Raw genomic sequence first — 57671 nt, 5'->3', positions numbered from 1 at the left:
CCTGGAAAGCCTACTGGTATTTAGCCCATGAAGTGGGCTTCTTTGCTATTCTGTCGGTGTTGCTGATTGGCGTGATAAAGCAGCCGCAGGTGTTTAATCGCCTGGCGCAATATCAAACACTCAGTCAGCGTGATGACGCTGCACAGGACACGCAGCTGGCGCAGTCGATATTTGCAGCGGTAGACGCACAGGTTCGGGAGCAGGGACTGTTTTGTCAGCCCCGACTGAGTATTCAGCATATCGCAGATCAACTGTCACTGGGTGTGAAGCAGGTTTCGTGGGCCATTAATTCGGTGTCTGGAAATAACTTCTCTAACTATATCAATGAAGTAAGGCTTGAGCAGATTGAAAAACAGTTGGCTGATCCGGCTTATGCAGAGGCGTCGGTGCTCGATATTGCAATGAACAATGGGTTTAATGCCAAGTCGACCTTCAATCAGGCTTTTAAAGCCCGCACGGGAATGACGCCGACGCGTTTTCGACAGGGTACGCTGGAAAACTAACCAAATCCCACTTTTATGCGTTCAGGATCCGGATCCCGGACGAATAAAAGTAGTTTATTCAATACATTGGTTCTCAACTTAAGAGGAGAACCAAATGTATAAAGCCGTTTTTGGACTACTCGGACTCATTATTTTGAGCTGTCAGCAGTCACATGCAACCCCATCCCGTGGTACACCCGGGTATCATAACGATGCATATCAAATTCCCGTATTGCCCGGACAGGTGCGCGATCCACTGGGCTATTACCACAGCAAAGAGCAGCTGTTTACCCTGGTTGAGCGTGAAGACTGGCCTGCGGTGGTTAAATTGGCCAGCGAGCTGACCACAGACTATCAAAACGATGGCGCTACCTGGTATCTGCTGAGCCTGGGGTATCGTCAGCAACAACAGTGGCGGGCAGCTATTGCGCCTCTTAAACGGGCATTGCGGTTGGGCGTGCGATTAAAGCGTTTGCCGAAATGGCATGACAATCCCAACGACATGATGGTGACCTTAGCTGAGTTATATGGTGCGCTCAAAGATAAGCGCAATGCCATGGCGTGGCTGGAGCGGGCACTCGAGGCGCGCTGGGATGACAAACCGGCGCTGACGGGCCGCAGCCTGTTTAGCCGCAAGCCTAATCCGCACTTTGCAGCGTTTGCTCAGGATGCCGATTATCGTCGCTTAGTGGGCGCAGCGCCTGTTGCTGAGTTCGACAGAGAGGCACGCTGGCGTCATGATCTGCATTATCTGGCACAAGAGATCCGGCGTTTACATGTGTCGGCCTTTCACCGTATGAGCGAGCAGGACTTTGAGCGTAAGGTTGCACAGATTGATAAGCGCATTCCCGCTTTGAGTGACCAGCAGGTCGTGTTTGAACTGATGCAGCTGCTCGGCATGCTGGAAAATGGTCACAACTTCATTATTCCGGCCTGGGGTAAGGCGGGCAACACTCAGCAGTTACCCGTGCAGTTTTATCTGTTTGAAGAAGGGCTATTTATTGTGGCGGCCGACTCAGACTATCAACACCTCATTGGCAAACAGGTTTTGACGATAGGCAATACCCCGGCATTACAGGCACTGGAAAAAACCGGGGAGGTTAACCCGCGCGATAATAATATGCAGCAGGCGTGGCTGGGGCCTTACTATTTGAGCCTGACTCAGGTATTGCAGGGGCTTGGGGTGGTTGAAGACGCAAGCAAGGTCACGCTGACTGTCCGTGGCGATGATCTGCAAACACAGCAGCTGACGCTGACGCCGCGTGCTATGCAGTTTAATGGTTTTCCAAAGTTGCCACGCCAGCACTCACAGTCAGAGCCTTACTGGTCCAAATTGCTGCCTGAACACAAGGCACTCTATGTGAACTTTAATGCCGTACGTGAGCGCAAGGATGTGTCGCTGGATGCTTTTAATCTGCAGCTGCGTGAAACCCTGCTGGCCGGGCAGGCGGAGCACTTTATTTTGGACCTGCGTGATAACAGCGGCGGAAATGGCTTCCTGCTGCCCAGTACCATTGCCACCGTAGTGTTGTTCGAAGCTCTGGTACCTAAGGGCAAGCTGATCATCCTGGTTGGGCGCAATACCTTCTCAGCCGGTCACGACCTGCTGGTGAGGATCAGTAAGCTGACCAGCCCTGTTCTGGTCGGCGAGCCTTCGGGGACCCGACCTAACGCCATCGGTGAGGCGGGCTGGTTCACCTTGCCCTACAGTGGTCAGATTGGGGTGATCTCATCCCAGTTTCATCAGCAGGGCGCAGCGGAAGACAGCCGGGTGTGGCTGGCGCCAGACTTGCCGGTTGCGCTGACGGCAAAGGATTACTTTGCCAACAAAGATGCGGTGCTGGATGCAGCGCTGACCTTAGTATCGGGTAAATCACGCTGATCCTGCTCTGTCAGCTGCACATAAGCATGCGCCAGCTTAAGTGCAGCTTCACCGAAGATCCAAAATGGCTTGGTTTTACTGTTGATATTCACCGCTACGCTAAGCTGGTAGCGAGGTACCACAATTAACATACTCTGCGATCCCCGCGATACGCCGCCGTGGTGATAGTAAGTAAACACGGGCTGGCCGTTATGCTGGTACTCATGACGACGCCATCCCAGTGCATAGTTTTGTGGGTTGACCTCGCCATGATTCAGGCGCTGTGGTGTCCAGATCTGTTTGCGCACCGCCGGGTGCAAATAATGGGGGTCGAGATACCCACTGCCGAGCCGCACAAGATCACTGGGTGTGCTGATCAGGCCGCCACCGGCCAGGCGGTGGCTGAGGTTCACTGGGCGCCAGGGAATGTACCGGGCATCTTGTCCGCGACGATTAAAATAGAAGGTGGCCAGCTTATTGCCCTGTGACTCTGCGCCACTGTGGTGCATCCCCAGCGGCGTCAGCACATGCTGCTGGAGCAAGTCGAGATAGGGGCGCTGAGCATGCTGCGCCAGGACCGCACTCAGCAGCACAGTACCATAGCTGGAGTAATAAAATGCATCGCCCGGCTTGGAACGCAGCGGTCCTTCATCAAACTGTGCAACGGCATCCTGCACCCGATCAAACTGGGTATTCAGGCTGAGCGAGCGATACAGTCCGATGCGATCCTGGTTGCCTTTGTAATGAGGCAGACCGGCGCTGTGCGATGCCAGCTGGCGCGGGGTAATATCCCGCCACGCCGGGTTGGGCAGTGGTGTCAGGCTGTCTTTGAGCGACGTATCCAGGTTAAAGTTTTGTTCCTGCATGAGTTTTGCCATGAGTGTGGCAGTCACGGCTTTGGAAGTACTGCCAATGCGAAACTGATGCTCGGGTGTGAGCGCCGTTTTGGTTTTGATGTCGGCATACCCGAGCGTGCCCTGCCAGACAAGCTGACCACGATGGGTAATGGCGGCAGAAATACCGGGCGCGTTGCTTGTCGCTCTGGTGGTCTTAAGAATATTAGTGGCCTGGGTATTGAATGCATCGAGCGCCGGAGCGTGATCTGACTGGTGTGGCAAAGGGCCCCGGGGGAGCGACGCAGCGCTGGCCAGTACCGGCACTTTTTCCAGGTTGAAGGCATAAAACTGATAGACGGGCCAGCCAAAATAGGCCAGCGCGGTTAAGAGCAGTAATGTCAGCAGACTAAGCAGGCGTTTCATTGTCGATCCTTAATTCGCGATAAACTGGTTTAACTATCTGAGAGTTAAGCTTTTAAATCTTGTCTAAAGTGAAAAATGCTGGCCGATTCTGAAAAAGCGGCTAATTTAAGCAAAAACTTATGTTGCGCGATATACTCAGCGTATCTGCAGCAGGAGTGAGTTATGGCAAAGCGCTTATTTTTTGGCATAGGGTTGGATGCGCACAGCCAGGCGCATATTAATGCCTGGCTGTGCACTGAGGTGCGTGCCCGCAAAGCACCCACTAAAATGGAGAACTGGCACCTGACGCTGGCTTTTCTTGGTCAGGTGACTGAGTCGCAGGAGGCGGACATGGTGGCGTTTGCCCGTCAGCTTCAGGTACCCGGCTTTACGCTGAACTTTGCACAAACCGGTTACTGGTCGGGTAATGGGATTTTCTTTTTACGCCCGGAGCCTGAACCTGCACAGTTAAGTGCGCTTGCTGAGCCGTTACGTGATATGGGTGCCAAGCTGGGGCTGCATTGTAACCGCTTGCCTTTTGCACCGCATATTACCTTACTGAGAGGACACAAGGGCGAGCCTGAGGTGCGCTCATCGATTACCCCCTTCACGCTGACTGTCACCCGGTTTCACCTTTATCATTCTTATCGATACGACACGCGTGGGCTCGTTTATGAGCCCGTGCAATCTTTTGAGCTGCTCTGAACAGCGCTCAGGTGCTGTCTGCGGTAGTCGCCCGGCGTCAGGGCATAAGCTTGTTTAAAGGCGCGGTTGAATGGGCCGATGGAATTAAATCCGGCATCGTAAGCAATGCTCAGAATGGCCGTGCGGGCATGGGCCAGGTCGCGCAATTGCTCGGCAGCATAGGCCAGTCGATACTGATTGATAAAATGAGAAAAGTTTTTGCAGCCAAGCTGCTGGTTGATCAGGGTGCGCAGCTGGTGAGTGGGTATATCAAGACGCTCGGCCAGCAGACCAATGGTGAGTTCGGGCTCGCGATAAATGCCCTGTGCCAGCAGGGTTTGCAAAGCCTCATAAGTGGTTAGCCAGTGAGCAGGCACTGGCAGTGTTTGTTGGGCGGCCTGACTGGGGTTGCCGTTGTCTCTTACGGCAGGTCGGGACACTCCGGTGAGCAGTAACAACAGGCAAAAAATAAACACCGCATTGGCCAGCAGATAAATGGGATCCCGCCGAATAAGGCTGGCACTGAGCTCAAACCCGACCAATACCAGGCAGTGCAGCAGGGCAAAGGTGGCCAGGATCAGCCGCAGGCGACGACGGCTATGCACCAGGTCATCATTAAAATTCGCCAAACAATAGTACAAGGCGGCACACATGGCGAATGCTGAAAACAGGTGCATCAGTGTATGCCAGTGGGTATTGCCCCCATAAACCAAAAACACACTGCTACTGGCCAGTACTGCACACCCCAGCAGCCAGCGTCCCCAACTCAGCGTCAGCCAGTGTGGTACACGCAGGGTGATCAGATACCAGGCACAGGCACATAAGATCAGAGGCAGCAGCTCCGTACCTGCAAGAAACAGGTTGCGTAATGGGTTAAAGCGCCACTCAGGCAAAGGCTGGGTAAGCAGCACAAAACACGCCAGGCTGGTGGCCAGGGCAACTGCCAGCAGGCGTTCAAAGTGAGTCAGGCGAGGCCAGTTAAACAGCACCAGCGCAATGAGTAAGCCGAGGGCACTAAAGCGAAAGAACAGATCCGCGAGCGTGACTAGCGCCATAATTTGCGCCACAGCCGCCTGAGCAGCCGGGTCACCAGGCTGTCATTGTTTGACGCTTGCATAAATAGCTGCCGGGTGGCCTGATTGCGAGCTTTGCTGACATGTTTGCGGGCACATTCGTTTGCCGCCTGTTGCCAGTCTTCGCGTTTCAGGGCGGTTAAGAGTTTGGGCCAGCGGCTACTCAGATTGGTGGTGCCCAGGTTGTAGGCCAGGTCTAGCACCGCAAGCCGGGCACCCTCAGGCAGCTGATGGTACGCCCGGGTGTAACCATTGGCAGGGCAGATCAGACGGCCCAGCTCTTGCTCAAAGGCCCTTATCTGCTCCTCAAGCAGGTGCATACTTTCGCTGTGGGGTAAGTGTAAGGTGCAGTGCTGTTCATACCAGCGAGCCGTTTTTCCGGCGGGCAGCCGTTTTAATGTCGTGTACTCTTGCTGTTTTTGCGCCCGGCTGGCGGGCTTATTGGTGCGCTTGTCGCGCAGGCTCATACGGGTAAAGGCGTCCTGACTGGCGACATGAAAGCCCACGCCTATGGTGGGATTGCCCCGGGTATCCAGATATAAGTGATCGATTACGCCCTCAAAATGGCAAATATGCCGTACGGCAGGCGATGAGGTGCGATGTTTTGATAAAAGGCGTTTCAGCAAACCCGCTAATGCTCCTCTGTGGTCGTGTTATCTTGTTGCGCCAGAGTCAGTTTGCCCTGGGTGCAATCTTCGACGGGTGACACATGCGACTCGACGGAAGAAATATAACATTGTTTGAGCAGCGAGCAATAACAGGTAAAGACCTCTACCTGCTCCGATATATCATCAATTTTGTCCCATAAGCGATTGTTAAAATTGCTTTTTTGCATGGTGAAAAGCGGCAGCGTGGCGCCGTCGGCAAGTAATGAGTGTTCGGCCTGGCTGGTAATATACCAGCCAAACTTGGCCAGCACGTTGACCTCGTTGTCGTCCTGCTGCGCAGCTTCAAGGGCTTCGCGATACGCGCTGATGTTACAGCAGGCATCGAACAGGGCTGTGAGCGAGTCGTAGGCCTGGCCACGATAGTGGTATTGCACCCATTCAATCAGGGCGGGGCCGGTGCCCGAGTTCAGAATGCCAATGGTGATCCTGGGCCTTTCTGCCTCAAGGTCAAAGTTACTGTAGCTAAATTGTAGCCAGGGCCAGGTTTCGGCTTCCAGCTGTCGCTCTGCGGCGGCCACCTGCTCCTGTGCGGCCTTGGCCTGCATATAGGTGGCATAAAAAGACGCGGCCGAGATCAGCATGGCGCACAGTGCCAGCACAGTATTCATTTTGGAGCGTGACAGGCGCAATTGCTTACCCCTAAAAAACGGCTTTGGTTTGGCCTGATGAGTGTCGTCAGGCTGATGGGTGTCGTGCTGTGCGGGTGTTATCTGTTGCGTGTTTTCCACCTCGCTTGAGGTGGTTTGCTGTTGCGTCATGGGGCGAGTCCTGTCGAAATACGTTTAGGGGGCCGAAAGGTGAATGGCGAGGGTTTCTCCCAGCCTTAGCCGGTTGGTGTTGCGCTGGTTCCAGCGTTTCAGGTCCCTGACCGAGACACCAAACTGCCTTGCGATCCGCCACAAGCTGTCGCCGCGCTTAACCACGTAATCCAGTGTTTCTGAGCGCGATGGCAACAGCAAAGTCTGGCCGATGCGGATTATATCGTTGCTGAGCTGGTTAAACTGGCGCAGTTCAACAACCGACAAACTATGCTGCTTCGCTATCCTGCTCAGGCTGTCGCCACGGCGCACCACCACCTTTTGCCAGCGTGTATCTGGTAATGCCTGAAAATCAGCTGCAGCCAGCTGCCACTCCTGCGCCCGGGTTGTTGGCACCAACACATGGCCCGGCCCGTTAAGCAGCACCGGAAAGCGGCGAAAGCCCGGGTTGAGCACTTCCAGCTCTGCCCAGTTGTGTTGCTCGGGCAGGATCACGGCTTTGTCCAGGGCCAGCTGAGTAAAGGCTGGTTGGTTGTCTATGGCCGGAAAATGCATGCGCTGTTGTCTTAGCAGGGCAGCGGCGGCCAGCAGCTTGGGCACATAATGGCGGGTTTGTTTTGGTAATTTAAGCGAAAAAAAGTCGGTCGGCTTACCGGCTTTACGATTACGGGCAATGGCAGTGGCAACGCGGCCTTCACCTGTGTTGTAGGCGGCAATGGCATGATACCAGTCGCCATCAAAACGTTTGTTCAGATAGAGCAAAAAATCCAGCGCCGCCTGAGTGGATTGGATCAGATCCTGTCGTCCATCAAACCAGGGGTTAATGGTAACGCCGTAATGCTTTGCGATTAACGGGGTGAGCTGCCACAGCCCGGAGGCGTGTTTTTCTGAATAGGCCTGAGCGTTAAAGTCGCTTTCGATCAGCGGCATCAGCGCCAGTTCAATGGGCAGGCCACGGCGCTCTACCTCAGTCACCAGATAATACAGGTAGGGTTGAGCCCGCTCGCTGATGGTGTGCATATAATTCGGGTGTTGCAGATACCAGTTAACCCGCGCCAACACTCTGGGGTGGCTAGAAGAGGCAAAACTCAGCTGCATGCGAATACGCTGCCAGACATCATCACTGGTGTCGGGCGTTGGCAGGGCGGGTAAAGGCCTGTCCGGCTCGAATGAGACCTTGGGTGTATTGTGACTGGTCGCCAGACTATCATCAACGCGGCTATCTGAGTGGGTAGACTGACATCCACTGAGTGTTATCAGGGTTATCAACAGAGCAAGGATTCTGACTGGCATCGGACTATTTGGCATTATTATTATTGGTTTTGATTGTATATAAGTTGGGAATTTTTGCCACTCTTGTTGGTTGTGGTTGATCGCACCAGCCTAACTGTACGTAAATTGAGCTACACTCAAGTCTCAGGGCAAGCCGTGTTTTGCCTGAATAGTTTGCACCGTCAGGGGGTAGTTATGTTACGTTCCGAACTAAAAAATGAACTGGATCAGAACCATATGGATGCCGTGATCCTCAGTTATGCCGACTCCAACCATTATCTGGCCGGCGGGCTTGATGCGCTGGGCAATTATCATTTACTTACCGACCGCGACGGCAAAACCCTGACGTACAATTCCCTGCGCGAAGCCGAGCTGGTGCTGAGCGAACTGGGCGCCACTCAGGCCACCTTTGATATGGAAACCGCTTACGACGAAATGATCGGCAATGTCAGCGATGGCCAATGCCGCTTTGTTATGCCGCTCAATAAGGCCTCACTGTAGCAGCATAGCGCCTTGTCCGGGTGATGGGGCGCACGCTAGTGGCGCACGCCGCTTAAAACAAGCTCAAGTTAGTGGAAGGTTTCGTGGCTAAAGCGCAAATGCTTGGCGTCTTCCATCAGCTGGCGAAAATCCGCCTGAGCCAATTGCAGCAAGTGCCTGTGGTCGCCTGATTCAATGTACACATGGGGCTGATTCAGCAGTAAGTCGTCATAGACGATATCCAGGTGATAGGCCTCGGCAATGGGTGGCACGGCGCCCGGGCTACAGTCTGCAAACAGGCGATAAACCTGGCGCTCTTTCATCAGGTGAAAGCGCCTTTTCAGGGCGTCGTTGAGGCTGCTGAGGCTGATTTTGTAATTGGCGGGCAACACCGCCATCAGGCGTTTGCTCTCGTGATCTTCGAGCATCACAGCTTTTGCCAGCTGAGGTAAAGGAATTTGGCTAAGATAAGCCGAGCCAAGGGATGACTGGCTCTCAACGTGTTCAATAACACGATAAGGAATGAGGTGTGTGTCTAAGTAGGCACTGATACGATGAGTCATGGGACCTCCTCGCGTTTACTTACCGTGCAACTAAGTATAGACGAGCAGGCCCGACTCGGGCGAAAAATTCGGCTCAGAGTTTTTCTGGTACGCTCAGATGCATATGACCGCGCGCATAATCCAGTGTCACTAAAAAGTGCTTAAGCACATCATAGCCAACTATGCCTCTAACTTTCCTGCCTTTTATTCGGCTGGACGTATGTTCGTACTGCTCCAGGTGAAAGACTTTATGGCCTTTTTCAGGATAAACCAGGTTGACATTCGACAGCACAAATGGACCGAATGTGAATTCTTCCAATTGAGTCATGCGCATCTCGCTGAGTGCGTTGACACCCTGGGAGGTGATCTGTTCGTCTTCAGGGTGGATTAAATCCAGCCCTTCGGCCAGGCGGCGCCCAATCAATACACCGCTGGTGCTACCGGTATCGAGTAACAGCCAGACTTTTTTGCCTGCCATTTCGACCTGTACTATGGGTAGCCCCGATCCTTTGTGCGTTTGAGTTTTGATGTTCTCATGTTCTGCCACATTGATGACATCACGGGTTACCATGCGCATACGGTTGTTTGGGTAGTCAATCTGAACCACAAATTGATTAAAAAACCCAGAGCCAATTAACAGACTGTTCTGCGGATGGCCCATTCTTAACCCTGCCAGTTTACTCAGCTTGGTTTTGATACCAAACAGGTCTACATCGACATTAGCATACAGCTTCCTGCGTTCTGTATCGTGTACACCCTGGATTTTGACATTGCCATGATGTGCGAGGTCTAACTTGTGATGGTCAATAAAGTTTTGGTTAATGGCATTACCCTGTGCGCCCGTATCCAGGATAGCCATGCTGTCTACACCGGCTACTGTAACCGGCACTTTGATATGGCCATTGTCCAGCTCGAATGGGATCCAGGGCGTGACGCCGGCATGGGTAATGCCAGATATAAGAATAGCCAGTAAAAAAAAGGTGAGTCTTGTCATACGAAGGATACTTCCTTGTGTTGCGCGATAATCAAAAGCGTATTATCGCCGAATTCTACTGTAACTGGTAGATTTTGGGTGCCAAATTATAGCTGACCGCTGAGAGTCAGGCTCAGCTGAGGCTGTATGGTTTCATCCAGCACGGCTCTGCGTGTCGGAGCGTGGCTGCGATCAGGCTCGTACAGGACTCGGGTATAGCGGTATTTTGCCTTGTTAAGCGTGTTCATTTCGGCCCGCAGTGACAATCCATTGCCAATCTGAGTCTGAATAAATGCGCTAAGCTCTGTGCCTGCCCGCTCGGTCAGCACCTCATTGTGATAGTACTCGCGCAGGCGGGTAGGCAAAAAGGCCTCGACCCCCCAGGATAAAGTGGCCTGATCGCGACGAAACCCGACGATGAATTCGTGTGGGGTCAGATCTGTGATTGGACGTACACCGCTGAGTGGATCGTCATATCGCGCGTCCCGCCAGGTGTAGCTTAGCTCAATACGGCTGGCACTGAGCAGGCGGTCGGTATTGATACTCCATTCGCTGTCCAGGCCAAAGTAACGGGCGCGTCCGGCATTATTGATGGCGCCGTTACCATCGCTTTGTAGCTGATATTCCTGGATATCTTTTTGCCACTGGTAGAGCGGGCTGAGGGTGAATTCAAACCAGCCGGGCCGCTCATATTGCCAGGTGAGCATCAGCTCAGTGTATTGCATGGGCTTTAACTGAGTGGCACCACTTTGGGTGCGCGAGAAACCGCTGCTCTGAGACGCCTGAAACAGCGCAAAGTCGAGCTGTTCAACCTGGTGTTGTGCACTGAAGGTTAGCTGTGAAGTTTCGCTGAGGTCGTGCCCCAGCTTAAGTTGCGGCTTGAGTAAACGATGTTTCAGCGGCTGCTCAGAGTCGATACCTGCTGTCAGGGTGGCCTGCTCTAGCGCGAGTTTGCCCGACAGCTGCCACTTAGGCGCAACAGGCCAGCTGGCCGCCACAAACGGCTCAAAACGTGTTTCGGTGACTTTGCTGTGTTCAATATCGCCCCCATCCCGGGTGTTGGCCGTCACTGAGTTGTAACTGCCTTCAATACCCATACTGGGTTGCAGGGTGAGCGTCGGATTACCATACGCCAGCCTGAGCACCTGTTCGCGCTTGCGCTCACCTTGTTCAAAGATAACAAGTGGCGGTTCAGGGCTTTGCCATTCTTGTATAGACAAGTCTGTTTGCGTTTGTCTGGCAAGGCCTGTGAGCTGCCATTGCCAGTTATCGGGCATGACCGTGAGCCAGTCAAAGCCCAGCTCGTATTCGTCTGCCTGCTCGTTGTCTGTGGTGCCATTTACCGGCGCAGGCTCAGCAGGCGTCCAGCGATAGCGCGTGCGCCAGTCGGTTTGTTGGGCTGAGGCATTCAATTGCACTCTGCCATGGCTCAATTGGGTTCTGCTGATCAAAGCCAGCTGCACGCCCTGCTCGCGCTCTGCAAAATGCTCCTGCTCTATGCTAGCTGCCTGCTGTGACTGAGCACTGGCATGCTGGGTGAGTACACCGGATGAATACGCATGGTTGTTTAGCCACTTTACGCTTGCAGTATGTTGCCAGTCAGCATAGCTGGTTTGCAGACTTAAATTGGCTTCGTTCAGTGTGTGGTCGCTGTGCTGAGATTGCATACTGGCACGCCAATCTATGGAGCCAGCTTGCGCTTTTTTAATGATATTTACTACCTGAGTGTATTCACTGAGCTGGCTGAACGGATGCTGGCCACTGTACAACTCCAGCGTGGCTATCTGGCTGACAGGCAGCTGACGCAGCAGGGTTTCGATGGAGTCGGATTTAGACAAAGGCACCGCACCGTCGAGCAAGACATTACTGCTGGCCCCGCTGAGGCCGCGTTCATTGTTGCCTTCACTCAGTACAAAAGTGGGCAACTGATTGAGCAGATCCAGTGCATGCTGGGCATTAAACTTAGCCAGCGCATTGTGATCAAACACTTTGTCGGCGGGTTGCTGGCCATACACCGGGCTCAGCAAAGTACACAGCAGCAACGAAGGTAGCAATACAGGTTTCATCAGGTTCATACAACACTCCTTGAAAGTTAGCGCCATATTAAGAGATTCAAACCAAAAGAAACAAAAGCTTAGGGGTAAATTGTGGCTGTATGGGATGAATGGACCGGGGCTGTTTTCTCATCCCGGTGAATGTGGGACGAATAGCGAGTATGCTTTTTAGGCACTTTGTACAAAGCGCGCTTTTACTTCCTGCTTGTAGCCTTTACTCAGGGCAACCTGCGCACCACCGCATAGCTGAATAATGGCGCTGCCAGAGGGCTTGTTCTGGATCCGCTCAATGGCTGACAGGTTAACCGCGTGCGAGCGATGGGTGCGGACAAATTGCGGTGGCAGTTGTGCCATCAGCTCTTTCAGGGTGCCACGCTTTAGATATTGCTGCGTGCGGGTGTGGATCTCCATATAGTTGCTGGCTGCACTAATATGGGTGATGTCGTTGTAAGCCACCGGGGCTTTATCCCGGCCCTGATCGACCCATAACGCTTGCTGATCCTGCTGAGGGTCGGTAATGGTGCGCAGTTGGGTGTGCCATAAAATAGTGATCACGAACAGCACCAGCAGATGGGAAGGCGCAAAGTAGTAGAGCGTATAGGCTATGGGGTCGTCCAGCGCGACCAGATCGAACAATGCCTGTAACAGCATGGCGATGAAATAGGCGGCTGTCATGATTTTCAAAAACGGGGTGGTGTCTACCCTAGGTGCCGGTTCCAGCCGGGCCAGCGCACGAAATAACGCAGGCGTTAACAGATACCATAAGCCCCATTCCTGCACTGCCCACCACAACGGATTGTTGAGTCGCTCGCCTTCGGGCACCGACCAGTCGTGCAGCAAGTCAATAAAGGTCAAAAAGCCAATCACCAGCGTCCAGCCACACAGCGACATTAACCATTCTTGTCTGATCCGAGCCGACACCACATTTTCCCATATTTGATACACTGGTGTATTTTAGCATTCTGCTAACGGATGTGAAGCCAAACAAAGCGGCGATCATTCAAGCGTCATAAACATCAGCCGCACCAAAAGGCGGTTCTGTACGCCTAATTTACATCCAAACCCACACCGCCCAACATGACTAAAATTTAACTTGTTTCGAACCGTAAGTTTCGACTATAATTCCGCAACGTTCGAAACGAAACTTATAATTTTATATAAAACCACGATGACCAAGCGCAATACACAACAACGCAGACACACAATCCTTGCCATGGTAAATGAGCAGGGTGAAGTCAGCGTAGAAGCTTTAGCCTGTGAATTTGCCACATCAGAAGTTACGATTCGAAAGGATTTAACTGCATTGGAAAAAAGCGGCCTGCTATTACGTCGTTACGGGGGCGCTGTGGCGCTGCCGCAAGAGATTGTTGCCAAAAGCGATGATGAGCGCGATACGCTGCGCAAAGTGGCCATTGCTAAAGCCGCCGCCGCGCTGATAAAAGATCACCATCGCATTATCATCGACAGTGGCCGCACAACAGCCGCCATGATCCCGGAGCTGGCGCAAAAGCGCGGGCTGGTGGTCATGACCAATGCCATAAATATTGCCAACCGCTTGTTGGCACTGGAAAACGAGCCTACCTTATTGATGACCGGTGGCACCTGGGACCCCCATTCGGAGTCGTTTCAGGGGCAGGTTGCCGAACAGGTTTTGCGCTCCTATGATTTTGATACCTTGTTCATCGGTGCCGACGGCATAGATGTGGCAAGGGGCACCACCACGTTCAATGAGCTGGTGGGATTAAGCCAGGTCATGGCCGAAGCGGCCCGTGACGTGGTTGTACTGGTCGAATCTGAAAAGATCGGCCGCAGAATACCGAATTTAGAATTGCCCTGGGATCAGGTCACGACCTTGATCACCGACAACAACCTGGCTGCCGACTTGCGCCAGGCGATCGAGGCCCGTGGCGTGCAGCTGATCTGTGCAGAGGTAGAATGACAACACACAACGTGCAAATAATGGAGAGTTTATGTGTGGTATAGTTGGTGCGGTAGCAGAACGTCCTGTTAACCGTATTTTGATCGAAGGTTTAAAACGTCTTGAGTACCGTGGATACGATTCAGCCGGTGTTGCGCTAAGTGAAGCTGGCACGCTGAATACGGTTAAGGCCGTGGGTAAAGTGGCGAACCTGGAAGCGGCTGTGGCCGAATCTGGCGTCAGCGGACACACAGGTATTGCGCATACTCGCTGGGCTACACATGGTGGTGTAACCGAAGTAAATGCTCACCCACATATTTCAAACAGCGAAATTGCGCTGGTTCACAACGGCATCATCGAGAACCACGAATCGCTGCGCTCCGTACTTAAAGACGATGGCTATACCTTCCTGTCTGATACCGACACCGAAGTCATGGTTCACCTGATCCACCAACTGCGTCAGCAGCACGACTCTCTGCTGGACTCCGTTAAAGCCGCGGTTAAGCAGCTTGAAGGCGCTTACGGCACTGTGGTATTCGACAAAGCCAACGACAACGAAATCATCGTGGCCCGTTCAGGCAGCCCGCTGGTAATTGGCTTAGGTCTGGGCGAAAACTTTATCGCGTCTGATCAGCTGGCGCTGCTGGCGGTAACACGCAACTTTATCTTCCTGGAAGAAGGCGATGTGGCACGCATCACCCGCGATACGGTAGAAATTTACGACATCAACGGCGAACCTGTTGAGCGTGAAGTGGTTGAATCAAACATTTCTCAGGATGTCTCGGGCAAAGGCGAATACCGCCACTACATGCTTAAAGAGATCTACGAGCAGCCAATGGCCGTGCGTAACACGCTGGAAGGTCGTTTAGACGGCGACAAAGTATCGGTAGATGCGTTTGGTGATAAAGCAAACCAGATCTTCAAAGACGTTAAACACGTTCAGATCATCGCCTGTGGTACGTCTTACCACTCAGGCATGGTGGCACGTTACTGGTTAGAGCAATACGCAGGCGTAAGCTGTAATGTCGAAATTGCCTCTGAATTCCGCTACCGTGAGTCGTTCGTACACGAAAACAGCTTACTTGTAACCATTTCTCAGTCTGGTGAAACCGCCGATACCCTGGCTGCACTGCGTCTGGCTAAAGAGCAGGGTTATATGGCCTCTATGACCATTTGTAACGTTCCGGGCTCGTCACTGGTACGCGAATCTGACCTGGCCTTTATGACCAAAGCCGGTGCCGAGATTGGCGTAGCATCAACCAAAGCGTTTACCACGCAATTAGTCGGCTTATTGATGCTAACTGCGTCAATCGCGCAGGAAAAAGGCCGCGACCAGAGCGTGATCGTCAACGCCATCAAGACTTTGCCAAACAAACTGGAAGAGTCACTGAACATGGCCGAAGGCATCGAAGCGCTGGCAGAAGAATTCGCCGACAAGCACCACTCATTGTTCCTGGGCCGTGGTTCACAGTACCCAATCGCAATGGAAGGCGCACTTAAGCTTAAAGAAATCTCGTACATTCACGCCGAAGCCTACGCCGCAGGCGAGCTGAAGCACGGCCCACTGGCCCTGATCGACGCCGACATGCCAATCATAGTCGTAGCGCCAAACAACGAGCTGCTTGAAAAGCTGAAGTCAAACGTTGAAGAAGTCCGCGCCCGCGGCGGTATCATCTACGTCTTCGCCGACAAAGACTCTAACTTCGCATCAGACGACACCATGCGCGTAATGAACGTGAATCACGTAGAAGACATCATCGCACCCGTTGTCTATACAATCCCGCTACAGCTACTGTCGTACTACGTTGCCGTGATCAAAGGCACCGACGTCGACCAGCCACGTAACCTGGCTAAGTCAGTTACGGTAGAGTAAGTTGGGTTTATTGATTAAACAAAAATGTGGCTTAGGAATAAAGATTCATACTAAGTATTAAAGTATCATCCTAAGTAATAAAGTTTCATACCAAGTAAAAAGCCGACTTTTGTCGGCTTTTCTTATAAGTAGTCGAGTAACATATGCCTGTTTTTGAGTTGAAAGTTGTAATACCTGCTTTTACTCTTACTTGATTCTTCATCACGTTTATCGATAAGCCATTGATTACACAGCAACCAAATTAAGGCTCCTCTCTCAGTAAGAAGAATTTCATTCTGATCGTCGGCCATACCATAATCACGCCTTACAGATGCTTTTAAGTCATCATTTAAGTTGGGGTGTAGCTCAAGTAAGAGCGGCTGCAAAGTGTTCCACTTTATGTCATGTGCCAATAGCTCATATGGTTGCGCGTCTTTGTCACTGGTGACAGCAAGGTTAATATTGCAAGCTCGAGCAAAGTTGAAATTCTTAAAACTATAGTCATCACTAGATCTATCATAGGCTCTGAATAGCCAGTTCTTACCGTCTGAAATAAGAGTTAAAGGTACTAGCTCTCGGTTACTATGGTTGCTGCTATTGGCAGAGATATATTGACAATTAATTGCCTGCTGATTAAACATTGCTCTGGTTAGGGTGGATACCTGATCAATGTTTAATTGTTCAGGCACTTTGCCGACTCGAGCATAATTTAATATTGGCTTGCCTATTAATCTGTTCTTATTAAACCCGTGGGACAGCATTCCTAAAGCAATCTCAGCATCCATAGCGATGATTGGCTCATATGACTCTTCACAAATGACATTAACCTTTTTACTCCTGTCATAGCGCATGTTGTTTGGTTTGAGCTCATGATATAAGGATAAGAGTCGTGATGAAGAAGCTTCAGCTAAATTAAAGGCTTCAGCTAAATCTGTTCTCTGGATAATACCAGTGAATCGGAGCTTGAAGTCAACAAAGGCAAGTCTCTCCGCATTTGAACCGTACTCTTCATTCAATTTAGCGTAATCATAAGTTGTTGCCATAGCAGTTTCACTCTTGTTTTTTGTAAATAATAGCAGTAGTTGCTCAAAATATCACGAATCATTTTGACATGTGATATTAAAATATTTTCAAAAAATCATGGATCAACATTTGATCTATCACGAATCTAGGTGTAGTATGTATTTTGATCGATATTGATCTGGTAGGTTTTTTGGAGGTAAAAATGGCAAAAAATGCCCCATATGGTGATGGCAAACGAATTGGAGCAGTAAGAGAGCGATCTCAATTTCAGACTCCATCTGGTTTGTGGGCTAAAAGAGATACTAATACAGGGCGAATTATGGATGTTAAAATGGATGGAGAACCATTTAAGGGGGTAAGGCGAGAGAGGAAATGAAAGACCTATCGAAATAGGTCTCCGTACAAGTTGGCAGTTCAGGGCGGCCACCCTGTTCTAATTTTTTAGAAATACAACCAATGTTCATGACTATAAATCTAATTTGTAGGATTCGTCAAGGACATTGGTTTAAGGAATTTAAATGACTAAACCATTATCTAAACCCGAAACACAAGAAGATGTTGAGTACATCTACAGACCTTACATCACTGTGAAGGGTAAGAAGATTACTCGGAAAAATGGCGGCATGTTCCGCATTCCTATCAAAAAGGCAGCTTAATGTAGCCTATCCCACTTATTTGAATGGAGCATACCGCTATGACTAGAGAAGTTCTTCAATCGGTTATAGCGGTATATTATGTCTAGGAAGATTGGCCATACTGAGGCTCAATATCGTAAGTGGATCAAAGAAGGACGCGGTGCCGGTGACAATCAAGATTACAAGCCTTGGTTGACTGTTTACGATGCACCTTCAGACGGCCGTGTACATCGGGTTTTTGGTTATAAATCAAAACGCACTCATCATTTATTATCCGATCTTGAACTATCCGTGTTCTATTTGCTTGAGTGGCGGCAGGATGTGCTGCAAGTCAAAGAGCAGTTCCCTTTAGAGCGTGAGATAACGCTTGAGTTAGCGGAATCTGCGGGTATCAAACACCCAAATGTTCGTGGTGTTGACCAATACCTTTCAAGTGACTTCTTTGTTGAAACAACCTCAAGAGATCTTCCCTACTTTGCGCTGCAGGCCAAATACGTCAGCTCATTTGAAGATCAGCGAAAAATAGAAATACTCGAGTTAGAAAAGCGCTTTTGGCTTGAAAAGCAGATCCCCTGGCAAATAGTCACTGAGCAAGAGATCCCCAAAGTGGTTAAGGCGAATGTTGAGTGGATTTATCCATTGCAAGGCCAGCATGAAGAAGCTGAAGACTCAGCCATTGAGCAAGCCAGATTCTATGCCGATTACTTTGCAAAACATCCAGTTAAAACGCTTATAAATGCCTGTAAAGAGATTGATACCGCTTATGGACTAGACTTAGGGGAATCGTTGTTTGAAATAAGAGCTTTGCTGGCTGATCGTTACTTTACCTTCGACATTTTTACGCCAGTACAAAAGCTTCAGGTGGGTCAACTCCGATTAGGTAATGTTGAGCAAATTCAGGAGGTGTTTCGTGTTTCAAATCAATGAAGTGTTGCAATACGAACAGACCTTGTATCGCATACTAGTGGTGTTTGAGTACTACGCTATTTGGATCAAAGTCCATGATGATAAGGCCTTCCCTGAGTTTGTTGAATTGGCTGAATTGGAGCAAGGCTTTCAGAATGAAGTATTAAAACGTGCGGCGGACCCATATAGTGACATCATTGCTGTCATACCAGAATCCGGTTCTACAGCACAGGTAAAACGCGATGAGAACTATGCGGCAATTATGCCCTTGGTAGAGCTTGAAGACTTCTACGAGCCTAAAGCGCGTGGCAAAGTGGTTCATCAGATAATGGTAGATACGGGCAAGACTAAGCAGACAATCTATCGTTTTGCACGTCGCTACTGGCAGCGAGGCCAGATCCCCAATGCACTGTTACCGGATTATAAAAACTCAGGGGCAAAGGGCAAAAAGCGGCGGGCCACAACAACAAAGTTAGGCAGGCCTCGTAAGTATATGAAAGGTACCGGTGCCCTGATTGATGACTTTACTGAAAAACTGTTTCGTATTGCCATTGAACGCCATGTTCTGACTGATAAAAGTAAGTCCTTCAGATATGCCCACAATCGACTAAAAGATATTTATCAGCAGTACTTTCCCGACCTTCCGGAACAGGAATTACCAACTTATTGGCAAATGGAACACTTTTACAAACGCGAATATCGCCAGGTAGAAAAAATTGAGGCTCAGGCCGGAAAGATCAAGCTGCAAAAAGACATACGGCCTTTAACAAGTACCGCCGTTGCAGATGTTTTAGGCCCGGGAATGCGCTACGAGATTGACGCAACAATTGCAGATATTTACCTGGTGTCTGACTCCCAAAGAAGCAATATCGTTGGTCGACCAGTAATTTACATGGTAATTGATGTATTCAGCCGTATGGTGGCAGGGTTCTATGTCGGCTTTGAAAACCCTTCGTATGCTGCCGCCATTCAAGCACTACATATGGCTGCGACTGATAAATCAGATTACTGTCGTGAGTTTGGCTTTGACGTAACACCAGAGCAATGGCCTTGTATAGGCCTACCTACCGCATTGTTGGCTGACAGAGGCGAGCTAATGGGGCATCAAATTGAATGCCTGGAAAAGGGTTTTGGCGTTCGTCTTGAAAATACACCCCCATTCAGAAGCGAGGCAAAAGGCATCGTCGAAAGAGCATTTAATACTTTTCAGCAAGCATTCAAGCCGTTCGCACCAGGTGTGGTCACAGGCTCCAAGACCAAAAAGCATGGAGACCGGGATTATCGCTTGGATGCCAAGCTTACGATTCAAGAGTTCACCAGAATTATTTTAGCGTCAGTACTTTATCACAACCAATATCACGTAATTGAAAGCTATGATAAAGCCGCAGATATGCCAACGGACTTGCAAAATAACCCGTTAGCCATCTGGAATTGGGGCCTGCAACATCGTACTGGCCGTTTGAGAAAGCCTGAGGCAGAGCATCTCCGTGTAGCACTGATGCCGAGAGCTCGCGCAACCATATCCGAGTCAGGTGCTTGTATATTTGGTTTGTATTACACCAGCGCGGAGCTTTTGAAGTTGGGCTGGATGCATCGGGGGAAAGACGTTAAACGGCCCAAGAGTGTGGAAGTAGCATATGATCTGGCGATAGCTGATCATATCTATATTTACTGCGGTCCTAACAGCAGCGATTACTTTGTATGCCAGTTAGCCACACGTTCAAGGCAGTTTTCCGGAGCGAGCTTCTGGGATGTATGGCAGCAAAGTGATGAGTTAAAACACACTCATGCTGATGCAAAACTGATAGCTGACCAGCAAAAGCGTGCTCTGGAACGTCAAGTGATCGATGTGGTTAAGCAGGCTGAAAAGGCCGCACCAAAACATATTGGTTTGTCGGATGCTGAGCGTATTCGCGATATTCGTGATAATCGAGCTGAAGAAAAAGCCAAAGAACGTAAAGCACGTGCCCATAAGCCAGTAGAAATTGATACCAGCAAATCGGCTCAAGTGCATTATCTCTCTGAACCGGATGATGATTTGGACTTTCCTGACTTTTCAGATCAACTGTTTGGGGAGGATGACGACGTATGACTTTACCACCCAACCTCTTCCGCGCGATGTATCAGGAGTCTGAGATTGAGCGCTACAAAGGCAATCCGTTTATCGAAGCGTTGCCAAGAGTGAGCAAAATAGAAGAGCTAAAAACGAAACTGGAGGGTAAGGTAAAATACAATCCCGCAGCCGGTTATTTAGATGCAAGACAGCGTGCTCATGAATTATGTGGCTTGCTTGATGACTTCTTTCAGCCGCTTTCGATGCATGTGGCGTTAGAAGAAAAAATAGCGTTGATGATCCGCGGTGGCTATGTTGCCAGAAACATCGCAACTGGTCAGCTACAACAACACTTGCAAAATGGCTACGAGCGACTAATGACAGGAGACATTAGTAGCTTTCGTTTTGCTGAAGCGCCTTCAACGGCGCGTTGTTTATCACTTATTGGCTGCTCTGGATGTGGTAAAAGCTCCAGTGTGCTAAGAATACTGGCCACCTACCCGCAAGCGGTCTATCACGAGCAATATAACACTTATCAACTCACGTATTTGCGTATCGAATGCCCTGTGGATGGGTCATTGAAAAGCTTATGCTTAAATTTCTTTCAGGAGGTCGATAAACATCTAAATACTGATCTCACTGAAAGGTATGGATTTAAGCGGCATAGTCCCGAAGTGCTTTTAGCATTTATGGGACAAGTCGCCAATCAATATGCCATAGGCGTGTTAGTGATTGATGAAATTCAAAGGTTGGCCCGAAAGAAAAAAGAAGGGCAAGAACGAATGCTCGAGTTCTTTGTGGCCTTGGTGAATATTATTGGTGTGCCGGTGATTTTAGTTGGCACTCCGAAGGCAAGGCCCATATTCGAGCTTGAATTGCAATCCGCAAGGCGCAGTACTGGGGTTGGTTCTATGGTGTGGGAACCCCTGCCACAGCACAAAAATAGAATCGATAAAGCAACGGGTAAGCCAAAGCCCACGGAGTGGCGATTGTTGACCGATAAGCTCTGGCAGTATCAGTGGCTGATCCATCGTGATGAGCCGCTCACAGAAGAGATCCGCAACACCTGGTTTGAGCTGTCTCAAGGTGTGCTGGATATCGTGGTTAAGTTATTTGTACTTGCGCAGCTTCGTGCCATTATCACTGGAGTTGAACGGTTATCTTCAAAGTTACTTGTGAAAGTGTACGAGTCTGAACTACAGCCTATTCATCCGATGATTGAAGCACTTAAATCGGGAAAAGTCAGGAGTATCGCCAAATATTCAGATTTGAAATACAAAGAGATTGATAAGCGATTGCTGGAATTGAGCAAACAGATCTCTGAAGTTGCCGCTACAAAGTCAGACTCATTACCTTTTGCCAGCGACTCAGAGGCCATGCGGCTTTACAACCTTTTGCTAGGCATGGGGTGTGAATCTGAGTTATTGGTCCCGTTAGTGCAAAGAGCCATTAAAGATCATCCAAATCTTCAGGTAAGAGGGCTTATTCCACTCGTTCTAGAATGGTATGAGCAAACGCCAAACGAAGTGGAAGAACCCAAAGAGAAGCCAGCACTCATCAAGCTCAAGGACTGGCATACATTGCCTGGTGACGATTTACGGTTTGGTTATTCTCAACACAAAAAGCAATCCGGCGAGCTTTATCGGTATTACAAACAGCAGGGAAAGATATTCGATATAGATTCGTGGCTTAAACAGAGCGTGTAAGGTGTTTGATTTACCCATCCCGTATCGCAATGAACTGATTTACAGTGTTATCGCTCGGTATGGTGTATATAGTTTAGAACTTTCACCTAAACAACTGCTCTACAATCTGCTTGGCAGCAAGACGTTTGTTGCTGCTGTGGCATTGCAGGGCCACTTGCAATTACTTGCTTCCCACTACCAGGGAAATGCAAAACTAACGGCCGAAAAGCTGTTGAAGCAATACACGCTATACCCGCTGTATGCCCCCTTTGTTCATCCAGAAATCGCTCAGCGAGTGAAAAATGACTTGCTCTCTGGTAACGGTTGCTCCGCAGAGTTGCAGCTTGGGAAAGCCGCCTCGGTTGTAAAAAGCCCTGTGTATCTAAAGTACTGTCCATGTTGCCTGGCAATGCAGCTCGATAAATATAAAGAGTGGTACTGGCATCGTCTCTGGCAGGCTCCCGGGGTTGTGAGTTGTCCAGTACACGGAAGTTTAATGCAGAGTGCCGTACATGTTCACTCTCTTCATAAGCATGTGTTTTCTGCTCTCAATCCGAGTGTGCTCCCTGCTGCTGTGGCCGAGCAGTTGCCTGCTAAATTTCAAAGACTGGCGGGATACACACAGGTTCTGTTAGATGCGCCTGAGGTTGATATTTATCCAGAGCAGTGGAGTGCATTCTATCGAGCGCTGGCGACGCGTCTTGGTTTAAATCATGGTAAACATATTGACCATAAAGGGGTCAGTCATATCGTACATAAATACTGGGGTGCTCTCGGCTTGAGCTGGCTCGGGCTGAGCATTGATGATGGTGTTGATTCAAACTGGCTCAAGACATTATTTAGAAAGCACAGAAAAGCATTTAGTTACTTGCAGCACTTGCTGGTTTTGCAGGCATTTTTTGATGAGCACCTGGACATTGCTGGTTTACTGAAAGATGCATCAAAAATGGATTATAGCCAGGAACCAGGCAATCAACCTGCGGTACCACCTCACATCGTTGAGCTTGCCAAACGGCAAAAATGGCAGCATGCAGTAGCCAGATTCGGTGTTAAGGGGGCCAGACAAAGTGGCTTTGCAGATCTGTATATATGGTTGTATCGACATGATAAATCCTGGCTTATGGCGTTTAATCAAGCGCACACGAAACAAGGCATTAGGCGTAAGCCGAAAGTAGACTGGTACCAGCGAGATCTGGCATACGTAAAGCGACTTATCAGGCTGAGAAATACGCTGGAGCTTAGTCTGGAAGTCCCAAGGTTGACAAAAAACTGGTACTTTTTGCATGTAAATATTCCATTGTCCCAGATCAAACAATTAGAAAAGTTGCCTTTGTGTAAATTGTTTTTTAATAAATACTGTGAAACTATAGAGGAGTACCAATGCCGTCGTATCGCTGTGGCATGTATTAATTGTGTTCGACATCACCATGACTATAGAAGTTGGCGCATTCAGCGTTTAGCACGGCTCAGTAAGGACAGGATCCGCCCCATCACGGCGGAGTTATTGGGAAGTGTTGTAACGAATGAAGCAAACGAGCAGATTCAAAAATCTACCAGATAACGCCAGGATCCAGGGGATCGGCAACGTTTTCAAGTACCACGATCGTAAGACATGGAGCATTGGAGTTCAGTTCAATAATTCCCATCGTAAATCCCTTAAGTTTAGCCAGCTACCATATTTAAGCCGCCAGGTTGTACTCAACCAAACTTCCACGGCAACACCGCCCGGCTTTTCAGTCGAAATTACATTGCCCGAACGTGATCTTTGGGAGGTGGGAACAGTTGAAGAGTGTGGTTTAGTTAAGTTCAGGCATAGCAATGAACAATCTCAAAATTGCTTTGTGTTCAGGTCCGAGGGTAAAACAATTTACCTTCCTCAACTAGAACTGGCCAGAGCACTGTTCTTCACCAATAACTATTTGGCAAATGCGGCTCTGATACATAGCGCACTCGATTTTGAATTTGACGTTGACTACGACCCTGAGCTCGAAGGTGACTTTCAGCCTGATGTGATGATCAATGCCTTACCAACATCACTGTGCCCGAAAATCATGTTCGACAATGATGGGTTCAGGCATCAGATAGCCTGGATACTGCTCGACGACGATGTAAAGCATTCTTTTCAGAGCATCTATGCATATCTCCTGGATGAGAGTGTAATAACAGAAAAGTATCAACAGTGGAAATTCCGGTTTGATCCGCCTCAACTTGAAGGGGTAAGCATTGCGGCCAGAGGTTGGCAGTCGCCAGATGAAAAAACCTGGTTTATTAACCGTATAGAAGCCATCGATGGTTTGTACTTTCCAGATATTACTGACATTGGCTATGCACACCCAAACTTTATTGAGAACAAGAGAGGTTCTGGTAAGGGGAAAGGTGGCACCTATCCGCAGTTACCGACACAGAGAGAAATAGATGAAGGCAGTGACGGTAGCGAAGATAACGAGTCTGCGTTGATATTTTGTGATGCAACGCAGCGCACATACAACAGAGTACCACACACTCGTAAAGTCTATACAAAAGCCCGTAATGGCTCAGGCGGTAAGGAAGACGAGGAAAAACCCAGTACCTTACCACCTGAAGTAAGCACCGATGACCCAAACTCACGAGGTGATAAGCCTCGAGCTGCCATTGATGGATTAGATGACCAAACTGATAACGACGCTTTGAGTCACAATAAGTTCGATGGCTTCTTCAAAATGCTGGAGATATTAGAAAAAGAACATGGTGTTAAGCAAAATAAGCACATTGTTCGTAAGCTACCAGCTGTGGGGCGCAGTGAGAGTCACCTTATGGTAGATGGTTCGCCTAGATGTATGGCTATCGTACGGGTTGAACATCAAAGCGAAGGCTATTTCTTATTAGAGGTGGATACCTCAGACGGCAAAGCTTCAATAGCCACCAAAGTTATTTCAGCGCGAGCATTAGCGCCAAAAGGCCAGTTACAAGACTTTATAGTTGAAATAGAAAGAGGGTTGCTCAGCAAACAGTTCTGTTGGCCAAATAAGTACTTTGATGAACTGGTTGGCGCGGGTGATCACAAGAGCATTTCGCATCAGAAATCTAAAGGCAAAGGAGGGTTGAGTGAGGTAGATATGGACAGATGGGCTGAGAGATTTCATAGGTTGTTGTTTTTAAGTGTTTGAAAAATAAATTGAAAAAACCAGGTTCGATTAGGGTCGGTAACCTATGATAAATAATGTATTCATATGAGAAAGCGCATCGCTATAACTCTATTACAGAATACCTGTGATGCAACATACTTGTCATCCATAAAGCTGCTGTAAGTAGCATCTCGGATTATTTCCACCAGAGTGAGCCGCGCCAGCTTAACCGTGATGTGGAAACACACCAGCATGAGATAGAAAATCAACTATTGAAGGTCTCCCCGTCCTGAACGCAAGCACATCTGAAGCAGCAGGTCGGCGCCGAAAACTACTTTTAAGTGCCGTTTCTGAAGTTGAGTGAGTCTGGTGTACTGACTTACGATGAAATTGAAAAAAGGGTCAAGTAGCTTCAAAAGTCGCCTATCGCAATTTTGGCGTTGCTATGATTTTACTCATGAAAGATGTATTATAGCCGAAAATAATATTGGAACGGAAAGTCCAAATGCAAACCAAAAGTATCGAAATTAGCTCTCTTTTACTTGATCTTGATAATTCCAGATTTCCTGACTCTCCCGATTCACAGCGTGACGCTATAGTTAAGATGGTTGAGTTGCAAGGTGAAAAGCTCGTCAACTTAGCCCGAGATATCATTGCTCATGGAATGGACCCCTCAGAAAGGTTAATTGTACTAAAAGAAGGTGAAAGTAATTTTGTGGTCGCAGAAGGTAACCGTAGGGTGACGACTCTCAAGTTGCTCAATCAGCCAGATATTATTAGTGAAAACAAAATAACTAAAAAAATTAAAGGTCTTCTTAAGACAAACCCTTCCATTCCCAAAGAAGTTGATTGCGTCGTATATGAAAATGAGGAAGAGTTTGAGCATTGGATAAACTTGAAGCATACCGGCGAAAATCAAGGCATAGGTAGAGTCCGCTGGACTGGTCAAGAAAGTGACCGGCATCGAGCAAAACATGGTGAGACTTCGTTAGGTTTTCAATTCCTTAGTTTCCTTCACGTAGAGAAGGAAGTTCCACCAAGTATTAGTGGGAATTCGAAGAAGCTAAAAATTACTAATATAAACCGTCTGTTAGGTGACCCAGATTTCAGAAAGAGCCTTGGTCTTGAAGTTGTGTCGGGCGGAATTCTTTATTGCAATGAGCGCAAACAGGAGTTTATCAGAAAAGTATTGCTTGTCTTAGAGTGCATGTTAGAGGTAGATGAGAAAGGTAAAACTTTATTTACAGTTGATAGAATCAAGAAAAAGCAGGATAGGGAAGATTTTATTAACCAGCTTGGGTTAGCACCATCGGAACAAAAGCTGTCTCGATTGTGGAAAGTTGCAGAGCCGCAAACCTTTGTAGAGCCGAGCACAAAGGAATCAAATAATAGCCCGTCAAGCGCAGAGGGAGCAAAAGGAAACGATGCTGTGGTTGATGAAAGAGGCAATGAAAGCTCTCCTACAGAAGGCAGCAAACCGAGTTCGGATGGCAGTGGATCCGGTGCAAATGAAAGTGGTACAGGAAACAAAGGGCAAGCGAAGTCAGTAAAACCAAACCCCAATAGAGATAACCTCGTACCAGCAAACGTTAAGTTAAAAATCTCAGATAAAAAATGTTCCGGGATTTTTAAGGAGCTAAAAAGCAATCTTCGGCATGATGTGCAGCCCAATAGTATCGCGGTATTAATCCGTGTGTTTTTGGATTTATCAGTCTCGTTCTACATAGAACAGAACAAAATTCAGTTGGAAAATAATAAGACAGGATTGCATGACAAAGTTGTAAAGGTTACGAACCGCTTAGTCGAGCTAAAAAAACTCTCAAAAAAGCAATGCACTGCTATTCAAGCTGTGTCATCGGATACATTGAAAAGTAAGGGCTCTTTACAACAATATGTACATAACAATCATATGTTTCCTGACAAGCTATCGATTAATAACACTTGGGATAACTTTGAACCCCTATTCCTCGGCATTTGGAGTTAATAATTTTAATGGCCAACTTGAAAGAGGGCTGTTAGAATCTAGGAAAAGGGGGAGTTCTATGAAGTTTTTTACACCACTGAGGTATCCAGGGGGGAAAGGGAAGCTTTCTTACTATGTTAAATCGATAATTGAAAGTAATAACCTTTTGGATGGGCACTATGTCGAGCCCTTTGCTGGAGGGGCAGGCGTGGCCTTGGAGCTGCTGTTTCACGAGTACGTAAATCAAATTCATATCAATGATCTGGATCCTGCTGTTTATGCGTTTTGGTTTGCGTGTGTGAATAAGACTGAAGAGCTATGTAAGCTTATCTCTGATACGCCAGTGACGATAGGCACTTGGGAAAGGCAAAGAAAACTCCTTAGGAATGAGGATAATAGTGTTGAGCCGCTAGAGCTCGCTTTTGCCACATTTTTCTTAAATCGGACTAATAGATCAGGAATATTAAAAGCAGGGGTGATTGGCGGTCGAGCCCAAGCAGGTAAATGGAAGTTAGATGTTAGATTTAACAAAGAGGATTTGATCAAGCGAATCGAAATGATTGCAAACTATAGAAACAGAATTAACATCTATAACTTTGATACTGTTGATTTACTGAATACGTTGCCACAAACACTTCCCCAAAATACGCTTATATACCTAGATCCACCCTATTATGTAAAAGGTCAAGGGTTATACCGTAACTTCTACGAACACAAAGATCACGTAGAAATCAAAAATATTTTGGACACAATTACGGAAATCCCTTGGATTGTTTCGTATGATAATGCGGAACAAATCAGCAATATTTATTCCGACTACAGAACAAAGGTTTTTGATCTTCAATATACTGCTCAGACTAAGCGTGTCGCATCGGAAATCATGATTTTTTCTGACTCAGTCAATATTCCGGATACTCAGCTAGGTAAAAGATCTGCATAACTAGTTTTGGTTAGTGCATGAAGCTATTTCTACTTAGTTTGAAGCTTTATTAATTAAAAAAGCTTCGATCTCGGAGCTTGTTTTTATTACTTCCCTGCATTTTTGTGGATGAGTCTCTAAGACTGCTCCAAGTCTCGATTGAAAAAGCCACTTCAAAAAGCACCGCTATCCAAATTAAGATCAAGAACTGACGGATTGCATATTGAAGCTAAATAGCGTGGTAATGTTCTGCATATCTATTCAGCCTTGCAGACCAATACCGAGGTTACTAAGGGAGGGAAGAAGCCCTAACTATAGCGCTGTTAGGGCAAGGGTAGGAGGCATCATGGTGTACGACTAACCTTTGTTCGTTGATGTTTCATCAGGTGTACAGAAAGCGGTGCTTGGGATATTAATGTCTCCATTCACCAATTGATCCCCAATATCGATAAAGCCATTGATTGTATCATCATTCATCCCCTTCAAGTCGTCAAAGATCGAGCGAAGCTGGGAGGCCGTAACTCCTGCTTTCTTAGCCCTCGACAATTGATTATGACCGGTAATCAGACGAGCGGTACCGAAAGATAACTTTTCAAGTTGGTTGAGTTTATCGTTTAAAGGCATTTTGTTATTCCTCTGTGTGTTAGTGAATTTTCATCATACCGATTCATTTTCAGCAAGAATATCCACTAAAAAATCGCTTCAAAATATAGTGAATATTCTTATTTAGTGAGTGTGTTAGACTTTGTGAATCAGATTGAAGGGAGCGAGGGTCACAATGAATCACAAACGTGAAGGTGAAAAAGAGCATGAAAGAATGGTATTTGCGGAGTTAGTGAACTTTATAGGGCTTGAAGTGTATCGGGCAGCGGTCCTAACCCAGTATCCCGATGAATACAACCGCATACTCAGCTTGAATAATGAAGTAGTACTCGCACTTAAAGCGTTGCACTGTGATGAAGTGCACAATAACCTTGATGACTTAACCTGGATCATAGTTAATTCTATTGTACTAGGGCAGCCCCTCGAAGAACTGGAAGAACAAATCAATTATGTAGCCAATCAAATCTATCCAGATGAGATTCTCGATGAGGACATTGATCTTAAGGCTCATCTTCAGGAAGAAACTAAACAGGTTCTACAAGTTGCAAAAATGCTTCACGATTCTCATGCAAGTTGGTGCACCGACATTTGCCATAGGTGTATGCCCGCCGGACTTATCTCTGAGCTAAACCTTAAAGAAGTTATCGCCTATGTTGACTCTAAAGCATACATACTGCGAGAAGAAAAGGTTGATGAGGGTACGAGCAATATAGATATAACTCCACCACCATTCAGGTCAATCTCGATGTTTGGCGATAAGCCCAAATATTGCATTCATAGTCAAAAAACAGATCTTGTGCCTATTCCAGAAGCATCCTTGTTTAATCGCTATATGAGAGCGGTCTCCTCTCCCAAAGAGAAACTGAAATGTAGTAACACTCAATATCAAGCATTGTGTCTCATTGCTCAGATAGACAAGAAGGTGACCCATGTTGAATTTACACAATCGTTGAATGTAAAAATTGATCTTAGTTCTCCGATGAGTAAGCGTGAATTGGAACTGCTAATGAGTGCACTTCATCATAAAATTGAGCGTCACCAAACCAAAAATAGAACCTCTGCGCTATTGTTGGCCGAGAACTTAGAGGAAGTCGATCAAGCGAATCGAAATATAGATTTAGGCACATTCGATTTAGCAAACTATATGGACTTAACTAAATATCAAATCCTAGGTGTGTCATCGTTTACTGATGTGAAAAGAGCCTTGCTTGGGCTCATGGCTTGGCATGAGCATTTCATTAAGACAGGGGATGATCACAGCCTCATATACGAGAAGGCAAATCACCATCAATACGATTCTTTTGAAGCAGTGACAGAGCAGTTTATCGACGAAAATACTGGCGAGGTTAAAAAGGGTTATGGCCTCAATACAATCAAGAAGGGATATAATGTTATTAGTGTGGCGATTCAACGAGAACTAATTAATCAACGTTATGGTAGGTATCAAGAGCGTAAGTTAAGCTCTGAGCGAAAAAAAGCATTGGAAAACTCGCCAGTTATCCCTGCTTCTGATTTACATGATAATGATAAACAGATGGTTAATGATCGGTTAGGTAGGCTGGCATCACGAGGGTATGAAGGGGAGATCAAGCAGCATGAAGATGGATCGATCTGGGTAGTTCCTTTAAGGAAATAGCTCTAGTTCCAATTGCTTGCCATCCGTTGAGGTGACGTTCGTGAACTTTAATCGCAATTTGGGAAACAACGAAACTCAGAATTGTCCATGTGTGAGCTAGTACAGATAAGTATGATTCTTTAATACTCAGTGATTGTCTTTAATACGGCTGAACATCGAGCCAAGATGATACTTTATTGTTCTTTGAACAAAGTTTAGTCCATACAGAGTGGCGCTTCATAGACGATTTAGTATGAAACTTTATTACTCACCCACAACTAGAAAAGGCGCGAAAGCGCCTTATGTGCACGTTAAATAATGAGTGAAATAGTCTTTAATGTGCGCAAATTTTAAGTTCACTGCAGTTATAGAGTGAGAACCCAAACGGTCACATTTAGTGTCCGTTTTAAATTAAATTTTTAAAATATTATCTTTTGCTTAGTCTAACCCATTCAGGCTCATCCAAGCCAACGCGTGATAGACCAGAGCTATAATCATCTACGATTCTTTGAGCATATAGCTCTTTTAGTTCAAATAAATACTCAAAACTTTCTAATCTATCTTCCTTTTGATGAAACTGTTTGAATATGAGAGTACCTTGATCTCTTTCCGCTCTGACCGAGCCATCATCAGATGCTAAAAACTTAATTGTTTTTAAGTCGTAAGTCTTACGATTCAAGTACAGTTTTTCACCATTTGGTGTAATGAAATCAAATGGCCTGTTATTCTCAACTAAATCCAAAGATATGAACAGGAACCTTCGTATATCACCATTCGCAATTCTCACAGAATCACAACGCTGTTGGATACAAACGAAATACTTACCATCATGTGTGCTTTTTACGACTGTACCTAGACTAAGAAAAGGAATATATCCTTCGCTGTGAATTAAGTTTTTGTGTTGACACAGTTTTGCATACTCTTGGTGTGAGCCATTTCCTTGAGAGTCAGAGAAAATATCGAAAGCGTAGGCTTTGTAGTTTTTCTCAACATTCTTTCTAGACAAGTTTTCTAAATCAGCTAGAGCATCCACAAATTTTTCTTGAACATCATTACATGAACTTAATAAATCGAGAGCTGTAGCTACAGGTACTGCGAAAGTTGAATCTTCAAATTGACCCGCATTAGACCTTTTGCGTTGTTCTTGAGCTTGTAAGTTGTCTTCTAGCCATGTGTTAATAAGCTCTGTATCAAGTAAGCTATTTGCGTCATTAGCACGTAATATTGATACAAATGTATCGCCTATGAGGTCAACTAATAGTTCATTTGCGTCATGGTTGTTAATTAATAGAGACTGATTTGCCAGATATGCGTAATCAAGGTTTTTTGAGAAGATATTTATAATTTGAAAACTATTTTCTCTTATAGCTGTCAAAGCTTTTAAAGCAAAGTTTGATAACAAGCCGTTGGTCATTTTTGCGAATTCAGAGTTAATGAATTCAGGAAGTTCTTCATAATTAACTGACTTTTCTCTTAGCTCTGGGGCGTGTTGTCCACGGTTATTTCCACCATTAGACTTAGCTCGAACTAATATTTTACAACTATGAGAATTAATGCTGCATTCGTCATTTTGATTGATCGAAAACCCGCCAATACCTGCGCCCTGTAAGCTTTGTAATATACTATTTGCTATTTCCTGCAGTTCAGGGTTTCCAGTGTAAATGACAATTAACTTTAAGCTATTTTGACTGCACTTTGATTCCAATAACTTATTAATTATTTGCTTTGTGTAATGACCATTCGGATCGTTAACTTCTGCGTCATCTTCATCATCGAGCTCATCATTATCATCTAGATCAATTGTAATTCGCCAATCAAGAACAACTACATCCGCTTTTTGAGCTATTTCTGTAAAAAGGTGTATGTCATTCTCAATTTCTGGTTGGAAAACAGAACAAACTTTCTTGTTTTGAGCAAACGACTTAACTACTGATTTCACATCAAAGTCATGATTTATATCTGCTTGATCAGTTGTGCCGTACGCTTTGTCGTCAAGAAATACTACTGTCTGTAGGAATTCATTTGCAATTTCGTTAGATTTATCCCTGAAACTCATTATTCTTAGTCCATTTTAGCTATTTTAAACGTTACTGTTGCGTTCTTTCTTGGCTCAACTAATAACAACTTGTAACCCGCAGTTTCTAGAACTTCATTACTTATATGCAGGCCCATACCTCTTCCATTTTCTTTTCGACTGAATCCTAATTGAAAAATTTTGTTTTTGTCTTGTTGAGGGATTTCTAACCCATTGTTTGAAACATACACTGACCCATCTTCTTCAGCGTGGAGTCTAATAGTTTTATTAGAAATGCCACTTTCATTTAACCAATGGATAGCATTGTCAATTAAGTTAACAAACACTGGATAAAAAGAAGAGCGGTAGCCATTTATGCTGCCTTTTGCAAAGCCGTTTGTATGATTAAAAGCGATTTCATGTCGCGCAAATCTACTGCCAAATAAGTCTTTTAGAAAAGCTTTTATTTCGAGCAGTTTTATGTTCTCGGATTTGCGTGAAAGTCTTCTGTTTAGTGGCGTAAACAAATTCAAGTATCCATCGAGGTGCTCGAAATTGATTTTTATATTCTTGTAAACACCTTCTAAGTCTTGATTTACATCAGACCAGGCCTTTAAATCTTTCAAGCTAGAGCGAACAGATCTTACTGTGCTGTTAAACTCATGATGAATAATACTTACAGCTAAGCCTAATTGACTTAATTCTACATCCGCATGGATTTTTTCTTTAAGCTCTTCTAATTCTTCGCCTAAAGCACTCGTTATTTGCTCGTTTGTTATATAATTATTATCTTCATCTTTTTCCCAATAGATACCTTCTAGTTGCCTAATTATGGTATCTAATATATTTGTATTTCTCTCACTTACTGAGGTTATTTCATCCGATAACTCTTTTCGTTTTGCAACTAAATCAATATCAGCTTCATTATCAATTGATATAGTTTTAAATCTATCTTTTACTTGTCTAATTTGGTCGTCTAGGTCTACCATCAGCTCTGTAGTTAGCTCTTTTACTCTTTTTGTTATCTCATTGGCTGACTCTGTGGCTGTATTCTTCTTAAGAGCATTGATTGCTTTTGCTTCTTGCGAAATAAAATCAACAGCTTTTTCTAAACGCTTTCTTTTACTGATAGATATTTGTAACTTCTTAACTGTTTCATCAACTAGTTCATCAATTTTTTTTATTGTTTTTGAGAATAAATTTTCTTCTAATAAATCAAATTCACTGAGATAAGCTTCATAGTCTGATTTTAGTTCGCCTCTCACAAGGAAACCTCTTGGTGTTGGAACAATAATAGACTTTCTGTAATCATTAAGCTTTTGTCTGGTTTCTGATTCAGTATCTATTATCTTTTGACTAGCCAGATCATGATCTTTAATAGAATATATAGTATTAAACCCTTGAGCAGCTTCTGTAAAAATAGTTCCAACTTCTTGTTCAATAAGACCTGCTTGGTTATCAGAGAAAAATTTATTTAAGGCTTTTTCAAATCGCTCTTTTTTCGCTCTAGCCCTCTTATTCTGCTTTTCTAGGGCTTTATGCGAAGCCTCTATTTCTGCTCTTTTGTTAGCCCACACCTCTGCTTTAGGGCTTGCATTTATGTCTTCTCTGAAAAAGTCTGTTGCAAGCTGAGTGAGGAAGTTCATGAGTATATTTCTGAATTGACGGTACGCTTTATCTTCAATGAAACCTTCTCGACCAGCTTTTTCCTTAAGCTTAAAGTTATCTTCCTGTTTTAGGTTAATGACACCGAACATTCTGCGATAAGAAAAAAATGCCGAACCTGCATGTTTTGACCTTCTTTTTTCAACGTCTAGATAATCAACATCAGAATTGCCATATGGAAGAATACGTATATTATCCTTGTATACATATAGGCCTCCAAATTTATCCGCTTTTGCAATGATCCTAGCGAAATCCTCGTTATTCAAGATAGTTTGATTCTTTTTCCCTTGAACATAGGCTAGGTTTATTTCAAAGGGGCCACAGCTAGTTTTGTTAAAGTTATTGCCGGTCCAGTTTACTATGTGCTCGTATGTTTTTTCTTGGTAAACCTTAATCGTGCCTTTGAATTGTCCAAATTCATCGAAGTGACCTTTGAAGTGGTGGTCGGCAACTTCGAAGTCATCAACAGTGAAGAATTGCTCTTTGTCTATAACATCGACATAAGTACCGTCATTTGCTCTGTAATCTCTAAAAACGATATCTAAAATCGGTTTCGGGTGTTCAGGGGTCATTGTATTGTGAAAACCCATGAGCATTTTTTCAATTTTAGTGGCTTCTTTACCTGTAGAAGAGCCATCTAAATCAAATTTCAGTGTTTCGTCGACAGGAGACACAAAAAAATAGGTTCCACTAGACTGATGACCAGTAAGATTATTGCTGCGGTTTAGTTTATGGTGTAGGTCAGATGGCTCAGCTTTAAACGCTTTTACTGTTGAGGCTATATTATTATATTCAGCATCAGTGATATCGTCTTGTGCTAGAAGCTTATCTAAAGACCCTATCAATTCCTCCTTCATTGAATCTATTGTTGATTTATTTGGCAGCTCTGAAAGAGTTCGAATCGGAATAACAATGTCTTCTAAATTCAGACCTGGCAGCTCAAAAATTTGCCAGTTTATTAGGGCGGCAGTGATCACTCCCTGATTCTTAGCTTTCGTAACTATTAATACTTGTTTACCAATTGAAGCAATAGCTAAGCGTCCTATGCCTTTTTCTCCCATTGCAACCCGCTTAGGTTTAGAAGGATCAGTTGGTGGTGGACTTGACTTTCTGTGTATCACTTTGGATTCAGTTCCAAGTGTAAGCCAGCGCGTTTCGAAGTCCTCTTTTGACATCCCTACGCCATCATCTCTCAACACAAAAAGATCATCTATTCTGAAATAGTCAATATCAACATTATCGGCATATGCATCATGAGCGTTTTTAAGTAACTCATTTATTGCCGTCGGTATACCCGCTATTTGCTGCCTGCCTAATAAATCTAGTGCTCTTGCTCTTGTTTTAAAGTTTGCCATTGCTGTTCTCTATGATCGCTAAAGCGATTCTCCTTGAATATTCAGGTGGGACTGCATTTCCTATTTGTCTGGCTATTGTTTCCATACTGGAACCATGAAATTCAAAAGACTTAGGAAAAGATTGTAACGTCGCTCCCTCTCTCAGTGATAATGCTCTGTTCTCATCAGGGTGTACAAACCTGCCATTAGACACACTGTAAAATTTTGTAGTTATTGTAGGAGATGGCTTGTCCCACCATAAGCGACCAAAAGTATCTTTGAAAGAGTTATCCTTACCAATGAAGCATGGTAATTGCAAATCGGGATCGTCTGCAAAGCCAAGTCTATCACCACCATCTTTGCTTACCTTCTTTAATCTCCTTAACGTAACTGGGGTAACGTTTGCAACAGAGTGTTTGAAGCTTGACTTATCTATATTCCCAGCTTCAACTTTTGGAAAACCATTAGACTCTCCTAGTACGTCAGACACCGTTAGTTTTCTGCTAGCTTTGATAGGAGACACTTCTTCGTTTCCTATTCTGCTGGCAATCAACGTGAACCGCTTTCTGTTTTGCGGAACGCCAAAGTCATGGGTATTGTGAATTTCAAAGTGAACAATGTAATTGTGTGCTTTTAGCCAGTCAATAAAGGCTTCTAAACCACTTTCTTTTTTTCTTCGAAGAACGCCGGGGACATTTTCTACAACCACGTAACCTGGCATTAAATACTGCACAAATCTAGAGAACTCTTTGAGCAAGCTTTTAGATTGCTCTGATCTTTTTTTGTCGGTATTGATGATGCTCCAGTATTGACAAGGGCTACATCCAATCAGAATTAAATTATCATCATTACGCTGTACGTGTAATTCTTCTACTAGTTTATGTTCACTAAGCTCAAAGACATCACAATTTATAAACTTTGCACCTTGTATATTTGCTAGGTATGTATCTTGGCAAGATTTTTCGCTGTCAATACCGGCTATGACTCTAACACCTGCCGCCTGCATACCGTAACTCATTCCACCTCCACCGCAAAAGAAGTCAATTGCTTTCAAATGACTAGGTGCTTGAATACAATTATCATCCATTAAATTTTTTCCACTTCTAAACCGGCTTTTTTTAATCTATGAATTAAGTTCCTCATTTTGCTGAACTCAGTTCCATAGCTGGGCTTTAACTCGACATATTCACAAAACTCTTTCGCAGTTATATCTTCCAGCTGATCGGCGTACTTGAGCATTTGAAGGTGCAGTTCTGTCATATACTGATTACGAGGTGCACCAGCAAGAGCTTTTTTGATTGATACGAAAATTTGTGGTTTCATCGTAAACTGAATTTTTGCTTGTATTTAGCAAATTTAGCAAATTTAGCAAATTTAGCAAATTTAGCAAATTAAGTAAATCTATGATATTAAATAAGATGCTTTGATTTTTTAGAGTGAAAAATTCAATTGAAAGAGTATGATTTTTTTCTGTTAACGCTTCTAAACTTAGAGGGAAGAAACTATTGATATTCACTCTACTCATCCTTCCCCAAAATAAAATCAATACAGGGGCAGTTAAAGTCTTCGCCGAACATGAGGTGAAGGTGATAAATCTGCTCAATGGTCATCACGGACCTGCCTGATTCGAAGTTGCTGATGGTGGATTGGTCCACATTCAGTTTGGCTGCCAGTTGGGCCTGAGAGAGTTTGTGATCGCGCCTTAGGTTGCGCAGGTTTGCCTGTAGCGCTCTTAGCATGCGGTTGACCTTCTGGTTCCTGATGTGGTTGTTGTTTTTCATTGTTTCCTTTTCCTTTTGAATCAACCGGTTTAGTAAAATAGTGGCGCTTTATGATTTAAAGGTATGCTACCGGAATGTGAGTCCAATAGGTTTGACAATATACTTTTAATTTACTTATCATTATCATTATCATTATCATTTGTGGTTATTTAGATTGGGCACCTTTGTGCTGCGCGTAAGCGAGGTAAAAAAACCAAGGATAGAAAATTGACTCTCGATTCAAAACATCTGGTTCAGCAGCTAAGGCTCTCTGGGCCTTACAGTGTGGTACAGTTTGCAAAAAAATTGGGTGTATCAAAGCAGACTGTGTATAACTGGGAGAGTGGGAAAACAGCACCAGACTTGCCTCAGCTTATCAGAATGTACGTAGTTTGCGGGCTAAATCCTCGGTCGCTTTTGCCTCAGAAGAAACAGCAAGGAGAGGTTAAAGAAGACCCTGAAATTTCTGAATGAGACACTTCTTTCACAGCAGTTCACTTGTTACACTCGAAGCGTTATTTAACTCAACAATTAGGGAATAATATGAAAAATACGATTAAAAAAAAGCACTTAAAAACATTGAATGCACATAGTTTAGCTGCCGTGGCTGGGGCTAGTGGTGTCTCTGGTGGTGGCGGTCAGGTAGACCCTAAAGCTGCACCTATCGACCCTGCTTTTCTGAAAGGGCAAAAAAAGTCTAACTAATTTCCTGGATTTATATGGACGTTTTATCTCAAATAGCCGTAGACCATAACCATTTGATGAATATTTTCATATGGTTTTCGCTCGTCATTGCCGTTTTTGCCAGTCGCAATAGCCCTAATGTCAGGTGGGTGGCGTGCAGTATACTCATTGCCCGGACGGCAGACATACTTTTGTATGGTTGGGCACTGACAACTGAGGGCTGGTTCTATCTGATTATGAGTGTGCAGGATGCGGCGCTTATCCTGTTAATTGTAAAACGTCACGCTGTGGCTTCGGCCATAGCCAGGCTCAGGCTGGGCACGCTGAGCCTGTTTGCCAAAGACTGCCTGTCTAACTTTAAGATGACCTCGAACGAGTTGATGTATGTGCTGATTTTATCTGTGTCTGTTGTGGTTAATATGGTGGCGCTGATAGAGCGTGAAATCAGGCAATTCACCGAGTTCAATCCCATGTTTATCTACAACGCCTACGAACCCATCAAGCTGGTACTTACGCTGTTATCGGTGTTGGCTATTCTGTCTTTAACGATAGATGCGGTACGCGGGTTTTATTCTCAGGATAAGGTGGAAGATAGTCAGCGGCAGTAGCTAAATTCAGTTTAGTTAATTGCATTGTTAAAAACCGCTCTGTCATTTAGAGCGGTGTTTTTGTGGTCACTGGCTACACTGGTCTGACGGCTATTAAGGCTACATATGCCTTGGCGGTGAATGCGGATGTGTTTCTGCTCACCACATCAAAACTCTCCAGCAAAACTTTCTATCAAAACTTTCCATCAAAACACGCCATTATCATTTTGAATATCGCCACCGCTGAAAAGTGAGTACAGGCGCATCGACAGGTCCAGGGCCTGGATTGAGTCCCAGTGTTCTACAATGCGGCCGTCTTCGATGCGCCAGGTGTCGATGATGTTCATGCCTTTTTGGTCATTGCCGCGGTGATCTTTATCCAGCGTGGCGTGAGAGTGAAAAATCACGAAGTCGCCGTCGGCGTAGATGTGTTTTACGTCGTAGCTGTAGTCCGGATAGTCTGCAACAAACTCTTGTAAAAAGCCGACCAGACCGGGGATTTTATCCGGCAGGTTGCGGTTGTGCTGCACATACGCACTGTCGTTGTAGTGCGCCAGCACATAATCAAAGTTGTGGTTGTTCATCAGGTTTTGCACAAAGTCAGTGACTAGGCGCGCGTTTTTTTGCTCCTGCTCGCTCCAGTTTGGTTTTTGTAACTCGCTGAAATTAATCGTCGGTGCGTCTTTGCCTGCGGCAAAGGTCAGGGTGCTTACCAGTAAAAGTAGGGTGGCGCTTAGGGTTTTCAACATGGGGGTGCTCCTCAGTTGCAAAATTGGCTTTAAGTCTCATCTGGTAACCATAGTAATTATTAGTAACTGCCTTTGCAAGAAGGCACAAAATGCGTACCAGGGCACTTTTTGGTAACCCCTGTCGCACATATGTTGTGGCGTTTTGGTTGGCCAGCCGGGCGCTGTCGGCAGAGCACATGGCCGGAGATCGGACGCCTGAAAGCAGGGCCTAACGGGCCAGCCGGGCAGCCCATTTAACATGGTGCTGATACTCTTATCTGGAGTAGATATTTGGGTACATAGTGCGTTACTGTGGCTGTATATTTTTAAATCTGAAAGGAGAAACCGATGAACACAAATAAATCGGTATTAGTAACGGGCGGCACAGGCAATATAGGTAGTGCCATTGTCGCGGAGCTGTTGGCACAGGGTTATCAGGTAAAGGTGCTGTGTAAAGATGCGACAAGTGCGCAAAAAGCTCAGGATATGGGGGCAGCGGCAGTGGCGGGATCGCTGACCGAACCACAGCGCTGGCTGGAGGCTCTGACAGCTTGTGAGGCCATGATCCACACGGCCTGTACCTTCGATGAGCAGATGGGGGCAATTGATACGGCATTAATGCAGGCGGTCGCCGGGCATGCCGCAGGCCGCACTGCGCCGCTGGTACTTGTATATACCGCCGGGTGCTGGGCCTATGGCAGCCACGATAAGGTGATCACCGAAACTACGCCGAAGCACTCAGTGGCCGACTTTCAGTGGATGCTGGATAACATCGCCTGGCTGTCAGACAAGGAAAACATCGACTTACGTGTGGTGAGCCCGGCTAATGTGGTACGGGAGGAAGAGCATTATCTGCCGCCCATTCTGAGCTGGGAATTAGAGCGCTGTGGCCATCCGGTGTTACCGGCGGACGAAGCGCAAACCTGGCCGCTGGTAGAGCGCAAAAACCTCGCCGAGTTGTATCGTCTGGTGCTGGAGCGTGGCAGGCAGGGTGAGGAATACATTGGATCGGCGGAACATCGGGCTCCGCTGGCGTGCCTGTTACGGCAATTGTCTGAGCAGCCGATTGAATGCGCTCAAGCGGCGCAGTGGGCTGAGATCTATGGCACCTGGACCGAAGGCTACGCGCTGCAACAGGTGTTCTCCAGCGATAAAGCCATTCGCGAGTTAGGCTGGCAACCCAAACTCTTTTTAAATCTGGATTAAGGGCAGAGATCCGCCATCGTACATTGGGTGAGGCACGGTAACCGGTTACCGGCAATCGGGCCTCACGTTACAAGTCTTTTAACGGGCGTTGTCAGGGCGCTCATCTTGCTGATTTTCATCAGGTTCTGTGGGGCGCTCAGGCGGCGTGTTTTCGCTATTTGGCGCATCGTCCGGCTCATGATCTTGCGGATCATAGTCGCGAGGCTGCCTGTCACCCACTTCATCCTCATCCACAACCAGCATTTGTTCATGTGCCGTGGTTTCTTCAATCCGCGGGTCCATGGTGGCGGCCAGCGGTGAATTAGTCACATCGGAGGTGCCCACCACGTAGTCGCTCGGCTCAGGGCGCTCGGCTTTTTGTCGTGAGTTGATGTAAGTGAGCAGGGTAAACATCAGCACAGTGAGCAGCGCAATTGAGGCATACAGCGCCTGATGACCAAAGGCGGCCATCAGCTGGGCATTTGCCGCAGAGCCAAGCGCTGCACCGCCGCCAAAGGCGACCAGCAGGGCTGAGGAAACGCCAACCCTGTCTTCGTCATCAACACGCGAGTTTGCCAGCGCGGATGACAACGGATATAAGGTAAACGCAAACAGACCAAAGATAAAACTTAACACATAGGCGGTTTGCTGCGAGGCAGGCAGCAAAAATAACAACAGGCTTACTACACCAATGATCACCGCGTTGCTGCGCAGCAAAATACTACGGCGGATCTTGTCTGAAATGACCCCCATCGGCCATTGCGCCAGTAGTCCGGCAAAAATGGTGATCGACATAAACAGCGCGATCTCTTCTGCATTAAAGCCCGATGAATGGGCGAAGGTGGGCGCAAGGCCATAAAAACTGCCGTTGATGATCCCGGCAAACAGGATGGCAGTCATTGACTGGGGCACCTTACGGATGTAGCTAAACAGGCTGACCTGAATGGGTTTGAGTGGCTTGGGGTGGATCCTGCGGGTCGTTGAAATCGGGATGATCCCCACCGACAGCGCCATACAGACCAAAAACAACGGCGCATAGCCCAGCTCAGGAAAGTGCGACAGCGCATATTGCCCCGCCACCATGCCCAGATATGAGGTGATCATGTAAAAAGAGAATACCCGGCCGCGGGACTCAGGGGCTGCCTGCTCGTTCAGCCAGCTTTCCAGCACCATGTAGTTACACATCATCCCAAGTCCGACAATTAAGCGCAGCGCCAGCCAGATATAAATATTGTCGCTCACCCCGTGGGCAGCCACACAGGCGGTGACCGCAGCGGTGCTGGCAGCAAAGGTTCGGATATGCCCCACCGACTTGATCAGGTGATAACCCAGTTTAGAGCCCAGTAACAGGCCCAGGTAATAACACGAGGTCAGCAGGCCTATCCAGAAGGTTGAGACCCCTTGTTTACCGAGGTACAAAGCCAGGTAAGTGGTCAGTAAACCGGTGCCACCAATCAAAAACAGGTTGGTAAAGTAGAGCGACGGGAATGATTTCATTTGATTATTATTTATGCGTTAATACAGTCACATAGTAGATGAAGAATGGCGCTTTGACTAGCCGTGTTTAGTGCACTTAATGGCTATCTGGACAATACAAATGCTCGGGCTGGATAGCTGCGCCTTGTGGCTGCGTTCTATACTTTTAATAATAATGGCTTAAAGGCTAAGTAATGATAGATTGGTTATTTTCTATTTCCACCTCGGTGTGTGTTGCAATTACGCTTTTGCCTTGCGTAAACAGCGATCATTGGCTTTTTCGCTGCTGGGAGTTTCCCCGGCTGCAAATTATGCTGTTAATCTTATTAAATAGCCTGTTGTTATTTGTTTTTAAAACAGATTATTACGCGTTTTATCTGGCAGCAATGATAGTATGTTTTGCCTGGCAAGCACATTGGGTAATGCCTTATATACCTGGTTACCCCACCGAAGTGCCCGGGGCAAAAACCCCTTTGTCTCATACCGTGAAAATACTCACCGCGAACGTGTTGATGTCAAATCGCAATGCAACACACTTGTTAGCCTGTATTCATCAGCATCGGCCAGATATGATTCTAACCCTAGAAAGCGATGAGTGGTGGCAGGCCCAGTTACACGCCATTCACGATGATTATCCGTATCGGGTCGCGGTGCCACAGAGCAATCTGTACGGCATGCACTTGTATAGCAAACTGCGCCTGACTGATACTCAGGTTGCGTATTTGGTTGAGTCAGATATACCCTCAATTCATTGCCATGTTGAGATGGATGGCAGCACCGTTGTGCATTGTCACTTTTTGCACCCCGCGCCGCCAAGTCCTACTGAGAACACCAGTGCAAAGCCCAGAGATAAAGAATTATTGTGTATTGCCAGGCAAGTTAGGCCAGATCTCTACCCCACCATTGTGACCGGCGATTTGAATGATGTCGCCTGGTCACCAACAACGCGGGCTTTTCGCGCACGTAGCGGTTTACTTGACCCAAGAATAGGGCGAGGCTTTTTTAATACATTTCACGCTGACTATGTGTGCGCGCGGTGGCCGCTTGACCATCTGTTCCATTCTCATCACTTTCATATCATTGATATTCAACGTCTGGAGCATATCGGATCTGATCATTTTCCATTGCTGACAGAATTGCATCTCACTCAGTAGCGTCATTGATTTGTTTATGAAAAAGGCGACACCTGGGTGTCGCCTTACATCTTACTCTCACTATGACAGTGTCTGGTACTTAGTTACAGGCACCTAAGTCTGTCCAGTAATTCCAGGCATTGCCCACATTGGAGTTTTGTGCCGGGTTTTTGCCACGGTGCCACCAGTTGCTGTGGTATTTGTGGCCATTGTAGGCAACTTCATTACCTGAACGGTAAACCTTACTAGCCGACCAGGTTTCAAGGCCGCTACAGCCGGTGTTATTGCCATCTGTGACGGAGACTGACTGAGTCACAGTATGCGTCGCGCCTGCATCATCGGTCACGGTCAGGGATACCTGGTAGCTACCCGCATTAGCAAAGGCATGTGCAACCGTTGTACCTGTGGTTGCAAACCCGTCGATGTTCCAGTCGTAAGCAACAATCTGACCATCCGGGTCGCGGCTGGCGCTGGCATCAAAACGACAGGCAAGGTCGGTACAGCTTGCGGTAAAGCTGGCAACCGGCAATTGGTTGTCTTGCGCGCCGCCACAGCCGTTGGTGGCAATATAATCAGATGCAGCCTTGGCCTGCACTAAGCCATGGCCGTATTCATGGTCACGACCGGCAGCACCTAAGTCGATGGCGGTGGCGTTCAGGGCGTTACGAATGTCGACATTGCTACAGCTTGGGTGCTGACTCCAGACCAGTGCGGCAACACCAGCTACGTGTGGGCTGGCCATCGATGTGCCGGACTTTTCATCGTAATCCAGAATGGCTTCTAGCTGCACCTCGACCGTGCTACCCACGGATGACAGAAGGGCTGTGCCGTCTTCCTGCGACAGAGAAATCACCGGAATGGTCACACCATGTACGCCATCTCCTAAAGTGCCACCAAAGGAACCCGGGGCATTGTTATACACTATGGCTGCGACACCGCCACCTGCCTGGCAGTTGGCGGCTTTGTCTTTAAAGGATGCGCCACCACGCTCAATTAAACACACGCTTTGGGTTGCGGCGCAGGCACTCAGGCCCTGACCACAATCAACCAGCTCGGCACTGACCTTACCCTCTACCGAGTTGGTCATGCCACCCCCTTTCACAAATACGCCGTTGGCGGTCACGCCAGCCGCAACTCCGGTGCCACGCGGCACCGTTGATAGAATGTTGGTACCTGGTGCGGCAATCTCGACCTGCGCATTGTACTGAGAAGAGCTGTTTTTAACGCGGTTTTCATCAATGTTGGCCACCGATACCACAGTATCATAGCTGGCCGGGTAGCTCAGAGTGGCGTCGCCGCCATTACCGGCTGCGGCGATCAGTAGTACGCCCTTGTCATAGGCCGCTTGCAGACGCTCCTGGAAATATTGGCTGGGGCTGCCACCACCTAAGCTCATATTGATGACTTTAGCGCCATTTTCAACACAGTTATCGACGGCACGGGCAATACGTGAAGTTAACCCTTGCTTGCCGTCATTGTCGAACACGCGCACGTTGTGCACGCCAATTTTATCATTGGGCAGCACACCAACCACACCCTGGCCATTTTTCAGTGCTACTATGGTTCCGGCAACGTGAGTACCGTGACCTGAGCCATCCTGATACCAGGCCAGACCGCCCGGCAGATCGGTAAAGCCAGTGGCGTTTTGTGGCAAGTCCGGGTGGCCCAGATCATAGCCAGAATCAATCACACAGACCTTAAACAGATCGGCATTGGTGTCTTGCAGTAGCGGCGCCTGTACCTCGGCCAGGCCATAAGGCGACACTTCCGCGCTGGTGGTCGATGTGAAAGGCACGTATTCATAATCTTCTTCAATGTAGGCGTACTGGCCAGAAGCTTTTAACTGAGCAACCTGCTGCGCAGTCAGTTCCATGGTGACCACAGTGCCATTGTCATCATTTGACAGCACTTCAGCCACCGGCTCAGAGGCAAAGTCTTCATTGATGGCGGCGCGCTCAAAGCGGCTGGTGTGTGGCGCAAAAATCGCTAAATCGCTTTGCTTAAGAATGTACTGCTTGGTTTCCTGTGCGTTGACGGCGGTTGATGACAGGGCCGATAAGGCAAGGGCTAACGAGGTAAGTCTGAATGTTTTGGTCATGTTACTTCCTACTGATTTTTGTTGTTGCTACTTGTTATTTTTGCTGCATCCAATGCAATGAGGTTTGATTTTTTGTCTATTTTGTACCCCATTAAGGATCAAACTACCCCTTGAAGTTTTAACTTGCAACCCATTGTTAATCAAAATTACACAAATAAGTAAAAAAGGTGACTTATTTAGGTACGCACTCATGCTGAGGTACTTTGGTAGTGGTATGTTGATTATGCGGCTTGTTGTGCCCCGGAATGACGCAGAGCAGGCTCGTCGCAGCTTCCTGCCGACGTGCTGCGCGAATTGGAATCTAAGTTGTGGTGAATAAAACAGCGGGCTCGATATTGAGCCCGCTGCTGAAGGGGTGGGGTTTGATACCTGCCTAACGATAGTCCTGGTACAGATCGATAATCGGCTGATCGATACCGGCCTGACAGGTTGGCACAGAGAGTGTCAGTGCCAGATCGCGCTCGTACGCCGTTTTGAGCATATTGTATGAGACTATGCCAGCAGGAGCGCGCAGATCCATTGTCCAGAACTGACCATTGGCGGCATTTTTACAACGATCTCCTTTTAGGCGCACGCGGATTTGAGCTGCGATGATGCGAAGATCTGCTATTTTGCTCGTCAGCAACCTGGCGCCCGGATCGTGCAGTACCTGATTACTCCAGCCACTGCAAATGGTGTCAGAAAAGCAGGCCTTAACCCGATAGGCTCTCAGTCCGGTCATCGCCGTTACGTCGTAGTCAGTGTCGGTACCAGAAAGCGGGATGTTTTGCCAATTAAGAGGTCGATCACTTGTGCAACCCTGTGTGCAGTCAGCCATTTCCAGCATGTAGCGGTCGATTTGCGCGATGTTTGTCCAAAGCAGCTTGCCATTCTCTGCGCTGAGTGTGAGGTTCAGAGGCTCAACACTTGCCACCATTTCAGAGCTTTCCAGTTGGCTGCAAACCGTGCTCCCGGTTTTCAGATCACAGGCCTGGACCGAGAAGGTGTATTCGCCAGCATCCTTAAACTGGTACTGGAAACGCGGCTGATCGGTGCGCGAGTCGAGCTCTGCGAGCAAGGACAAGGGCTGGTCGGGTGCTTTGACGTACAAAGAGTAACTGACATGCTCCTGGAAAAATTCATGGACTTGCCATTGCAGCGTGACGGTTTGGTGTGTAAAAACGCGCTCAGGCAGTGGCTTAAAGACGACTGTAGGCAGGTGGGGATCTGTGAGCTGATAGGCCACTTCCGCTAACTGACCACATTGCCCGGATAGCGTACAAGGCTGCACCTCGACTTTGATGGTACCACGACGGAAGTTCGGTCCGCGCTGCAACGAGGTGCCTGCGTAGTTATCCTGCCACAGGAAGCGTTGCTCTGGCTCATCGGCATATTGACTGGGTTTAGTGATGTAAACATCGTAGACCATGTCTTGCGGATAGATGGCCGGTTTGCGCCACGAAAGCGTCACGGAGTCACCATAGGTGATTTCTGTGCTCGACACGCTAAGATCCTCAACACTGAGCAGGGCGACATTGTCACTGACCACGACTGACGCCGCGGCGCTACGTTGTCTGCTGCAGACGTCACTAAAGTTTGTCAGACAGGTTTGCAGATAAAAGGTATAGGTGCCCTTTTGGTTCAGCCCTGTTCCCGGAATGAATTCACGGATTGTCTGACTGTCTGGGGCTTTAACCCATAACTTGGCAGAGACAGGTTCTTTAAAGAATTCAGGCATTTTCCAACTAAAAGACACAGGTTCATTCAGGTAATATTCTGGTTTTTCACTGGCAAACTGCACAGCGTCGGGTAGCACAGAGCCATCGAGTGTGTACTGAGTTGTTGCAACTTCGCCGCAGGTGCCATCGCTCAGACACGGATGTACTTCCACCCCAATTTGACCACGGCGATAATTTGGGCCCCGGATGATCTGAGTTTCAGTGAGGGCACGCTGCCATAAAAAGCGCTGAGCGGGCTGGCCCGGCTCCGAGCTGGGTTTAGTGATATACACATCATAGGTTAATGTGCCGGAATAACCCTGCGGTTTTTGCCAGGAAATGGTCACCGAGTCACCGTAATTAATATGGGACTTGTCAACGCTCAGGTTAGCGACTTTGATGGACTTAACCGTTGCGGTGACGGGTTGGCTGAGGTGATCATTACAGATTGCAGGTGCTTTCTGATCGCAATATTGCAAATAAAACGTGTATTGGCCCGGTGCATACAACGGAGCGTTGCTGTGGTACTCACTTAGCGTGGTTGCGCCGGGTGCTTTAACCCATAACTGGGTTGTCACCGCTTCTTGGAAAAATTCGGGGAACTGCCAGCTAAAGTCAAATCCGTTACCGGCAAACACACTACTTTGCTTAACCTTAAACTGGGTTGCTGCGGGCAGGGTATCGCCACTAAGGGTGTATGACACGGCACGGCTCTGGCCACATTGGCCTGCCAGACACGGGACTACCTCTATTTTAATGGTGCCACGACGGTAATTGGGGCCTCGTGTGAGGATCAGGCCCGGGTGATTATCGCGCCACAGGAACCGAATATCAGCCTCTCCCGGGTTGGGACTGGGCTTGGTGACATAGACATCGTACACCAGGCCATCAGTTTCAGTGTAACCCTTTGGGTGCTGCCATGATATTGAGACATGCTCCCCGTAAGTAATGTTGGCTTTGTTCACGGTTAGCTGGTCTACCGCAGCCAGAGAGATCACCGGCGTAGCCTGCACGTTCAATGCGGTACGCGATTTGTCGTTACATTCGCCATAGGTATTACACATTTCAAGGTAAAAGGTGCTGATGCCTACTTCAGTGAGTGTATGGGTGAAACTCTGCTCCGTATCTGCCAATGGGCCGGCGATTTTGCGCGTTACCCCGTGTGCATGTTGATACAGCGTATAATTGACCGCGTCTTTGTAATAGGGGTGCAGCGACCAGTTGAAAGTCACCTGCTCGCCCTGGCGGATAACCGGGTTATTTCGGGTAAACGTAGGCTGTGGTAGCGTCCCGCCGACAGTAAAGCTGACCTCGCGCAGCGGCCCACACTGATTGAGCACATTGCATGGCACTATGCCGATTTTGGTTGTGCCACGGCGATATATTTCATTGCGTGTTAACTCAGTCGCACTGTAGTTGTCATGCCATAGAAAGTGCTCGTCAGGCAGCCCAGGTTGTGCCCCTGGTTTGGTAATGTAAACATCGTAATAGGTGGTATCACTAATGTTACCGGGCTTGGACCAGCTGACCTTAACAGAGTCACCATAGTTCAGTTGTGTCTTACTGGCCGTCAGCCCTGTGACTGCATTTGGCACCGGAGGAGGCGATGAAACTCGCAGGCTGAGCGTGGAGGAATAACTACACTGCCCCCAGGAGTCACAGGCCTGGATCTGGTAATAGTGTGTACCAGCCAGGTTGATGCCTGAGCGGAGAAACCCTGTAGTTGAGACATCTCTGAATACAAACCAGTCTCCTCCCGGCTTTTTGGTGCGTAAGCGATAATAGAGTGAGCCTGAATAACTGCTTGGTGGCTGCCAGTTCAGCATTACACTGCCACCGGTGTAAATATGTGAGGTTGACAATGAGAACCCACGTACTGTGCTGGGACCGGGTGGGGGTGGCTCACTGACCGTGACAGACGCTGAGCCTGAAGCGCTGCATCCACTTGCATCACATGCTTCAACATAGAAGGTGTGTGTGCCGCTTTTATTGATATATCGGTTAAAGGAGGTGCTGCTGTAGCCTCCCCTGAATTTTAGCCAGGAATCGCCGGGCTTGAGCACCCACAGGTTGAAGTATTGCGTGCCGCTGGGACGGCTCCAGGATAAAGTGACAGTGTTGCCCCGGTACATATTATATGTGCTGAGGCTCAGGCTGGGGCTGCCAATGGCAAGCGACTGGAAACTGGTCGCCAGGGTTAGCCACAGGAGTATGCGTGCGATAATTTTCATAGCTGCTGCTTTGTTATTATGATGTGATGGTTTAACCCGTTTTCCCTGGGTTTAACATGGTGTTATGGAGTCAAAGTGAAAAGGGCGTCGCATAATCAAGGCACCCGTAAAAGCGTATGCCCTTATCATGTCTCAGCCCGTCTTAGCGGATTAAAAGTCTTGGTAGAGATAGTTTATTTTCTGGTTTTTTGTCGCATCACAGGAAGGGTAACCGATTTTTATAATTTTCCCTGTGTTTGCCGCTGCCAGTAACATCGACGTGTTAACACCTGAGGCAGCTTCTGACAGTTCATAGTACCAGTAGGTGTTGCCTGAATTTGCACCTTGTTTGCATTCGTCGCCTTTGAGGCGGAAGTAAACACGGCTGCCACTGGGGTAGATCCGTTCAACCTGCCCGACGCCTTTGGCTGCTAAGGCTGTTGGAGCGAGCGGGAGTAACAAAGACAAAGCGAGAATAGATGAGAGCTTCATGATTTAACTGGTCCTTTTATGAAAACAGGTATTATTCTGCATACATCAAATAATTTCAATATTTGATATAATTTTGTTTCACTTGTTGCTTTGGTGTGTCTTTGAGTTGGCGCGCTACTTAGAACTGGGTTTTCAGCACAAAGAACACGCCCATACTGGTTAACACAACGAACAAGGTGTTTTTTACCAGCAGGCTTAATACGATAGCCAATATGCCCCCCAGCAAAAAGGGGTTGGTGAGATCATGCGTATTGAATGTTACTTCGCCAAATACAATGGGGGCAGCCATCGCGGTTAAAATACACGGTGCGGTAAAACTTAAAAACCGCTGCACTCTCATATCGAGTTTGATGGGCAGCTTTTCCATGAAAAAGGCATAGCGCATAAAAAAGGTGATCAACGCCATTAAAAAGATCAGATCATAACTCATAGCACGCCTCCTAATCGCTTTCTTTATCTAAACAATAACCGACAACCATACCGACCAGCGCAGAGAGCAACAGGTCATTGGGGACCTCGAGTTTATGAAACAAAACAGCGCAACAGGCTGATACCAGCACCGCGACTAACACAGGTGAGGATTGTATGTTCGGGACCACCATGGCAATAAAAGTGGCGGCAATAGCAAATTCGAGTCCCAGGCTTTCAAGGTTTGGAATACTGGTACCCGCCACAATGCCTGCCAGTGTCGACAGGTTCCAGATGGCATAAAACGTGGCGCCTGAGATTAAGGCATAGTCGAGGGGAAAGTAGCCCAGTTCCTTACGCTTATTCTCCGTTACGGCAAACATTTCATCGGTCAGCAAAAAGGCCATCAGCATTTTGTGATGTAAAGGTAAGCCCATGGCATGACTGCGAAAAGTGGCTGAGTAGAGCAAGTGGCGTGAGCTGATCACGGCTGTACTGCCCAAAATGGTCGCGATACCCGCACTGGCGCCCGTCAGGGTCAAGGCAGACAATTGCGCCGCGCCGGCAAAGACCAGCAGCGACATCAGTTGTGACTGCAGCGGACTCAGTCCCACTTGAATGGCCAGTGAACCACATAAAATCCCCCAGGGGATCACGGCAATGGATAAGGGAAGAATGTCAAAAAATGCGGCCAGTTTGATTGATCTGACCGGCTTTGCTTGCTCCGTGCTCATAGTACCTACCTAAATCTGTGAGTGGCTGACAACCTGCGCAGATAACAGTGAAGACTGAAGAGGTGTTGTCGCGAAGGCTGCTTGTTTTTATTATTTTAGAGTGAGAATGTACCCTGAACAGAACCTGTGGGCAATAATTAAGCACCCAAATTTAATTAGCTTTAATATTGTCAAACGTAGGCCTTGGTAATGGAGTCAGCTCGACTGAGAAGGCCGGATCATTGCATAAATGGCAGCCGAACTCAGCAAGCAAAGGCATTAGTTACCTGATTTGGGCAGCACCAGTGTAAAGCGGCAGCCCTGATCCGGCTCACTGTGACATTCTATGGTGCCTTTGAGCTTTTGCGTCACAATATTAAATACAATGTGCATTCCGAGCCCGGTGCCACCGTGGCTGCGTCGGGTGGTGTAAAAGGGTTCAAAAACTTTATCCCGCGTTTCTTCGCTCATGCCGGCGCCGTCGTCCGCAACAATCCAGGTGAGATGCTCAGGTGTGTCCTCTATGGTTATGCGGATGGTGCCTGGCTGTGTTCCCTCATCAAAGGCGTGTTTAATGGCGTTGTCGACCAGGTTTGTGAGGATCTGGGCGATTGCGCCAGGATAGGTCGATAAGCGAGCCTCCGGGGGGAAGTCGGTTTTCACTGTGACCTGGGTGTGCTTCCACTTAGGATGCAAGCTGGTTAACACATCGTTGAGATAATCGGGCAGGTTAATGGTGCTGAGCTCTTCTATGGACTGATCAACCGCCACTTGTTTAAAGTTTTTCACCAGCTGGGCTGCACGACCCAGGTTCGACTCAAGCAGTTGCAGGCTCTCTTGCAAGGTGGCAAAAAACTGCTCCAGATGGTCCTTGCTAAGTTTGCCACTGGCCAGTTTCTGCTCGCACTCTGCCAGTGCTTTGCTGGCGTATGAGCCTGCGGTAATGCCAATGCCCAGCGGAGTGTTAATCTCATGGGCAACGCCGGAGACTAAGCGGCCAAGGCCGGCCATTTTTTCCTGTTGTACCAGTTGTTGTTGGGTAACTTTGAGGTCTTCATGGGCGGTTTGCAACTGGTTGAAGGTGCTTTCAAGTCGCGCCACGGCATCGGCGTTGGCCAGGGCAATGGCGGTATAGTTAGCGATCGTACGCAGCATTTGCACATCGTTATCGCTAAATGCATGTGGCTGAAAACTCTGCACGGTCAAGCAGCCGATGATCCGGGTATCAATAATCAGCGGCAGATAAACCAGCGACTCACTCTCGGCGCCGCTGACCGGCGCCGCAATGTGGTTGACATACTGCGTCAGCTCACTGATCTGATTGACCCTGAGCTCTTTTTGGTGGGTGACGCACCACACGGCAGGGCGCTGGGTGTCGGACAGGGCATATTCAAATTCGGGCAGCTTTTGCCCTTTTTCAATCGCCAGTCGACAGGAAATGCGCTGATTTTCGCTGTCGAGGATCCCAACCACAAAGACGTCTGCACCCATCAACTCATTCACGTGTTTATAGACACGTTCCAGCACCGATGAGAGATCTAACGTGGAAGTGATGTCTTTGCCTATGGTGCCCAGCATTGAGATATTGGCGGTGCGCGATTGCACTAGGTTGTCGAGGGCGACTTGTTGCTGTTTGAGTTCTTTAATGCGCCATAAATACGCCAGGTACAGCAAAGTGGTGATCAGCAGCAGCAGCCCCAGGCGAAACCACCAGGTTTCATACCAGGCCGGTAACTGGATCACTGCCAGGTTTAACTGGTGCTGGCTCCACTGTCCCTTGCGGTTGCTGCCTTTAATTTTGAGTTGATAGTGACCGGGCGGCAAGCGGGTGTAGGTAATATGGCGTTTACTGGCATCGACCGGGATCCATTGCTCGTCGTAACCGACCAGCTGATAGGCGTAACGATTGCTGTGTGGCGCAGTATAGTCCAGCGCGGCAAATTCGACCGAAAAGCTGCGGGTGCTCGGAGGCAGCACCAGTTGCTTGGGTACTGTGACGGGCTGATTATTAACAGCAAGCTCGCTTATCACCAGTGGCGGGTGATAGGTCCAATGCCTCCAGCGCTCGGGGCGCAGCAACAGGATCCCTTTTGTGCCACCAAACACCAGCGTGCCATCACGCAGTTTGGTGTAGGAGCCCGTCCACATGGTCCCGGTGTCCCAGTCATCGGCAACGCCCAGGTCTTCAAAGGTTTGCGCCGACGGGTCCAGCCAGCCATAGCCATTCCAGATCCGTCCCTGCGCATCTTCCATCAGGTTCCCTGCGGTACCTGTGGGTCTGCCCGCCAACTGATCCAGTGACTCGAACTGTGCCTGATGGCCATCGAAGTGAACCAGTCTGTCGAGCCCGTGCGGGGTGGCGACCAACAGGCGTCCCTGACTATCAACCAGCAAGCTTTTAATATAATTGTCTGAGAGTGTGTCAGTGGTTTGTGCCCGGGCACTGATCTCGGTCACGGTTTTCGCTTTCAAATCAAGCACAAATAAGCCAATGCGGGTGCCGACCCACAGCAGGTCCGGGGCCATATAGGCCATTGTCAGGACCGGCTTGCCTGACAGCTGGGTATGATTTTTAAAGGCGTTCAGTGGCTGTAGCTGACGGGTTTGAATGTCCATCAGCGCCAACCCTTCGTCGGTGCCAACCCATAGCAGGCCATTGGCGGTTTCCTGTAACATCACGACCTGATAACCGGGCAGACCATCGGCTTTGCTGTAGCGTGTAAACTGCTGACTCAGAGGATCGAAGTGGTGCAATCCGGTATTGGCCGAGCCGGTCCAGATGCTGCCATCAAAGGTTTGTCGGATCACCCGGACATAGCCGTCGGCGAGTTTGTTTGGATCGCCAGGATCAGGCCGGTGGCCGGCGACCACACCTATGCTGGGATCTATGATGTCGATCCCCGTTTGTGCATTACCAACCCAGATCTGGCCATTGTCCAGCTCTGTAATACTGCGGACATCCTCATGACTGAGCGAGTGGGGATAGGACAGTCGCCGGACAAACGTTCTGAACGCGCCATTGTGCGGGTTATGGCGATTCAGCCCGTTGCCCCAGGTGCCCGCCCAGATCAGCCCGGAGGCATCAACAAGCAGGGCACCCATAGAGTCGAGATTGATACTGTAGGGGTTAAGCGGATCATGGCGAATGTGTCGGATCACCGCACCGCTGTTGGCATTAACCACAGTGATCCCGCCTCCGGAGGTACTGAGCCAGATATGATCGGGATCTGGCTGTATAATGCCATTCACCCAGTGGTGACTGAGACTGGTTGGATCGCCAGGACGATGGAGAATACGGGTCACCTGATCAGAACCCGGCATGAAAAAAGCAGCGCCATGATCTGTGGTGCCAACCCAGATAGCGTGATTGGTGTCCTGAAACAGGCGAAACACATTTTGCTGATCAAATGCTGCCAGGGTTTCACCACGCAGTGGTTGCTGCCAATCGGCCATCCCGGAGGCGTGCCCGTTTGGTAAGGTGACGCGGCAGAGTCCGGTTTTACTGCCCACCCACAGTGTGTCTGAACCCCTGAGTAACAGCGAGCGCAGGCGCGGCTGTACAAGCGGTTGGTCGCAGCCGGAGATCTTCAGTCGTGAGACTTGACCTGTGGTGGCCTGGATGTGATTCAGGCCGTTATCCGTTGCGGCGTAAATATTACCCTGATCATCCCCGGTCAGCGCACGTACTGTGTTGTTATACAGGCTATCGTTATCGGAGCGGTTATGCTCAAAACGTTTAAAATGCCCAGTTGCGGGGTTATAGACGGATATTCCATCAGTAAAGGTCCCTACCCAGATCAGGCCGTCCGGCGCCACCCATAATGACCTGATAAAGCTGCCGGACAGGCTGGTATCATCCTTAGGATCATGCAGAAAAGTCACAAAGCGGTAGCCATCGAAGCGCAGCAGACCAAACTGGGTGCCGATCCAGATAAACCCGTCCCGGTCCTGCGCCAGTGCGGTGACCACCCCCTTGGGAATTTGTTCGCTGTCGCCTATGGTCTGAAAAATCAATTCGCCCAGATCGAAAAAAGAGTGGCCGGTCGCCGGTTGTGACGGGTGTGCGCTTGTCTCAGTTGCTGCAACTGCTGCAAAGGGCTGAGCAGGCAGCAGATAAATACAGAGCAGTAATAATAAAGCCACTGCGCGCCGCAGGCCTGGTAATCGTATCACTTGTGCCCCCCAGATTGAGTGCGCTGAGGTAATACCGGTATATGCCTATCCAGTATAGATAACCTGACGCGGTACGTGCCGTGTTTATTGCGGCTTATTTTGTTTGATGGCTTCAAGGTAGCGGCTCTCAACAAAGTTTTTCTCTTTACTCAGATGAGTTAGTTTTTGTCGGGTCTGTTCCAGCTCTGCTTTGAGGGCCGCGACTTCTGCGCTGCTGCCGTCGCCCTCGTGTTCTACAGAGAGTTGATCTATCAGCTGATTTTGCTCCTCTATCTGGCGTTTGTATTGGTTAAGCAGGGTTTGTGTTTGCTGGTCGCTCATCGCATTGGCAGATGCCCCAGCTTTGTCCTGCCGAAGTTGTTCTATCTCTTCTTGCAGCTGGGTATTGGCCTGGCGCAGTGTGTCGGTGGACTGGAACTGATGTTCCAGTTTGGAGCTGACATGGCGTAGTTTCTTGCCACTATTATCAAGTTCGCCTTTAAGGCGTTTAATGAGTTTATGGGAGCGGATCAGTTTTTTGTTGAGCTCGTTTATAGAACTTTGTTCTTCTTTGGTGATGTGGTCGGCGGTGGATGCCCGGATCTGCGAGAGCTGATTTTCCAGCGTCATCTGTACCTGCAACAGCTCTGAAATGGTCTTGCTGTGCTGCTGAGTAAACTGGCTGGCCCGCGCGACCGATTCGCGACACTGCGCCAGCAGTTCGTCGTGCTCTGGTGTGCTTTGTTTGTGGTTTAAAAAAGTCCCAGCAAAGTGGCGAAACTCTCTTAAAATCAACAATAAAATATAAAACCAGGCCGCCAGGATCAGCAGCCCTACATTCACTGCCAGATATTGGTAAACTTCGAGAGGAACCATGCGCTGAGATATGCCGCGTTTGTTTATCAATAAGATAAGTTTAGTTTTCGTTCAGAATTCTGCCTATACTGAAGAAGAATAATTGCGTTAGGGTAAAGAATGAAAGTTCTGATCGTTGATGACAGCCATGCAACCTGTGAGATCATCCGGCGGGCCCTGCAACAGTTTGAGTATCGCAAGCTGTTGTTGCGCTGCGCCAGCCGTGTGGATGAGGCGATGACGCTGATAGCCGATTGGCAACCGCAGATCATTCTGACTGACTGGCATATGCCCGATAAAACCGGTATTGAACTACTGGAGACCCTCCGAGTCAGCCACCCCGAGCTGCCGGTGGCGATGATCTCGACGGTGGACGATACAGCGCAGGTTGAGTATGCCACATCGCTGGGGTGCGCATTTTTTCTGTCCAAGCCTTTCAGCGATGATGCACTGCGCAGCGCCATTATGCCGTTGGTGTTGGAGCTAGAAGCCAACGAAATGATTGGTGAAGATGACGCGGTACCGCTTCGAGAAGAGCTGGCTTTGCCCAAAACTGACATGCTGGAACGTCTGATGCAGAAAAACATAAGCGACTCATTGGTGTTAAAACCGATCCAGGCACAGCAGTTAGATGAAAGCAAAGTGCCTTGTGTGATGGTGGTGTACGCTGAGCGTGGCAGTCAGAAACCGCGGGTAATTGGGGTGTTAGATGTATATGCGGTCTGTGTGCTGGCCAGCAGCCTGCAAGTGATCCCGCAAGAAGAAGCCCACAAAGCCATACATTTAAATCAAGTAAACCCAGAGATTATGACGGCGTGCAAAGAAGCGCTGGCAAAAACCACGTACGCATTCCTGGATAAACAAAGCAAAATGAGCTTGTTCGTCAGAAGCTGCACTGTTTTATATCAAAACCACCCTAAACTTGAGCGCTTATACCAGTACCCACTTGATAGCCGGCTCGACTTAAGTTGCGAGCGTGAAGGCATGGCGCAGGGTAAAATGCTGATCGTTGGGTTATGATACCGCTGTGTGCAGATACGTTGACTCTGCGCCGCATTTAGATATCATGTGCTCAGCATTGACGGAAAAACACCCAGGAGGACGATGATGATAGTAACCAAACCAACCGGGCAGACTGGCCTCAACTAACTTAACTTAACTTAAAACCGAATTTAGTCTAGCCAGCACTCCTTTTCGCCCGGTATCTACCGGGGCAAATAGCCCCTTTCTCAGTTATTAACATTATTGTTAAGGGGTCGTCATGACCAATTTTCAGAACCTGGCCAAATTAGGCTGGACACCTTATTTTCAACAGCAACTGACACTGGAAGAGTGGAGTGATGCTCACCCGGTACGGATCGTCTCGCAGCACAGGTCCTGCATTTCAGTCCAAGGCGAAGCAAGGACCTATTCTTTACCATTAACACCGGCAATGGATGCGCTTGTGGTGGGCGATTGGATCCTGGTTGATAGCGAGCTGCGATATATCAGGCTGCTGGAGCGCAAAAGTTGCTTCAAGCGCAAGGCGCCGGGTGCGCATCTGGCGTGGCAGTTAATCTCGGCGAATGTTGATACCGCCTTTATTTTGTGTGCACTGAATGAGGACTTTAACCTCAGCCGCCTGGAACGTTATCTGGCCCTGGTGCACAGTTCGAGCGCACAAGCTGTGGTACTGTTAACTAAATCCGATCAGGTTGAACATACTGAGCAGGCACTTAGTGCGGTACATCAGCTTGACGCCGCTTTGGATGTGCTGGCTGTGAATACGCATGCGTCTGAGTGCGTTGAGCGTTTGTTACCCTGGCTTGGCGAAGGCCAGACGGCAGTATTACTGGGCTCCTCGGGAGTCGGGAAGTCGACGCTGACAAATACACTGATGAACGCACAGTATCAGCGCACGAGCCGGATCCGTGAGGACGACGGCAAAGGACGCCATACTACCACGCATCGTGAGCTGGTGACGTTGCCATCGGGCGGGTTGTTACTCGATACGCCCGGGATGCGAGAGCTCCAACTCGGTGGTTGTGAGGCAGGGATCAGTTCGGCATTTGCTGACATCGAATTGTTGGGTGAGCAATGCCGGTTTAATGATTGTCGGCATGAGCAGGAGCCGGGTTGT

The 57671-nt window shown here is 47.9% G+C and carries 48 protein-coding genes (2 of these 48 cut by a window edge); 23 read left to right on the top strand and 25 right to left on the bottom strand.

Annotated elements, in window-relative coordinates:
- Together C3B51_RS02205 and C3B51_RS02200 are read left to right on the top strand one after the other, a co-directional pair.
- A protein-coding gene (locus C3B51_RS02205; protein ID WP_130244019.1) for a helix-turn-helix domain-containing protein crosses the window boundary here: on the top strand, window positions 1-503 show its 3' end. Its footprint begins 544 nt before the window's first position; 503 of the gene's 1047 nt are visible here — the last part of the coding sequence; its start codon lies off the left edge, out of view; the stop codon is at window positions 501-503.
- Between the two features lie 94 nt (window positions 504-597).
- Window positions 598-2364, top strand: a complete 1767-nt coding sequence (locus tag C3B51_RS02200) for a hypothetical protein (protein WP_130244018.1) — start codon at window positions 598-600, stop codon at window positions 2362-2364.
- Here C3B51_RS02200 and C3B51_RS02195 read toward each other — a convergent pair.
- Window positions 2298-3602, bottom strand: a complete 1305-nt coding sequence (locus C3B51_RS02195) for a serine hydrolase domain-containing protein (protein WP_130244017.1) — start codon at window positions 3600-3602, stop codon at window positions 2298-2300. The genes C3B51_RS02200 and C3B51_RS02195 overlap by 67 nt on opposite strands.
- A gap of 162 nt (window positions 3603-3764) precedes the next feature.
- Between C3B51_RS02195 and thpR the strand changes: the two genes are divergently transcribed.
- On the top strand, window positions 3765-4286 hold the full coding sequence (gene thpR, locus C3B51_RS02190; protein ID WP_130244016.1) for an RNA 2',3'-cyclic phosphodiesterase: 522 nt from the start codon (window positions 3765-3767) through the stop codon (window positions 4284-4286).
- On the opposite strand, the gene C3B51_RS02185 is transcribed toward thpR, so the two are convergent.
- The 4 genes from C3B51_RS02185 to C3B51_RS02170 are packed head-to-tail and all read right to left on the bottom strand — an operon-like array spanning window position 4253 to window position 8057.
- Window positions 4253-5320, bottom strand: a complete 1068-nt coding sequence (locus C3B51_RS02185) for an AraC family transcriptional regulator (protein WP_130244015.1) — start codon at window positions 5318-5320, stop codon at window positions 4253-4255. The genes thpR and C3B51_RS02185 overlap by 34 nt on opposite strands.
- Window positions 5311-5964: a glycoside hydrolase family protein gene (locus C3B51_RS02180; protein WP_130244014.1), complete on the bottom strand. Its 654-nt coding sequence runs from the start codon at window positions 5962-5964 to the stop codon at window positions 5311-5313. Before C3B51_RS02180 ends, C3B51_RS02185 begins: the two co-directional genes overlap by 10 nt.
- Window positions 5965-5969: 5 nt before the next feature.
- Window positions 5970-6764, bottom strand: a complete 795-nt coding sequence (locus C3B51_RS02175; RefSeq protein ID WP_130244013.1) for a hypothetical protein — start codon at window positions 6762-6764, stop codon at window positions 5970-5972.
- A gap of 24 nt (window positions 6765-6788) precedes the next feature.
- Window positions 6789-8057, bottom strand: a complete 1269-nt coding sequence (locus C3B51_RS02170) for a LysM peptidoglycan-binding domain-containing protein (protein ID WP_130244012.1) — start codon at window positions 8055-8057, stop codon at window positions 6789-6791.
- 174 nt (window positions 8058-8231) lie between these two features.
- Between C3B51_RS02170 and C3B51_RS02165 the strand changes: the two genes are divergently transcribed.
- Entirely contained in the window at window positions 8232-8537 is a 306-nt protein-coding gene (locus tag C3B51_RS02165; RefSeq protein ID WP_130244011.1) for a DUF6482 family protein, read from the top strand.
- A 68-nt stretch (window positions 8538-8605) separates the two neighbouring features.
- On the opposite strand, the gene C3B51_RS02160 is transcribed toward C3B51_RS02165, so the two are convergent.
- The 4 genes from C3B51_RS02160 to C3B51_RS02145 form a co-directional block, all read right to left on the bottom strand.
- Entirely contained in the window at window positions 8606-9079 is a 474-nt protein-coding gene (locus C3B51_RS02160; RefSeq protein ID WP_125718574.1) for an aminoacyl-tRNA deacylase, read from the bottom strand.
- Between the two features lie 73 nt (window positions 9080-9152).
- On the bottom strand, window positions 9153-10052 hold the full coding sequence (locus tag C3B51_RS02155; RefSeq protein ID WP_130244010.1) for a pepsin/retropepsin-like aspartic protease family protein: 900 nt from the start codon (window positions 10050-10052) through the stop codon (window positions 9153-9155).
- 86 nt (window positions 10053-10138) lie between these two features.
- Window positions 10139-12106 carry a hypothetical protein gene (locus tag C3B51_RS02150; RefSeq protein ID WP_130244009.1) on the bottom strand — a complete coding sequence of 656 codons (1968 nt, stop codon included), beginning with the start codon at window positions 12104-12106 and terminating at the stop codon, window positions 10139-10141.
- 147 nt (window positions 12107-12253) lie between these two features.
- Window positions 12254-13006, bottom strand: coding sequence for a LytTR family DNA-binding domain-containing protein (locus tag C3B51_RS02145; RefSeq protein ID WP_240701834.1), 753 nt, complete (start codon window positions 13004-13006; stop codon window positions 12254-12256).
- A 247-nt stretch (window positions 13007-13253) separates the two neighbouring features.
- Here C3B51_RS02145 and C3B51_RS02140 point away from each other — a divergent pair, with 247 nt between their 5' ends.
- Both C3B51_RS02140 and glmS read left to right on the top strand, forming a co-directional pair.
- Window positions 13254-14024, top strand: coding sequence for a DeoR/GlpR family DNA-binding transcription regulator (locus C3B51_RS02140; protein WP_130244008.1), 771 nt, complete (start codon window positions 13254-13256; stop codon window positions 14022-14024).
- Between the two features lie 31 nt (window positions 14025-14055).
- Window positions 14056-15876 carry a glutamine--fructose-6-phosphate transaminase (isomerizing) gene (gene glmS / locus C3B51_RS02135; RefSeq protein ID WP_130244007.1) on the top strand — a complete coding sequence of 607 codons (1821 nt, stop codon included), beginning with the start codon at window positions 14056-14058 and terminating at the stop codon, window positions 15874-15876.
- Window positions 15877-15998: 122 nt separating this feature from the next.
- Here the strand turns inward: glmS and C3B51_RS02130 are convergent, their stop codons facing one another.
- A complete protein-coding gene (locus tag C3B51_RS02130; RefSeq protein ID WP_130244006.1) occupies window positions 15999-16898 on the bottom strand; it encodes a WYL domain-containing protein in 900 nt (299 codons plus the stop codon).
- 143 nt (window positions 16899-17041) lie between these two features.
- On the opposite strand from C3B51_RS02130, the gene C3B51_RS02125 reads away from it, so the two are divergent.
- The 9 genes from C3B51_RS02125 (at window position 17042) to C3B51_RS02090 (ending at window position 28164) form a co-directional block, all read left to right on the top strand.
- A complete protein-coding gene (locus C3B51_RS02125; protein WP_130244005.1) occupies window positions 17042-17254 on the top strand; it encodes a hypothetical protein in 213 nt (70 codons plus the stop codon).
- 142 nt (window positions 17255-17396) lie between these two features.
- The gene (locus C3B51_RS23500; RefSeq protein WP_165389099.1) at window positions 17397-17534 is read left to right on the top strand and encodes a hypothetical protein; all 138 of its coding nucleotides are present in this window, start codon (window positions 17397-17399) and stop codon (window positions 17532-17534) included.
- A 78-nt stretch (window positions 17535-17612) separates the two neighbouring features.
- Window positions 17613-18440, top strand: coding sequence for a TnsA endonuclease C-terminal domain-containing protein (locus C3B51_RS02120; protein WP_130244004.1), 828 nt, complete (start codon window positions 17613-17615; stop codon window positions 18438-18440).
- Entirely contained in the window at window positions 18424-20511 is a 2088-nt protein-coding gene (locus C3B51_RS02115) for a Mu transposase C-terminal domain-containing protein (RefSeq protein ID WP_130244003.1), read from the top strand. The genes C3B51_RS02120 and C3B51_RS02115 overlap by 17 nt, the downstream gene beginning before the upstream one ends.
- Window positions 20512-20600: 89 nt before the next feature.
- Complete coding sequence (locus C3B51_RS02110; protein WP_240701833.1) at window positions 20601-22178, top strand: AAA family ATPase; 1578 nt, start codon at window positions 20601-20603, stop codon at window positions 22176-22178.
- 1 nt (window position 22179) lies between these two features.
- Window positions 22180-23718: a TnsD family Tn7-like transposition protein gene (locus tag C3B51_RS02105; protein ID WP_130244001.1), complete on the top strand. Its 1539-nt coding sequence runs from the start codon at window positions 22180-22182 to the stop codon at window positions 23716-23718.
- On the top strand, window positions 23681-25303 hold the full coding sequence (locus C3B51_RS02100; RefSeq protein WP_130244000.1) for a Tn7-like element transposition protein TnsE: 1623 nt from the start codon (window positions 23681-23683) through the stop codon (window positions 25301-25303). The genes C3B51_RS02105 and C3B51_RS02100 overlap by 38 nt, the downstream gene beginning before the upstream one ends.
- Window positions 25304-25766: 463 nt before the next feature.
- Window positions 25767-27245 carry a hypothetical protein gene (locus C3B51_RS02095; RefSeq protein WP_130243999.1) on the top strand — a complete coding sequence of 493 codons (1479 nt, stop codon included), beginning with the start codon at window positions 25767-25769 and terminating at the stop codon, window positions 27243-27245.
- A 58-nt stretch (window positions 27246-27303) separates the two neighbouring features.
- Window positions 27304-28164, top strand: coding sequence for a DNA adenine methylase (locus C3B51_RS02090; protein WP_130243998.1), 861 nt, complete (start codon window positions 27304-27306; stop codon window positions 28162-28164).
- 336 nt (window positions 28165-28500) lie between these two features.
- Here C3B51_RS02090 and C3B51_RS02085 read toward each other — a convergent pair whose 3' ends face one another.
- Window positions 28501-28767 (bottom strand): hypothetical protein, encoded by a 267-nt coding sequence (locus tag C3B51_RS02085; protein WP_130243997.1) that lies wholly within the window; start codon window positions 28765-28767, stop codon window positions 28501-28503.
- Window positions 28768-28921: 154 nt separating this feature from the next.
- On the opposite strand from C3B51_RS02085, the gene C3B51_RS02080 reads away from it, so the two are divergent.
- Complete coding sequence (locus tag C3B51_RS02080) at window positions 28922-30382, top strand: hypothetical protein (protein WP_130243996.1); 1461 nt, start codon at window positions 28922-28924, stop codon at window positions 30380-30382.
- A 406-nt stretch (window positions 30383-30788) separates the two neighbouring features.
- Here C3B51_RS02080 and C3B51_RS02075 read toward each other — a convergent pair whose 3' ends face one another.
- From C3B51_RS02075 to C3B51_RS02055, 5 genes are all read right to left on the bottom strand, one after another.
- Window positions 30789-32417: a response regulator receiver domain gene (locus C3B51_RS02075; protein WP_130243995.1), complete on the bottom strand. Its 1629-nt coding sequence runs from the start codon at window positions 32415-32417 to the stop codon at window positions 30789-30791.
- A gap of 5 nt (window positions 32418-32422) precedes the next feature.
- A complete protein-coding gene (locus tag C3B51_RS02070) occupies window positions 32423-35395 on the bottom strand; it encodes an ATP-binding protein (RefSeq protein ID WP_130243994.1) in 2973 nt (990 codons plus the stop codon).
- A complete protein-coding gene (locus C3B51_RS02065; protein WP_130243993.1) occupies window positions 35382-36461 on the bottom strand; it encodes a DNA cytosine methyltransferase in 1080 nt (359 codons plus the stop codon). Before C3B51_RS02065 ends, C3B51_RS02070 begins: the two co-directional genes overlap by 14 nt.
- Window positions 36461-36697 (bottom strand): HTH-like domain-containing protein, encoded by a 237-nt coding sequence (locus C3B51_RS02060; protein WP_130243992.1) that lies wholly within the window; start codon window positions 36695-36697, stop codon window positions 36461-36463. The genes C3B51_RS02065 and C3B51_RS02060 overlap by 1 nt, the downstream gene beginning before the upstream one ends.
- Window positions 36698-36891: 194 nt before the next feature.
- Entirely contained in the window at window positions 36892-37155 is a 264-nt protein-coding gene (locus C3B51_RS02055) for a helix-turn-helix domain-containing protein (RefSeq protein ID WP_130243991.1), read from the bottom strand.
- Window positions 37156-37362: 207 nt separating this feature from the next.
- Here C3B51_RS02055 and C3B51_RS02050 point away from each other — a divergent pair, with 207 nt between their 5' ends.
- The 3 genes from C3B51_RS02050 to C3B51_RS02045 all read left to right on the top strand — a co-directional run bounded on the left by C3B51_RS02050 (window position 37363) and on the right by C3B51_RS02045 (window position 38426).
- On the top strand, window positions 37363-37608 hold the full coding sequence (locus C3B51_RS02050; RefSeq protein WP_130243990.1) for a helix-turn-helix transcriptional regulator: 246 nt from the start codon (window positions 37363-37365) through the stop codon (window positions 37606-37608).
- A 69-nt stretch (window positions 37609-37677) separates the two neighbouring features.
- A complete protein-coding gene (locus tag C3B51_RS23495; RefSeq protein ID WP_165389098.1) occupies window positions 37678-37839 on the top strand; it encodes a hypothetical protein in 162 nt (53 codons plus the stop codon).
- 14 nt (window positions 37840-37853) lie between these two features.
- Complete coding sequence (locus C3B51_RS02045) at window positions 37854-38426, top strand: hypothetical protein (protein ID WP_130243989.1); 573 nt, start codon at window positions 37854-37856, stop codon at window positions 38424-38426.
- A 185-nt stretch (window positions 38427-38611) separates the two neighbouring features.
- Here C3B51_RS02045 and C3B51_RS02040 read toward each other — a convergent pair whose 3' ends face one another.
- On the bottom strand, window positions 38612-39154 hold the full coding sequence (locus C3B51_RS02040; protein WP_130243988.1) for a nuclear transport factor 2 family protein: 543 nt from the start codon (window positions 39152-39154) through the stop codon (window positions 38612-38614).
- Window positions 39155-39481: 327 nt separating this feature from the next.
- On the opposite strand from C3B51_RS02040, the gene C3B51_RS02035 reads away from it, so the two are divergent.
- Complete coding sequence (locus tag C3B51_RS02035) at window positions 39482-40339, top strand: NAD-dependent epimerase/dehydratase family protein (RefSeq protein WP_130243987.1); 858 nt, start codon at window positions 39482-39484, stop codon at window positions 40337-40339.
- A 78-nt stretch (window positions 40340-40417) separates the two neighbouring features.
- Here the strand turns inward: C3B51_RS02035 and C3B51_RS02030 are convergent, their stop codons facing one another.
- Entirely contained in the window at window positions 40418-41815 is a 1398-nt protein-coding gene (locus C3B51_RS02030) for an MFS transporter (RefSeq protein WP_130243986.1), read from the bottom strand.
- Between the two features lie 290 nt (window positions 41816-42105).
- Here C3B51_RS02030 and C3B51_RS02025 point away from each other — a divergent pair, with 290 nt between their 5' ends.
- The gene (locus tag C3B51_RS02025; RefSeq protein WP_240701832.1) at window positions 42106-42948 is read left to right on the top strand and encodes an endonuclease/exonuclease/phosphatase family protein; all 843 of its coding nucleotides are present in this window, start codon (window positions 42106-42108) and stop codon (window positions 42946-42948) included.
- 79 nt (window positions 42949-43027) lie between these two features.
- On the opposite strand, the gene C3B51_RS24035 is transcribed toward C3B51_RS02025, so the two are convergent.
- The 7 genes from C3B51_RS24035 to C3B51_RS01990 form a co-directional block, all read right to left on the bottom strand.
- A complete protein-coding gene (locus C3B51_RS24035; protein ID WP_125718536.1) occupies window positions 43028-45025 on the bottom strand; it encodes a S8 family serine peptidase in 1998 nt (665 codons plus the stop codon).
- A gap of 373 nt (window positions 45026-45398) precedes the next feature.
- Complete coding sequence (locus C3B51_RS02015) at window positions 45399-48953, bottom strand: chitinase N-terminal domain-containing protein (protein WP_130243984.1); 3555 nt, start codon at window positions 48951-48953, stop codon at window positions 45399-45401.
- Between the two features lie 150 nt (window positions 48954-49103).
- The gene (locus tag C3B51_RS02010) at window positions 49104-49424 is read right to left on the bottom strand and encodes a hypothetical protein (RefSeq protein WP_125718532.1); all 321 of its coding nucleotides are present in this window, start codon (window positions 49422-49424) and stop codon (window positions 49104-49106) included.
- A gap of 118 nt (window positions 49425-49542) precedes the next feature.
- On the bottom strand, window positions 49543-49854 hold the full coding sequence (locus C3B51_RS02005; protein ID WP_125718530.1) for an AzlD domain-containing protein: 312 nt from the start codon (window positions 49852-49854) through the stop codon (window positions 49543-49545).
- Window positions 49855-49864: 10 nt separating this feature from the next.
- Complete coding sequence (locus C3B51_RS02000) at window positions 49865-50566, bottom strand: AzlC family ABC transporter permease (RefSeq protein ID WP_130243983.1); 702 nt, start codon at window positions 50564-50566, stop codon at window positions 49865-49867.
- Between the two features lie 258 nt (window positions 50567-50824).
- Window positions 50825-54688 carry a two-component regulator propeller domain-containing protein gene (locus C3B51_RS01995; RefSeq protein WP_130243982.1) on the bottom strand — a complete coding sequence of 1288 codons (3864 nt, stop codon included), beginning with the start codon at window positions 54686-54688 and terminating at the stop codon, window positions 50825-50827.
- Window positions 54689-54802: 114 nt separating this feature from the next.
- Window positions 54803-55573 carry a chromosome partitioning protein ParA gene (locus tag C3B51_RS01990; protein ID WP_125718524.1) on the bottom strand — a complete coding sequence of 257 codons (771 nt, stop codon included), beginning with the start codon at window positions 55571-55573 and terminating at the stop codon, window positions 54803-54805.
- A 99-nt stretch (window positions 55574-55672) separates the two neighbouring features.
- Here C3B51_RS01990 and C3B51_RS01985 point away from each other — a divergent pair, with 99 nt between their 5' ends.
- On the top strand, window positions 55673-56572 hold the full coding sequence (locus C3B51_RS01985; protein WP_130243981.1) for a response regulator: 900 nt from the start codon (window positions 55673-55675) through the stop codon (window positions 56570-56572).
- A 241-nt stretch (window positions 56573-56813) separates the two neighbouring features.
- Window positions 56814-57671: the 5' portion of a ribosome small subunit-dependent GTPase A gene (gene rsgA / locus C3B51_RS01980; RefSeq protein ID WP_130243980.1), read on the top strand. It continues 183 nt past the right edge of the window; only the first 858 of its 1041 coding nucleotides appear in the window; the start codon lies at window positions 56814-56816; its stop codon lies off the right edge, out of view.

The sequence above is a fragment of the Pseudoalteromonas rubra genome (genome assembly GCF_004212645.1).
Taxonomy (GTDB): domain Bacteria; phylum Pseudomonadota; class Gammaproteobacteria; order Enterobacterales; family Alteromonadaceae; genus Pseudoalteromonas; species Pseudoalteromonas rubra_G.
The sequence above is the reverse complement of the archived record's forward strand: the minus strand, read 5'-3'. Positions and strand labels throughout refer to the sequence as shown.

Excerpts from the sequence above, each read along its gene's own strand:
- C3B51_RS02200 (WP_130244018.1), top strand. The coding sequence starts at position 598 with ATGTATAAAGCCGTTTTTGGACTACTCGGACTCATTATTTTGAGCTGT.
- C3B51_RS02195 (WP_130244017.1), bottom strand. The coding sequence starts at position 3,602 with ATGAAACGCCTGCTTAGTCTGCTGACATTACTGCTCTTAACCGCGCTG.
- thpR (WP_130244016.1), top strand. The coding sequence starts at position 3,765 with ATGGCAAAGCGCTTATTTTTTGGCATAGGGTTGGATGCGCACAGCCAG.
- C3B51_RS02185 (WP_130244015.1), bottom strand. The coding sequence starts at position 5,320 with ATGGCGCTAGTCACGCTCGCGGATCTGTTCTTTCGCTTTAGTGCCCTC.
- C3B51_RS02175 (WP_130244013.1), bottom strand. The coding sequence starts at position 6,764 with ATGACGCAACAGCAAACCACCTCAAGCGAGGTGGAAAACACGCAACAG.
- C3B51_RS02170 (WP_130244012.1), bottom strand. The coding sequence starts at position 8,057 with ATGCCAGTCAGAATCCTTGCTCTGTTGATAACCCTGATAACACTCAGT.
- C3B51_RS02165 (WP_130244011.1), top strand. The coding sequence starts at position 8,232 with ATGTTACGTTCCGAACTAAAAAATGAACTGGATCAGAACCATATGGAT.
- C3B51_RS02160 (WP_125718574.1), bottom strand. The coding sequence starts at position 9,079 with ATGACTCATCGTATCAGTGCCTACTTAGACACACACCTCATTCCTTAT.
- C3B51_RS02155 (WP_130244010.1), bottom strand. The coding sequence starts at position 10,052 with ATGACAAGACTCACCTTTTTTTTACTGGCTATTCTTATATCTGGCATT.
- C3B51_RS02150 (WP_130244009.1), bottom strand. The coding sequence starts at position 12,106 with ATGAACCTGATGAAACCTGTATTGCTACCTTCGTTGCTGCTGTGTACT.
- C3B51_RS02140 (WP_130244008.1), top strand. The coding sequence starts at position 13,254 with ATGACCAAGCGCAATACACAACAACGCAGACACACAATCCTTGCCATG.
- glmS (WP_130244007.1), top strand. The coding sequence starts at position 14,056 with ATGTGTGGTATAGTTGGTGCGGTAGCAGAACGTCCTGTTAACCGTATT.
- C3B51_RS02130 (WP_130244006.1), bottom strand. The coding sequence starts at position 16,898 with ATGGCAACAACTTATGATTACGCTAAATTGAATGAAGAGTACGGTTCA.
- C3B51_RS23500 (WP_165389099.1), top strand. The coding sequence starts at position 17,397 with ATGACTAAACCATTATCTAAACCCGAAACACAAGAAGATGTTGAGTAC.
- C3B51_RS02120 (WP_130244004.1), top strand. The coding sequence starts at position 17,613 with ATGTCTAGGAAGATTGGCCATACTGAGGCTCAATATCGTAAGTGGATC.
- C3B51_RS02100 (WP_130244000.1), top strand. The coding sequence starts at position 23,681 with ATGAAGCAAACGAGCAGATTCAAAAATCTACCAGATAACGCCAGGATC.
- C3B51_RS02095 (WP_130243999.1), top strand. The coding sequence starts at position 25,767 with ATGCAAACCAAAAGTATCGAAATTAGCTCTCTTTTACTTGATCTTGAT.
- C3B51_RS02090 (WP_130243998.1), top strand. The coding sequence starts at position 27,304 with ATGAAGTTTTTTACACCACTGAGGTATCCAGGGGGGAAAGGGAAGCTT.
- C3B51_RS02085 (WP_130243997.1), bottom strand. The coding sequence starts at position 28,767 with ATGCCTTTAAACGATAAACTCAACCAACTTGAAAAGTTATCTTTCGGT.
- C3B51_RS02080 (WP_130243996.1), top strand. The coding sequence starts at position 28,922 with ATGAATCACAAACGTGAAGGTGAAAAAGAGCATGAAAGAATGGTATTT.
- C3B51_RS02075 (WP_130243995.1), bottom strand. The coding sequence starts at position 32,417 with ATGAGTTTCAGGGATAAATCTAACGAAATTGCAAATGAATTCCTACAG.
- C3B51_RS02070 (WP_130243994.1), bottom strand. The coding sequence starts at position 35,395 with ATGGCAAACTTTAAAACAAGAGCAAGAGCACTAGATTTATTAGGCAGG.
- C3B51_RS02065 (WP_130243993.1), bottom strand. The coding sequence starts at position 36,461 with ATGGATGATAATTGTATTCAAGCACCTAGTCATTTGAAAGCAATTGAC.
- C3B51_RS02060 (WP_130243992.1), bottom strand. The coding sequence starts at position 36,697 with ATGAAACCACAAATTTTCGTATCAATCAAAAAAGCTCTTGCTGGTGCA.
- C3B51_RS02055 (WP_130243991.1), bottom strand. The coding sequence starts at position 37,155 with ATGAAAAACAACAACCACATCAGGAACCAGAAGGTCAACCGCATGCTA.
- C3B51_RS23495 (WP_165389098.1), top strand. The coding sequence starts at position 37,678 with ATGAAAAATACGATTAAAAAAAAGCACTTAAAAACATTGAATGCACAT.
- C3B51_RS02045 (WP_130243989.1), top strand. The coding sequence starts at position 37,854 with ATGGACGTTTTATCTCAAATAGCCGTAGACCATAACCATTTGATGAAT.
- C3B51_RS02040 (WP_130243988.1), bottom strand. The coding sequence starts at position 39,154 with ATGTTGAAAACCCTAAGCGCCACCCTACTTTTACTGGTAAGCACCCTG.
- C3B51_RS02035 (WP_130243987.1), top strand. The coding sequence starts at position 39,482 with ATGAACACAAATAAATCGGTATTAGTAACGGGCGGCACAGGCAATATA.
- C3B51_RS02030 (WP_130243986.1), bottom strand. The coding sequence starts at position 41,815 with ATGAAATCATTCCCGTCGCTCTACTTTACCAACCTGTTTTTGATTGGT.
- C3B51_RS02025 (WP_240701832.1), top strand. The coding sequence starts at position 42,106 with ATGCTGTTAATCTTATTAAATAGCCTGTTGTTATTTGTTTTTAAAACA.
- C3B51_RS24035 (WP_125718536.1), bottom strand. The coding sequence starts at position 45,025 with ATGACCAAAACATTCAGACTTACCTCGTTAGCCCTTGCCTTATCGGCC.
- C3B51_RS02015 (WP_130243984.1), bottom strand. The coding sequence starts at position 48,953 with ATGAAAATTATCGCACGCATACTCCTGTGGCTAACCCTGGCGACCAGT.
- C3B51_RS02010 (WP_125718532.1), bottom strand. The coding sequence starts at position 49,424 with ATGAAGCTCTCATCTATTCTCGCTTTGTCTTTGTTACTCCCGCTCGCT.
- C3B51_RS02005 (WP_125718530.1), bottom strand. The coding sequence starts at position 49,854 with ATGAGTTATGATCTGATCTTTTTAATGGCGTTGATCACCTTTTTTATG.
- C3B51_RS02000 (WP_130243983.1), bottom strand. The coding sequence starts at position 50,566 with ATGAGCACGGAGCAAGCAAAGCCGGTCAGATCAATCAAACTGGCCGCA.
- C3B51_RS01990 (WP_125718524.1), bottom strand. The coding sequence starts at position 55,573 with ATGGTTCCTCTCGAAGTTTACCAATATCTGGCAGTGAATGTAGGGCTG.
- C3B51_RS01985 (WP_130243981.1), top strand. The coding sequence starts at position 55,673 with ATGAAAGTTCTGATCGTTGATGACAGCCATGCAACCTGTGAGATCATC.